Below are 57,671 nucleotides of genomic sequence, written 5' to 3'. Positions count from 1 at the left end.
CCTGAATCTCGTCTTCCTGGCAATTTCCGTAGGATTGGGGTGGCTCAAGAAGACCGGTCAGCCCATGGATCACGACCACAGCGACACCAGCCTCGGCGACCGCCTGCTGACGTGGCTGGCGTACGCGTCGTTTGTGTGGCTGGCGGGCGGGCTGTGCGTTGGCTTGATTCCTCGATAACGCCTTCCAGAAGCTCATCGGTCGGGCCTGTAGCCGTGGAAGGCGCCGCTACCACGCGCGAACCGGCACGGTTTCGCCCAGCTACTCGTCCGAGCAGCGGTTGGACCAGCCGACCTGAGTTGCAGCCGAGTCTAATGCGCCGCGGTGTGCCCAACCTCGGCGACTCTTGTCCTACCTCTTCGATGCGCTGGCGTGAATCTTTTACGCGGCTTCTGGGGTTAGCGTCACTGCCGATCGGTTGGGCCGATAAACTGGCTTGACGGATCGGACGTCTAGCGCTTTAATGAACCGCACAACCTGATTGCCGACCCGCCGGCTGAAAACCGCGGTCCCTTGCCTTCGCTCTTTGGAGCTCGCAGGGGGCCGCGGTTTTTTTATTGCCCCGTGGAGAAGTTGGGTATCTCGCCAGGCTCATAACCTGGAGGACGCTGGTTCGAATCCAGCCGGGGCCACTTGTTTCCGCTGCCCGTCCCGCCCGTTGGAGCCTCCCTGTCATGTCCCCCGATGCCCAAGCGTTTACCGTCGCCGACCTGCTGCCTGACCGCCAGGCGGTCCGAAGCGCTATCGAGATGATCCTGCCGCTGGCCCGCAGTGCGGCCGAGAAGACCGAGACGCTGGTCGACGACGCCGCGGTCGACATGTGGCAGGCGCTGCACAACTCGGACCTGGCCCTGCAGTGGGCGGCCGACGAGATCAGCCGGCAGGAGCAGATCCCCGAGGGCGCGCTGGCGGTGTCCGTGATGCCCGACGCGGTGAAGCAGGACCTGGTTCGCCAGCTGCCGACCCCCGAGCGCCGCGAGGCGTTTCTCAACGGGCCGCTGCTCGAGAGGGCGTTGTCGTGGGGCCTGCCGCTCTTGCTGCAGATCCTGGGGCGGGTGTTCACCAAGTAGGCAGGGTCGCGGCCGGCCTCCCGTGCGAAACAGGGGGCGCCGGCCTTCATCCCCCACCGAGGGCCACGCGATGACCGCTCCGCAGCAGATCCTGGTTTGCGGCAACAAAGAACCGGCCAGCAACCGGCTCGCCCGGTGGGACAAGACCCCCTGGAACGGGACCGGCTGGATCGGCGAGCCCGCGGCCCTGCAGCTCACAGTCCACGCCCCCGACTGGTGCAAGCTGGCAACCATCTGGGCGGTCCGCGAGTGGATGAAGGTCTGCGCTCTCGAGGTCGAGTGGGAGAGCAACCCGCGGGCGGCCAGCGTGAACATCGAGCAGGGGCCGATCGACGGCCCGAGCGGCACGCTGGCGTACATGCACCTGCCGTACGGCCCCGACAAGCAGCTCGACGGCCTGGTCGACACCAGCGAGAGCTGGCACAAGGACCCCGACAGCAGCCCCGGCCGCGGCATGATCCATCTGGGCGCCGTGATCTGCCACGAGTTCGGCCACGCGCTGGGGATCGAGCACGTGCCGACGTCGCAGGGCGTGGCGCTGCTGAACCCCATGTACCGCCCGGACGTTCTGAGTCCCCGAGAGCTGGACGCGAAGCAGGCAGTCTATCGCTACGGCCCGCCCATCGCCGACACCCCCGACTCCGGCGACCCCGTGCCGGGGCTGGCGTCGATCGAACTGTCCGCCACGCTCGCGGCGGGCGTCTACCAACTCGTGAAGCAATGACCCGAGCCATGCTGCCAATCGCAATGCTGCTGGCGGTCGCGGCCACCCCGGCGACCGAGGCGGAGGCTGCGCTCGCCCACCGGCGGCAGTTCCCGCCCGAGGAGTGGGGCTACCACTACTACCTGAGCTGCGCGGCCGCGGCGCCCGAGCACCAGGCCGACCTGGCGGTCGCGGTCAAGCTGATGGTGGCCAGCAGCTCGCTGCAGCCGATCGTCGAGCGGTGCACGCCGCAGCACGTGACGCCGACGCTGCTGCACATCGACCTGCGGGACCTGCAGTGGAACCCCGGCGATTGGAAGCAGGTGCTGGCCGATTACCCGTACAGCGACGCCCAGCTGCCGCTGGTGGTGCGGGCGGACTGGCTGCTGCTGCAGCTGTCGGACCAGACGGAGGGCGACGCCTACTTCCGGCTGCTGTTCGGCGGGGACCGCCTCCCCAAGCAGCGGGACGACTGGCTTGACCTGCTGAAGGTGTCGCGGGAACGCGGCGAGGGCTTCGACGCGCTGCGGTTCGGGCTGATCGAGTCGGAGAGCGGCGTCGCCAAGCAGCCGGCCCGTTGGATGGAGAACCACCCGACCCTGGGCGGCTACGCGTGGGGCACCCGCGACGTGCTGGAGGTTCGCCGGGGCACCGACCCGCTGGAGAACCCCGATGGCGGCTTCCGGCACGACGGAGAGGAGTGGATCGTTGGCATCCCTAAGGTTGACATCGCGTCTGGCGATCGTGGGACGCTGCAGGTCTACGCGCTCGCCAACGGCGCCGGACGCCTGGTTGAGGAGGCGCCGGTCGACCTGGTCGAAGACTCGACGCTGTTCCGCCGCCAGCGGGCGGTGCGCAACCCCGGCAGCTGCGTGCAGTGCCACGCGGCTGGGCTGAACGCGCCGAGCACCAACGACTTCCGCCAGCTGATCGCCGACGGCGTGGACGTCGTGTTCCTCGGCGACAAGGCGAAGCAGGACCAGATTGAGGCGTTTCACCTCGGCCGCGTCGAGCGGTCGCTGGAGCGGGCGAACGAGGATTTTCAGGCGATCGTGCGGCGGGTGACCGGGGTCGACTCGGCGGCCGCCAGCAAAGCCTTCAAGGCGGCGGTGAACCGGCACGACGCGCCGCTGGACCTGGCGGCGACCGCGCGGGAGCTGGGCGCCGCGCCGGACGACTGGAAGCGAGCGATCGGCTACGCGTCGACGCAGACGTCAACGCTGCCCGCGCGGGTGGCGGGACTAGCCCACGGCCGGACCATCACCCGGAGTGCGTGGGAGGACACCTATCACGAGGCGCGCCAGCGCCTCCACGCTTGGGAGCTGCGAGACTGATGAACTGGAAACCCGCTGCGGGGCTCGCTTTCGCGATGCTGACCGCCCTGATCGTCGCCAGTTGCTGCCGGGCCGGCGGCCGCTGCGAGGCTGCTGTCTGCGCCCCGGTGGTGCACCACCGGGCGGCGAACGTCGTTGTTCAGAAGGTGGTGGAGCCGGTGCACGTCGCGGTCCCGGTGCCGGCCTACTACGCCGGGCTGGGGGTTCGTGAGGATGCGGTCGCCGAGCTGGCCGCCGAGCGGATGTGGGAGAAGTTCCAGCAGCTGCAGGCGACGCAGACGACCACCAAGACGACCACGACGTATCGGGCGGCGCCGCAGCCGGTCCAGCAGCCCCAGCACTACCCACCCCCGCAGCACTACGCGGCGCCCCAGCAGGCGTGCCCCACCTGTCCGCCGCCGGCGCCGCAGCAGGGCCACCAGCCGCCCCCGTTCAGCTTCACCGCGCCGCCGTCGCAGCTCGACCAGTCGTGCGCGCAGTGCCACAGCGGGGACCAGGCCAAGGGCGGGTTCAGCTTCGATGACGCCACGCCCGAGCAGCTCAACAGCGCGGCGGAGCGTGTGCTTGACGGCTCCATGCCCCCCGCCGTCCCGCTTCTACCGGATGAGCAACAGGCGGTGCTGGGGGGGCTCTACCAGGAGTGGCTGACCGCCAGGCAGGCGGCCGCCGACCAGTAACCCGCCGCCGGGCGGATAACCCCGGCAAGAGCGTTGAGCGGAGAGGGCAAACGACCTCGAGAGTTCCAACCCCGAAAGGATGGTGATCTGTGTCTAGGCTTCGATTGATGGGGGCGGCCTTGCTGATGGTTGCCCCGCTGTTGCTGGTGGCTGCTCCGTCGCAGGCTTGCGGGCCGGTGGCGGGCGGCGGCGCTGTGTTTAGCTTTAGCGCTCCGCAGGCGGTGTACGCCCAGCCGTTCGTGCAGCAGCAGGTTGTGCACCGGCAAGCGTTTGTGCAGCCGCAGGCGTTGATCCTGCCGAACCGGGTGCACCGGCGGCCGGTCGCGTTCGCGCCCGTGCGGCGTGGTGTCGCGGCGGCGCATGGCGCCGTGCGTGGATTCGCCCGCGGGTACTAAGAGACGCCCTAGATCGGCCCCGTCGTCGGCGTCCCACGCTGGCGGCGGGGCCATGTGTAGACGCTGGCCTAGGAGTCCACTGTGGACGAAGCGATGAGCGACGACGATCGCAAGGAGATCATCCGGAACACGTGCGCGTTGGAGTCGCTGACGGCGACGGTCAAGCAGCTGCACGCGGATCTCGAGGCGGTGAAGATTGACCGCCAACGCGACAACGAGGCGCTGGCGGCGGAACGCATCGCGGTGGGTGTGCTCGCCGAGAAGGTGGACCGGATCTCGTGGGTCGTGTACGGCACCGCGGCGGCGATCGGGCTGCAGACGCTCACGCTGGCCGGCGGCCTGGCAGCGTATCTGCTGACTGCGCAGGTTCCGTGAGCGTGCGGCCTATTTGTCCAACGAACTAGAACAAGGACCCCGTCGATGATTGTCCCTACGCCGAGCCTGCCGTTTGCACGGCCGCTCGCTTACTCCGAGAACCCGGCGTACTCCGAGCTGGCCGCGGCGCACTACGGCGTCGTGCTCGCGCCGGTTGACGCGGCGACCGAGATCACGCTCGGGGCGTTCTGCTACCTGGAGACGGACGACGTGCGGCCTGCCTCAACGCTGTTCGACCAGGGGTCGCTGTCGCTCAACCAGCAGTCGTTCCGTAGCGTGTTCGCCGGCGTGGCGCTGCAGGCGTCGGCCAGCGGGTCGGGCGGCGACATCGCGATCGCCACGAGGGGGCCGTTCCTGTTGACGCTGCGGTCGGGCTCCGTGAACCCGGGCAGCTTCGTTGGGGCGTGCGAGGACGGCGGCACGACGCTGAACGACTTTGAGGTGGTTCCCGTGGGGGGCGTCAGCTCGGCGCTCGGTCGGGTGCTGCGTGACCTGGGCGACGGGACGGTGCTGGCGGAGTTGGCCAGCCTGTTCTACGGCGGCGTGCAGGCGAGCGCCTAAGCAGGCGGGCGGCGCCCCAACTCCAGCTGAGAGACGAACCGATGCCACTGCTCAAGAACACCGCGGGCCAGAAGCTGTGCGTGCAGGCGCGTGACGGGGCCGGCGCGCCGGTCACCGGGGACGCGGCCAACATCAGCTGCAAGGTGGCGAAGGACCACGGCTCGCTGGCGGCGTTGGGCGACGCGAGCCCGGTGGAGCTGGAGAGCGGCTACTACGTGTTCGACCTGACGCAGGCCGAGACCAACGCGGACCACCTGCTGTTTGTGCCGGTGAGCTCGTCGGGCTCGACCTACGTGCATGTTGTGAATCGGGCGAACGGCCGGACCGACGGCTGGTCGCCGCTGGTCGCGGCCCGATTGGATACGACGGTTTCGTCCCGGTTGCGTGCGGACGGCTACAACCCGCCGGACAACGCGGGCATCGCCGCGGTGCGGGCCAGGACCGACAACCTGCCGGAGAGTCCGGCCGCCGTCGGGGACATCCCCACCGCGGCGGAGAACCGGGCGGAGATGGACAGCAGCAGCACGCAGCTCGCCAAGCTGGGCGTGCCCGTGGGGGCCAGCCTCGCGGTGGATATCGCGGCCGGCAAGGCGGTGGCGGATGCGATCCGGGCAAAAACCGACAACCTGCCGGCCAACCCGGCGGACGTCTCGGACGTGCCAACGGCGGCGCAGATCGAGGCGGCGCTGATCAACGAGGGGGACGGCCAGCAGCTGATCGACGCGATCCTGACGGTGATCAACAGCAGCCTGGACGTGCCGGCGCTGGAGCTGGCGGCGATCGCTGGTGCGGTGCGGAGCGAGCTGGCGACGGAGCTGGGGCGGCTGGACGCGGCGGTTTCGTCTCGGCTGGCGGCGGCTGGGTACACGGCGCCGGATAACGCGGGGATCTCGACAGCGGTCGCGCAGTCAACGCTGGCGGCGAGCGCCGCGGCGGACGCCAGCGCGAACGCGATCGCGGCGGCCGGCGCCGCCGGTGACGCGGAGGCGGCTGCCCTGGCGGCCGGTGCGGCGACGGTGTCGCGGACGCCGTTCCTGAACCGCAAGCCGGGCAAGGTGATTGACGTCAGCGACCGCGCCGACAGCCGGCACACGCAGGACCGGGTGCGGGCGGCGCCGGGTGAACGGGTGCTGGTGGCGCTGGCGTACGCGGACCCTGACGCGTGGTTGTACGGCATGGAGCTGCCGGTGACGCCCGACGCTGTGGCGATGACGGTGAGCGAGGAGTACGGCGTGAACCGCAGCTGGGCGATGTTCGAGGTGGTGCTGGCGGCCGGCGTGGCGGCGGGGGCCGAGTTGTCGCTGCCGGTGGTGGTGCAGCCTACTGAGGGGACTGAGGACCGGCGGCGGGTGCTGGTGGAGGTGATTGATCCGGTGCAGTAGGCGCGTGCGGGCGTCGCCCTAAGTCCTTTGGCGAGGGGGGGCGGGGGCCTTGGGGTCCTTCCCAGACGACCCCCGTGGGGGCTCCGCCCGGAGCGATCGAAGGGTTTTTTTGTGCGGGGCAGATCCGAGGGCTGCGGTAAGTAATTTTGACGCCTGCGGGCGGCGGTGGGGTGACCGTGGTACATGGCAAAGAAGCAGCAGCGGGCCGCGCAGGCGGCTACGCTGAGCGAACAGATCGAGCAGCAGGAGCAGGCCGAGCTGCTGCGCAGCGCCAAGGCGAAGGGCTTCCGCGGTCTGAGCGGGGCAGAAAAGGCCGCGGTCCGAAAGAACGAGGAGTCGACGCTGGTGCGGCTGCTGGGGTCGGTCGGCAAGACGCTGTCGGCCTGGCTGCTGGACACGCAGAGCAAGCAGATCCGCGACGCGATGCGGAACCGCGGGTTCCCTTGGCCCGAGGGGAACAAGGAACGGGTCAACCTCATCGAGCTGCTGCGGTGGCTCTGGCGGTACTTCATCGAGCACCCGCTCCCCGACGCCAAGCCGGGCGGGCTGACCGAGGACGACGTGCTCCTGGTCGGCGCTTCGCAGGAGCTCAAGGACGAGTTCCTGCGGCAGCGGATTGTCGAGCGGCGGCTGGTGATCCAGCAGAAGGAGCACGAGTTGCTCTTGGCCCGCGAGTCGCACCTGCCGACCGTCGAGGTGCAGCAGGTTCTCGCCGAGGCGGCGCAGCTGATCGCCAAGAAACGCGAGTACCTGGAACGCACGCTGCCGCCCGAGGCGGCGCGGGTCGTGGCGCAGGGGTTCGACGACATTGCCGATGCGATCGAACGCCAGGCGGAGGTAATCCATGAAGGCTACGTCGACGCCGCGTTCGAACAGCTCGGAGCGGGCTGAACCCGCCTACTGGCGGCGGCCGCTGGCGCGGGAGGTGCGCCGGTTCGCCCGCATCGCCCGCGGCCGGCGCATCCGCTCGCGGCGGGAGTTCGCCCGCGCGTGCGTGGTGCTGCCGGAGGGGCCGCACGAGGGGTTCAACTGGCGGCCGGAGTTCCAGCCCTACTGCGCCACCGTGCTGCGGCTGATGGACGAGCTGCCGCACCGCAAGTACCGGTTCAGCGGGTGCGTGCAGAGCGGCAAGAGTTTTGTCGGCGTGATCTGCGTGCTGTGGCACCTGCTGGAGCGGGGCGAGGACGTCGGCTACGCGGTGCCGGACCTGGACCAGTCGGCCCGTGACAAGTGGCACCAAGAGTTCCTGCCGGTGATCATGGCGTCGCCGGAGCTGCGGAAGATGCTGCCCGAGTCGGGCGAGGGCTCCAAGGGCGGCACGCCGTCGCTGATCAGGTTCAAGAACGGCGCCACGCTGCGGTTCATCAGCGGCGAGGGGAAGGACAAGCACCGCTCCAACTTCACGGTCCACGTAGTCTTCAAGACGGAGGTGGACCGCTACGACACGCCTGGCGCCGTGTCGCGGGAGTCGTCTCCGCCCGAGCAGATCGACAACCGCACCAAAGCCTACCAGGCGACCAACCAGGCGTTCAGCTACGAAGAGTGCACCGTCACCGAGGAGACCGGCCGCATTTGGCTGGAGATCCAGGAGTCGACCAACCACAAGCTGCACGTGTCGTGCGTGCACTGCCGCGGGCTGGTCTGCCCCGGCCGCGATGACTTCCACGGCGTGGAGGACGCCAAGGACGTCGAGGCGGCGAAGCGGGCCGGGCACTTCCGCTGCCCCGACTGCCGGCGGTCGTGGAGCGAGGCGGACCGGCAGGCGATGCTGGAGCGGCTGGTCCCGGTCGGCCGCGGCCAGTCGGTCCGCATCGGGACCGACGGCGCCGCGCTGGTCGAGGGCGAGCTGGTCCCCACGAACCGGCTGGGCTTCACCTGGAACGCGTTCCACAACCGGTTCTGGACCTGCGCCAACATCGCCGAGGAGGAGTGGCTCGCGCTCTACTCCCGCAACCCGGACGACAAGGACCTCGAGCGGCGTCAGCACGCGTGGACCATCCCGGCGGAGCCGGACGTGTTCACCGTGTCGCAGCTGTACGTCCGCGACATCGTGGAGCGGGCGCACCCTGCCGGTTCGCCCGCGACCGACTGGCGGCGGACGATTCCACTGCGGTACGCGCCGCCGCAGACCGTCGGCATCGTGGCCGGCGTCGACGTCGGCAAGCGGTGGCTGCACTTCGTGGTGCGGGCGTTCTACGAGACCCCGGCCGGCGTGAACCACCGGATTATCGACCTGGGCGAGGCTCCGGTCGAGACCGACCAGCTGGGCATCAAGAAGGCGCTGCCCAAGGCGTTCGCGGAGCTCAGCAATCGATTTAACATGGGCTACGGCATCTGGGGCAACGAGGCGGCCGGCCGGCTGCCGGTCACGCTGCGGTGCGCCGACGGCGGCTACCAGGGCAAGGAGCTCGGCAAGCAGCAGGAGGATTTGGTCTGGCTGTCGCTGTTGGACCTGCTCAAGAACGACCAGGTGGGCGGCGCGGGCTGGCTGATGGTGCTGGGCCGCGGCCAGAGCGAGCCGCCCGGCAAGGGCAGCTACAGCCACCCCCAGCGGCTGGGCGGCCGCAAGGACCCTAACCGCGTGCTGTGGGCCGGCGAGCAGGTGCACATCCGCCGCAGCGCCAAGCACGCGCACAAGTTCGCCCAGGCCGGCGCGGAGAACCCCGCCAGCTACGCGATCGCCAACTCCGACCACTTCAAGCAGCTGCTGCGGACCAGCTACGGCGACACGCCGATCGGCGAGGACGGCGCGGGCTGCAGCTTCAACGCGTTCACGCGCGAAGAAAAACGGCAGCTGCGCGAGTACGCCAAGCAGCTGGTGGCCGAGGAGCGGATCAGCAAGCCGGTCATCGGCCGCAGCCGCGTGATCGTGTTCGAGAACAAGGCCCGCCGCCCCAACCACTTCGGCGACGCGGACTACTACAGCCTGGTGGCGGCGTCGGTGCTCGACCTGCCCATCAACGTGCTGCCGCGTGACGAGCCAACGCCGCCGGCCCGCGCGGCGCGTGAGCCGGTCCGCACGCCCGGCGATCAGAAGTTTCTGGCCACCCAACGATAGGAGACGAGTATGACCAAGCGACGCAAGACCGCCCCGGTGGGCGCCGCCCGCGTGAAGGATGCCCCCACGCCCGAGGCGGAGGCCGACCCGGTCGAGAAGGTGGGCGAGGCGTCCGACGAGCCCCGCACCGCGACGCACAGCGGCATCACCTTCCCGCTGGCCCGCCCCGACGACGGCTTCGCCCCACGGAAGATCAGCACCGACCTGACGCGTCGCCAGGGCGCGGCGCTCAAGGCGATCCTGACCGCGTGTTACCTGAACGAGGAGTGCGAGGTCTACAGCGCCCGCGGCCGCAAGCCGGTCGACGGGTACGGCAACGCGGTGCGGTGGCTGCTGGACCGTGTGGCCGACGCGCACGAGCAGGCGACCGGCGAGAAGCTATTGGACAACCCCAACCTGGTGTTCTGAGTCATGGCCAAGAAAAAAGTCAGCCGCAAAAAAGCGGCTAGCAAGCCGGCCGCGGCGCCCGCCGCGTTCGTGCTGGACGACACGGCCGACCTGCAGGCCGACGCGGCCAACCCCCGCAGCATCAGCGACGAGGGGGCGGCCGGCCTGCGGTCGAGCCTCAAGCGGTTCGGCGACCTGTCGGGCATCGTCTACAACCGCCGCACGGGCGAGCTGGTCTGCGGCCACCAGCGGATGAGCCAGATCCGCGCGGAGTATGGCGACCAGCCGATCGAGGTGCTGGACGCCGAGGCGGAGCTGGGGATCATCCGCGTCGATGCGACTCACGCCTTCACCGTCCGCGTGGTCGACTGGTCGAAGGGCAAGCAGCGGACCGCCAACGTGGCGGCCAACAATCAGAAGACGCAGGGCAGGTTCACCGAGGACCTGTCGCAGTTCCTGTTCGAGGTCGAGCCGGAGGCGACCGAGGAGTTGGGCAGCGCGTGGGACGAGCTCTTGCTGGTCGACCTGGTCGACGTCGGCCTGGAAGACCCCAAGAATGTCGGTGTGGCGGAGACCTACCAGGTGGTGGTCGACTGCGACGACGAGGACCAGCAGCGCGAGGTGCACGAACTGCTCAGCAAGAAGGGTTGGAGATGCCGCGTTCTGACCGTGTGACGAAAGCCCGCTGGCGGCCGCCCAAAGAGCCCGGCCGCATGAACGCCACCGAGAAGCGGTTCGAGCAGAACGTACTGTGGACGCTCAAGGCGGCCGGTGAGGTCAAGTCCTGGCGGTACGAGGCGGTCAAGTTCCGTCTGGCGAATAACACCTTCTACACGCCCGACTTCATGGTCAACCGCGCCGACGGCCTGGTCGAGTTCGTGGACGTAAAGGGCTCCGGCGGTTGGGAGCAGCACACCCGCATCAAGATCAAGGTCTGCGCCGAGCAGTACCCCGAGTTCGTGTTCGCCGGCTACACCGAGGCGAGAGGCAGCCGCAACCGAGGCGAGTTCAACCGCGAGGAGTTCTGATGCCAGAACACGAGATCACCGTCAGCTGCCCCGTGCCCGCCGGCTTCGCCGTCGACCAGGTGCGTGGTATGTTCGACCTCAAGCCGGAGAAGACCGCCAGCGAGACGTTCGTCGTGGACGTGCCCGCCGACGACGAGCTGATCGACGGCCGCCCCTGGCGGATCGGCGTGATCGTCGGCCCCTCGGGCAGCGGCAAGACGACCGTCGCCCGCGACGTGTACGGCAAGCGGTTCCGCGAGGGCGGGTTCCGCTGGGAGAAGGCCAAGGCGGTCTGCGACCAGTTCGCCGGGCACAGCATGAAGACCGTCACGCAGACGCTCAACGCGGTCGGCTTCAGCAGCCCGCCGGCGTGGGTCAAGCCGCACCACGTGCTGTCGGGCGGCGAGCGGTTCCGCTGCGACCTGGCCCGGGCGCTGCTCTGCTCCAGCGGGCCGGTTGCGACCCGGCCGCGCGGCGACGCCCGTGGGGCGGTCGCAACGCCCCCGGTGGATCTGGTGGCGTTCGACGAGTTCACGAGTGTGGTCGACCGGACCGTCGCCAAGATCGGCTCGGCGGCGATCGCCAAGAGCCTCCGCAAAGACCGCTTCGGCGCCGACAAGAAGTTCGTCGCGGTCACCTGCCATTACGACGTGCTCGACTGGCTCGAGCCGGACTGGGTGTTGGACATGAGCAGCCAGCAGCTGGCAAGGGGGCGGCTTCGACGTTTCCCCGACGGGCGACCGGCAATTGAGCTCCAGGTCGCTCCGGTCCACCGTGGCGCCTGGGAGCTGTTTCGGCGGCATCACTATCTGAACACGTCGATCCAGCGGGCCGCGCAGTGCTTCTGCGCGTTCTGGCCGCAGCCGTCGGGCGTGTGGGAGCCGGTGGCGTTCTCGGCGTGGTGGCGGGCCATGATCCGCGGCAATGCGCGGAAGGCGATGCGCGAGCACCGCACGGTGGTGCTGCCCGACTACCAGGGCGTGGGCATCGGCAACCGGCTGAGCGAGTACTGCGCGAGCCTCTACGCCTCGCAGGGGATGCGGGTCTATTCGACTACCGGGCACCCGGGGATGATCCGCTACCGGGCCGCGTCGCCGCTGTGGGCCTGCACGCGGCACGGCCACGCGCCGTCGACCAAGACCGGCATCCTGGCCAAGTGGTGCGAGTCGCAGGGGCTGCATGCTAACGCGGCCAACTCCCGCGATCGCATCACCGGCGGGTTCGTCTACGTCGGCCCAGCGATGGATCGCGCGCAGGCAGACGCGATGCTGGCCGCCAGGCCGCGGCCGTTCTGCCTCAGCGACGCGGAGCGGGAGGCGCTGGCGATCGCCCGCGAGCGGGGCGGCGTCACCGCGGCGGCCGTCGCCCGCCGCACCGGCCGCTCGGCGACGCACGCCCTCAAGTCGCTCCGCACGCTGGCGGCCGAGGGCTACCTGCGCGAGTTCCGCGTCGGTCGCGCGCGGATCGCGTTCGAGCCGCTTGATTCCTAGCGCGTTGGAGAATACTTGCCTCGGACGTCCTGGCCGTCCAACGAGTTCTCTGCGGGGACAGCAGCGGGTCGTAACGTCTCAGTACGTCTTCAGCACCCTGCTGAGGTGAAGTACACCGCTGCGAGTTAGCGGCCCATGCCCGCCGGGTGCCACTGGCTACGCCAGTGTGCCTGCAGGTCGAGGTTGTCTCCGATAGTGGCACCCGGCGCCCTCCTGCTTCAGCCCCTGTACTGCTTCCTTGAAAGCAGCAACTAGCACCGCAGCTGATAGAAGTGAGCGGCACGCTTTGCTATCCTAACGTATACCAAAATTGCCGGAACGGGTGTGCGCAAGCTCGTGCACGCGACTGGGGCGCTCAACAAAGCGGTCCTGTCTATCTGAGGATAGAATTGTCAATGGGTGGGACTTGATAGAGACAATCCGCGGATCTGCGGACCCCAGCCAATTCGGCAGGAGGGATCGGAATGGGTGAGGAACGAAAAGCGACCGTTTGCCCAACTGCTTTGCAGCAGGAAGTTGCCGATCGGTTTGGTCTATTGCCCAACTTCTTCCAATTGGGCCCAGACACACCGGAGATTACCGGGAACCTGTGGGGCTTTGCTAAGTTCGGCTACCTCGACAACCCGCTCCCGTCTTCGTTCAAGGAACGGCTGTTCGTCTACCTCTCTCAGTTCTGTGATGTTCGGTACTGTATCTCCCGCCACGTTGGGTTCCTGGTTGGTCTCGGCCGACCCGCGGGCGACCGCGACTGCCCGCCCGAGACCATCGAGGAAGTCGTACGGTTGATTCGACGCCCTTTGCCTCGGGGCCGAGAGCTCGATCCCTACCTGGAATTCTTTCGTTCGTGTGAAGCTCCGCTCGACACGTTTCCCGACGCCGAGTCGTTCGCCGAGGAGGCGTTGTTTGCATGCTGTTCCCATGTGTTCCTGCAGAACGAAGACGCCGCCAGGAGTCTCGAAGTGCTCCGCTACGCCTGTGGAGAAACCAACCTGCAGTACCTGCTGGTATTCCTTACGTTCGTAAGGACGGCACACTTCTGGACGAAGGTGCACCCCGAGCTTCAACACGAACGCGACATTTCTGAGCTGCTCAACGTTCAGGAGGCTTTGGCCAAGTGCGTGTTGGACGACTCCACCAAGAGCGACGGCGAGACTGCCCAGGTTCTGGTTAGAGAGCTGATCGAACTGCGGAAGGAGCGTGAGCAAGCCGAGTTGCTGAGGGTCACTCTCTCATGCATAGGCGACGCGGTGGTCGTGACTGATGAGAAGGGACGCGTCACGAGTTTGAATCCTGTCGCCGAACAACTCACCGGCTGGTCGGGGCATGACGCTCACGGCAAGCCTGTGCAAGAGATCTTCCGGATCGTCAACGAGCAAACCCGGGAGGAAGAGGCTAACCCTGCCGTAACGGCCCTCCGTGAGGGCTGTGTAGTGGCCTTGGCTAACCACACCGTTCTCCTCGCGCGGGACGGCAGAGAGTTGCCGATCGACGACAGCGCCTCGCCCATCCGCAATACCGACGGGACTGTGGTGGGGTGCGTGTTGGTCTTCCGGGATGCAACGCAGCGGCGTGACTCCGAGCTTCGCATCCGGCACAGCGAAGAACGATACCGAGCGCTGGGGACCGCTACCTCACAGATTGTGTGGACCACCAACCCGGATGGCCACACGATCGAGGACTCGCCTTCTTGGCGCGCGTACACAGGCCAGACGTTCGAGCAGTGGAAGGGGTTGGGCTGGCTGAACGCGATCCATCCTGAGGACCGCGAGCGAACGGCCGAAGTCTGGTCGCGAGCCGTGCGTGACAAGAGCATCTACACCATCGAGTACCGTGTGCTGCGGCACGACGGAAAGTTCCGGTGGATGTCGGTGCGCGGAGTTCCGGTTCTCGGGGAGGACGGAAACGTTCGAGAATGGATCGGCGCTAACACGGACATCACCGTTCTCAAACGCGCCGAGTCCGAGGCAGCTGAACGGACGCGGCTGGTCGCTGTGAGAGCCGATGTCAGCACCTCCCTAGTTCTGAGGGAGGAAACCTCTACGGCGTTGCAGTCCTGTTGCGAAGCGCTGGTGGAGCACCTCGGAGTAGCGTTCGCCCGCATCTGGACCATGGACCAACCGGAAGGCGATCTGGTGCTCAAGGCAAGCGCTGGTCAGTACACGCACCTTGATGGACCTCACAGCCGCGTCCAGTATGGTGCGCTCAAGATCGGTCGCATAGCAGCCACCCAGCAGCCCCATCTGACAAACGACGTGCCGAACGACCCAAACGTCAGTGATGCTGAATGGGCGGCCGAGCAAGGCATGGTCTCATTCGCTGGATACCCGCTGCTGGCCGAAGGTCGGGTGCGAGGCGTCATTGCGATGTTTGGCCGCGAGGCATTTTCTGACGTGGTGTTTAGCGGCCTTGTGCCGCTCGCAGAGCAAGTCGCTCAGTTCTTGCAGCGCAAAGAGGCAGACGCCGCGCTCCGCGAGAGCGAATTGAGGTACCGGATGGTTGGCCAGGCGGCCAACGACGCGATCTGGGACTGGGACCTCGCAACCAACAAGGTCACCTGGAACGAAGGAGTGCAAGTCCGCTTCGGGTATTCTGAGATGCAGGTTGGCGAAGACGCCACCTGGTGGACCGAGCACATCCACCCCGACGACCGCCAGCGAGTCGTGGACAGCATCCACGCTGTCATCGGTGGCAGCAACGACCTTTGGCTCGAAGAGTACCGTTTCCAGCGAGCGGACGGCGGCTTCGCATCGCTGCTCGACCGAGGCCGAGTGCTCCGTGACGAGCAGGGCAAGCCGATCCGCATGGTGGGATCTATGCTCGATCTCACTGAGAAACTCGAGATCGAGCGAGAGTTGCAAGAGGCCCGATCCCGCTTGGATTCAACCCTCTCGGCCGCCGAAGTAGGAACCTGGGAATTCGATCCGATCAACGATGTCGTGAGGGCCGATCTGAACCTTGCGAGAATGTTTGGCATTTCTGTCGACGATTCCAACGGCCAATCACTTTCGGCCTTTCTCGGTTCGATACATCCCGACGACAGGCAAAGGGTGATCACCGCGGTCGAAGAGTCGCTCGAAGGAGGAGACACCTATGAGACTGAATACCGGCTCGCGGTCGGCGATTCCGGCGTTCGCTGGGTGATCGCCCGAGGGAGGGTCGAACGAGACGCCGCCGGACAGGCCGTACGAATGCCGGGCGTTGTGGTGGATATCACCGACCGCAAACAGTTTGAAGAAGCGCTGCTGGACAGCGAAGAGCGGCTGCACCTGGCTCTGGAAGCAGCTGAGCTCGGCACTTGGAACATAGACCCCTCTAGCGTCCAACTCACCACTGACGAGCGGTTCCGCATTATCTTCCAAGGACAGGATCAGCCCATTAGCTACGAGGAGGCTGTAGCCGCTCTCCACCCCGATGATCGTCAACGAGTGATTGATGCGATCGCGGCCGCCACCTCTCCAACCGACCCTACAACCTATGCGGAAGAATACCGCGTAATTCATCCCAATGGAGAGATCCGCTGGGTCTACGCGAAGGGGCGCGCAAGCTTTGAGGACGGTGAGCGGGGCCGCCGCGTGACTAGCTTTGACGGGACCCTGATGGATGTCACAGAGCAACGCCGGATGCGGGAGGAACTGCAAGAAATCGCCGCTAAACTTGCAGAAGCCGACCGCCGCAAAGATGTGTTCCTGGCGACCCTGGCGCACGAACTCCGCAACCCGCTCGCTCCGATCCGGACCGGTCTTGAGTTGTTGCGACTATCAAAGGATGACCCAGATGCTTCGGAGGCGACGCGCCAAGTGATGGAGCGGCAGACGTTGCAGCTGATCGCGCTAGTCGACGACCTACTGGACGTCTCACGGATCACGCGTGGCAACCTTAACTTACGCCGGGCCAGGGTGAGGTTGGATGAAGTAGTGCGTAGCGCGGTCGAAGCCTCGACTCCACTAATAGAAGAGGCGAGTCACCGGCTCACGGTGACGCTACCCAACACGCCCACTTGGCTGGACGTCGACCCAAATCGGATGGCTCAAGTCTTCTCGAACTTGCTGACCAATGCGGCCAGATACACGCCGCCTGGGGGAAGCATCAATCTAACATGCACCATCGGTGATGGCGAAGTAATCGGCAGCGTCAAGGATTCTGGCGTCGGGATCCCGGCGGATTTGCAGCAACAGGTATTTGAGATGTTCGACCAGGGAGGACGATCAGTAGAGAACGGCCACGCGGGACTTGGGATCGGCTTGACGCTGGTGAAGACGCTGGTTGAGATGCACGATGGAACCGTTGAGGTCGAAAGTGAAGGCGCGGGCGCAGGCAGTGAGTTCCGCATTCGGCTTCCGCTCCCAGCCGATTACGCTGCTGCCGAGAACGAGCGAGATTGCGAAGCGGATATCGAGGAGCTGCCAACCGACTTCGGGTTCCGAGTTCTGGTGGTCGATGACAACCGAGGCGCAGCGCACCTGCTAAGCGTGCTTTGCCAGAAATTCGGCAATGACGTCCGCAAGGCAAGCGATGGACTCCAAGCTGTCGAGGAAGCAGCGCACTTCCGCCCGCAAGTTGTGCTGATGGACATGCACATGCCGGTGCTCGACGGGTGTGAAGCAGCGCGTCGGATCCGGACCGAGCCCTGGGGAAAAACGATCACTCTGGTCGCCGTCACGGGCAACGGCCAGGAGGTAGACCGGCAGCGGTCCAAAGCGGCGGGCTTCGACAAGCACCTTGTGAAACCTATCGGCGCCGCCGATCTACAGCAGCTATTCTTGAGCATATAGTCTCGAATCGACTCTAGCGCTAGATATCAACTCACCGGCGCCAAAGATTGAATCAGCAGGAGGTTGGACCAGCCTCGGCGAGTTCAGCTAGGCATCAATCTGCAGAGGTAGCGGCAACCTCCCGCACGCTTCGCATGGCAGCGCTGGCGTAGGCTGCCCGGCCTGAGCCGGTCTCGCGCTGCATTCCTGGCGTAGCTTGGTTTCCTCTCTGCAGTCTCAGCCCCCTCAGCGGCCCCAGGTGGCCGCGCCAGCGCCGCTGCGCGCTATCTTCGCCCTCTATGGCGACCCGGCTGCACGACTTCACCGGCGACGTATCCGACGAGCGACTCTGGCAGATCGCCCGCGAGTCGGCGCGCTACGACCTGCTGAACGACCAGGTCATGGCCCAGAACTACATCGCGGCCGCCCGAATGCTGCTGCTGCCGGCGATCGCCGAGGTCGAAGAGAACGGCGACCGCCTGTCGCAGGACCTGCGGGTGCTGCAGGAGAACCTCGCGGAGGCCGTCGCCTGGCTGAGCCTTGAGCAGGCGTGCGTCGCCCCGCCCATTAGCTATCTGCCCGCCGACAACTGGCGAGACTCCTAGTGCCCCGCACGCTGACCCCGTCGACGTCCGCCACCCGAGCGCTTAGCAGCGCGCACGGGGAGCAGTGCGACTACCGGGCGAGCAAGCGGCAGACCAAGCTGCGGCCCAAGCCCCGGGGCATCAGCTCACAGGGCTCCGGCGCCGACTGGCACTTCCGCAACCAGAGCGACCACCTGTGGGTGGGCGAGCTGGGCCGCGAGTACGACCGCAACACGCCGATCGGCTCGCGGCTCTTGGACGTGCTGGTCAAGAACGTGACGCAGCGGGGGTTCGACTACCACCCCAACACGGGCGACGCCAAGTTCGACGCGGAGGCCAAGCAGTACATCGACGAGCTGCTGGCCGACCCCAAGCGGATCGACGTGCAGGGTCAGTACACGTTCGCCCAGCTCACGCGGATGGTGCTGCGCGACACGTACGCGGCGGGCGACGCGTTCGGCGTGTTCACCGCCGACGGGCCGCTGGCGACCCGCGAGGCGCATGAGTGCCGCCAGCCCCGCATCCGCGGCGTCAAGCACAGGAACAACGTGCTGGGCGTGGAGCTGGACGAGGACCGCCGCCGCGTCGGCTACCACTTCACCCACAGCCCGATCAGCCCGCTGAGCCCGTCGGTCAAGCACGAGGACCTGTACTTCGTCGAGGCGGAGAGCATCGACGGCGACTGGAAGACGCCCAACGTGCTGCACCTCCGCGACCCCAAGCGGGTGACGCAGACCCGCGGCGTGTCGATCTTCGCGCCGATCTTCGATTACCTCGGCATGTTCGAGGACCAGCAGTTCCAGCAGCTGGTCAAGCAGCAGCTGGCCAACATGTTCCTGCTCAAGCGGCAGCGTGACGTCGACTTCAACCCCAAGATGCTGGGCAAGCGGCTCCGCAGCGGCGTGGAGTCCGACCAGGAGACCGAGGTCGCCCGGCTGCTGGAGGAGCTGTACCCGGGCGCCGAGCTGCAGGGCCTGCCGGGCGAGCAGATCGACCTCTTGAGCGCCAACATCCCGGCCAACGAGTGGTTCGACCACATGCGGCTGGTGCTGCGGATCATGGGCGTGGCGCTGGGCGTGCCGTACGTGCTGATCATGCTCGACACGGCCGACACCAACTTCCACGGCTACCGCGGCGCGCTGGTGGAGGCCCGCGAGGCGTTCCGCGACGCGCAGGGCTGGCTGGCCGGCATGTGGCACACGCCGGTGGTCGAGCACTACCTGCACCGCTGGGCGGACGAGGACGCGTCGGTCGCCCGCTACCGCGAGCGGACCTACCGCGAGGCCCGCCGCCGCCGGCCCAAGGCGGACCGGTTCAACTTCCTGCGGCACAGCTGGACGCTGCCGGGCTGGCCGGCGGTCGACGCGCTGAAGGACGCGCAGGCCAACGCCGTCGGGCTGGCGACCGGCGTGATGGACCGCGACACGATCGCCCGCCAGCTGGACCGCACCGGCGAGGAGCAGGCCCGCCGCGTGGTCACCGGCAACCGCGACTACTGGATGCTGGGCGTCCAGCAGGCGATCGCGGACCTGGCGAGCATCGGCCAGAAGGACGCCCCGCTGGAGGTGATCGAGCGGTGGGCCAGCCGCTACGCCCCGGGCCCGATCGGCGACCGGACCCAGATCACGATGAGCGCCGACCCGGCGCAGGAGGCCGCCGATGCCTGACGCCGCCCAGGAGCTTGCCGCGACGCAGCAGGCGCTCGCCCGATTCAACCGCGACGTGCTGTGCGTCGAGCACGACGCGCTGGTGAAGCACGTCACCAACGCGGCCCTGCTCGGGTTCTCGTTCGAAGGGCCCGACGAGCTGCGGGTCGAGCAGCGGAACGGCGTCGCCACGTTCCACGTGGAGGGCGTGATGGTCCCCGAGGCGGAGTGGCCGGGCGAGGTCGGCACGGCCGAGCTGGCCGCCGCGCTCCGCGCCGCCGCGGCCGACGAGCAGATCCAGATCGGGGTGCTGCTGCTCAACTCGCCGGGCGGGACGGTCGCCGGGCACGCGGACCTGATGGCCGCCGCGCGGGAGTTCGCCGCCGCCAAGCCGCTCACCGCGCACGCCGACGGGCTGTGCTGCAGCGCCGCCTACTGGCTGGCGACCACGGCCGAGAAGCTAACCGCGTCGGCCGGGTCCATCATCGGATCGATCGGCGTGTACGCCCGCTTGGACGACAGCAGCAAGCTGTACGAGAAGCTGGGCGTGGAGCCCGTCGAGATCACCACCGGGCCGCTCAAGGGGATCGGCTACCCCGGTCTGCCGGTCACCGCGGAGCAGAGGGCTCACCTGCGGGAGCGGGTCGAGTTCATCTTCGCCGCGTTCCGGGGCGACGTCGCCGCGTTCCGCGGCCTGTCGGGCGCGGCGCTGGCCGAGGTGGCCAACGGCGGCAGCTGGTACGCGGAGCAGGCGCTCGCCGCCCGGCTGCACGACGGCGTGCAAAGCAAGTCAACCAACCCCGCCGGCAACGACTCGGCGACCCTTTCTTCCCCCGAGGAGCCAGCCATGGCAGATCAAGCAACCCCGCAGGCGGCCGAGCCGAAGCCGGCCAGCACCGCGGAACTCAAGAAGACGTTCCCGAAGTCGACCGCCGAGTGGCGCGAGGAGCAGACCGAGGCGGGCGCGACGATGGCCGACGCCGCGGTCGCCTACGCGCAGTTCCAGGAGGAGCAGGCCGAGCAGGCCCGCCAGGAGCGGGACGAGGCCAAGGCGGAAGCGGAGAAGGCCGCCGAGCAGGCGCAGCAGCCCGCCCAGAAGACCGAGCCCGCCAAGAGCGGCCGCGGCGCGTCGCTGCCCAAGGGAAGCCCGGGCGAAGCGGCCGACGCCGACACGCCGACCGACTTCCGCGCCGTCGCCCGCACGCTGGCCAAAGAAAAAGGCATTACCTACCGCGAGGCGTGCCGCCGCGTGCAGCGCGAGCACGGCGAGGAGGCGCGGCGGCAGTTCATCCGCGGTGTGCTGCCGGGCTAGCGGCCGCTCGCTCCCTTCCCCAACCAAACCGACTGAATCAGGAACCCCACCGATGCCCAAGCTGCAGCAGAACGACACGAACCGGGTCGTGCCGCACGCGTTCACCGCGGACGGCGCGTACCCGCCCAACACCCGGATGAAGATGTCGGCCACGTTCGGCGTGTTGACCGCCGCCGGCGACGAGGACTGGATCGGCACGCTGGTGCGGCGGACCAAGGCGGCCGGCGACGCCGCCACGCTGATCGCCAAGCACGGCTACGACGTGTTCGTCGCCGGCGGCGCGATCGCCCCCGGGGCGAGTGTGACCTCGACCGCGGGCGGCAAGGTGGTGACCGGCACGGGGGGCGCCGTCGACCCGGGCGTCGCGCTGACCGAGGCGGCCGGCGACCTGGACCACGTGCTGGTGCTCCGCACCGCGTAGCGGCTGACTCACCCCACCCGACCGGGGCGACGGACGCCCCGCACGAACTAAGACAAGGAGACCCCGGCCATGGCCGCCAACCCCGTCAACGCGGACTTCGACGTCCGCGAGGACCTGTCGCTGACGATCGAGGAGTTCGACCTCGAGATGAACAAGGCCGGCTACGTCGGCCACCGCCTGCTGCCGCCGATGCCCAAGGACAAGAAGGCGGGCAAGGTGCCGCGTCTGCCTTTGGAAGAGACGATGCAGGACATCGACGTGAACCGCAACCCGGACGGGTCGTTCAAGCTGATGACGCTGGAGTACTCCAGCGACTCGTACGACACGCAGTCCAAGGGCCTCGAGTCGCAGATCGACGACGAGACGCTCGAGCGGTACGACGACCTGACCGACGCGGAGGCGCGCGTCAGCCGGTTGATCGAGGAGTGCATCCTGCGGGCGTTCGAGATCGACGTGGTCAGCTATTTCACGACCCCGGCGAACTACGCCGCGTCGCGGACCACCGGCGGGCTGACCAGCTGGCTCAACGCCGCCAGCGCGGCGCCGTACGCGAACATCGACGCGGAGCGGGAGGCGTTCTTCCTGGACTTCGGTAAGGAGCCCAACGCGTTGTTCCTGGCGCGGTCGGACATGCGGGCGGCGCTCAACGCCGACGACACGCTCGGCCGGATCAAGAACCAGAACTTCCAGGACGCCCGCCCCGGTTCGCTGAACGCCAACGCGGCCAACCTGGCGCAGGCGCTGGACATCCCGGAGGTGATCGTCGCCAACTCGCTGAAGAACACCGGCAACACGCGCAACCTGTCGCGGATCTGGCCGGTGGGCGTCGCGGTGATGGCGTACATCGCCCAGACCGACGACCCGGCGGAGGTCTGCCTGGGCCGCTCCCCGGTGTGGTCGCCGATGGGCGTGGTGGACGGCGACCGGATCGGCGTCTGGGCGGAGAGCTACGAGAAGCCGGAGGTGGCCGGCAGCCGCGTGCGGCGCCGCGCCAACTGGGGCAGGAAGATCTGGCACCCCGAGGCGGCCCGCCTGATCCTGATCCACGGCCAGGCCAACCCCGACTGATCGTAGCGGAGTTGGCGGCGCCGAGGAGCAAACGTCCCCCGCACCCCATCGCCGCCCGCCGCCCTCCGGCTGCCGCCGCCGGACCGGCGGCGGGCGTGCGGTTGGGGTCCAACCGAAATGACCAACCAGTGCCGAGCCTGTTCCGCCACCTGATGCGTCGCCACGGCGCCCCGCTGATGCGTCACGCGATGGCGGAACGCGACGAGCAGGGCCGCGTTGACCTGACGGCGGCAGACTACATAGATCCGCGCGGGGCGCGACGGCGGCTGGCGGTCGCGCTGGGGCCGGAGCGCGTCGTGGAGGCGTTCGAGTCGGAGCAGGGGGACGTCGAGACCTACACCACCAAGCAGCGGACCCGCACGCTCAGGCTGTGGCACGGCGCCGAGGCGGGGCGGCTGCCCGGCCGCGTGGAGTTGGAGGGCGTGTTCGAGTTCACCGCGACCGAGCCGGCGGAAGCGTGGGCGGTCGAGGAGATCACCGCGGCCGACTCGGCAGCGACGCGGCTGGTGATCGTGTTCACCCAAGAGATCAACCGTGGGCGCTCCGGCGTCCAGTAGCAAGAGCGTGACCTACGATGCCCACCGTCACCGCCGGAACCAACTGTTGGACCAGGGCGCAGGATGCGGTCGCCGCCGGGCTCGCCAGCCTGCCGGCGTTTCAGTCGCTCACCGAAACCACCGACGCGGCGGCGGCGGCGGAGAAGATCTTCCTGGACTACTGGCCGTCTGCGTGGGACGGCGAGGCGATCACCCGGCAACAGGCGGAGTCGTTCCTGGGCGGCGCGATGGTGAAGCCTACCGACGACCACCCCTACCGGCACGCGATCGTCAACGGCCGCGCGATGGGCGCCGGCCGGATGCAGGTCAAGATTGTGCGGCTGGTCAGAAAGAACGACGAGATCCTCCGCGACGAGAACGACCGCGTCGCCCGCAACTGGATCGGGGACCTCGTGAAGGAGTTCTGCGTGTGGTGCGAGGTGAACCAGGGCCGCGGCTGGCTCGGCACGGTGAGCGTGGAGTACGGCCCCAACCACCGGCCGCGGAAGCTGCAGCACTCGGCCGGGCACGTGTACGAGGCGATGCTGTCGTTCGACTGGGGCCACCCGGACCTGCGGAGGGCGGGCGGAGGATGATGATTGACCAGGCTGTCGGTAAGCGTCGAGATGAGAGGCACGCCCACGGTCCGGCCGCGGCAGTGGAACCAGGCCCTGCGCGCGGCGGGCGAGGACGTCGGCGTCTACTGGCATATCCACTACCGCCCCAAGCGGTTCAGCGAGCAGGCGTATTCCGAGTACGGCGCCCGGAAGCGGAGCCGGCCCTACCGCCGCAAGAAGGTCGCCGAGAAGGGTCACAACCGGCCGCTGGACTACAGCGGCGAGGCGCGGCGGGACTCGCAGCAGCGGAAGGTCGGCGCGGCGGTCCGCCGGCGGGGCGGCTTGGAGGTCTGGATTCGCGGGCCCCGCAAGCTGAACTACCGGCCCCGGACCAAGGGTCGCCGCCGGCCGATCGACATGCGGTCGGAGTGGCGGGCGTGGAGCCCCCGCGAGCGGGTCAAGCTGCAGAAGGTGCTGCGTCAGCGGATCGTCTACCACCTGCGGCGGATCGGATCGAACCAACGCGTTACCGTGCGTCTTAACGCCTAACCAACACACCCAGTGAGCCGGCCATGAGCCACGTCAACGACCGCATCCGCCTGACTACCGCTAGCGACCCGGTCGACATCGGTCTGGTGACCGCGATCCGTTCGCAGCTGAACAGCCAGCTCACCGCGCCCGCCACCGGCGCCGCGTACGACCGTGCGCGGCGGGTGGTCCGGCAGGAGCCGACGGTCAGCTTCACGACCGAGGCGATCAAGCAGGCGCTCGACCTGGTGGGGCTGCAGGGGCTCTGCTTCGACGCGGACGACGCCGGCACGACCCACAAGGAGTTCCGCTACCTGGCGAACCGGCTGGAGATGTGCGGGACGGAGGGCCGCGCCGACGACGACGTGCACCTGGCGGGCGTCTCTCAACGGGGCCTGGTGCTGCTCGACCAGCTGCAGCTCTCGCCCGACCAGGCGGCGACGCTGTCGCTCACCTCCCACCTGCTGACCAACGCGACCGGCGACGCCCCGCTGGCGCAGGCGTACGACCAGGCGCTGGCGGCCGCGATCAACCTGACGCAGAACCCGGACGCCGAGAAGGCGTTCGCCTTCTACGGGTTCACCCTGCTCGACGCCGCGCTCGCCGAGGTCACGAGCGTCTCGATCCAGTTCAACTACGAACCGCTCGAGAAGCCGCGGGAGCCCAACGGCACGATCTGGCCATCGAAGGCGCGGGTTGGCAAGTACCGGCAGACGATCGACGTTAACTTGTCCGACCCTTCGGTCCTGGATTCGATCGTCGCCAGCATCGGCGAGCCGGTCACGCAGGCGGACACCGAGCTGCAGCTGGTGCAGATCGACCCGGACGGGCACTGGGTCGACCCGGCGAGCAGCGCCCACATCAAGATCCCGATCGCCGGCAAGGTCTATGTCGGTTCCGCCTACCAGGCGGACGGCGAGGGGACCAGCACGTCGGACATCACGATCGAGACCGCCAGCGGCGCCGCGCCGCTCCTGCTCCAGACCGGCGTGGCGCTGACCTAACCCCGAGGACCTCATGCCTGAGTCCCAGTATTCGATTGCGGTGGCCGAGCGCTGCCGGTTTGTGTTCCAGTCCCACGCGCGGGCCGTGGTGTACCTGGAAGAGCTGGCGCCCGACGAGGTGGAGGCGTTCGCGGCGCTGGCTGTCGAGAAGCCGGCCGACCAGGCGGGCCAGCCGCCGACCTTGGAGCTGGCAGCGGACGCGTCCCCCCGCTTCCGCAAGATCTGGCGGGCCCACCTGGAGCGCCTCAAGGGCACGGACGACACCGATGCGCTGAAGCCGGAGCCGGCCGAAGAGCCGCCGGCGGCCAGCATCCGAACTGAGGAGTAGCCTAGTCGCATGGCAGGCTTCCTGTACTTCGCCAAGGGCTGGCGTCAGCCCGTCACGCGCAGGCTCGCCGAGGAGTGGGGCCTGGGGTACGCATGCGAAAACGAGCCGGTCGACGCGGAGTGCAACCACCCGGAGCTCGGCCGGGGCCGGCTGTTTACCGACCTGAAGCGGCAGGACGCGCGGGCGTTGATCGCCCGGGGTCGGCCGCGGCAGGTGTGGTCGCTCCACAGCCCGGCGACGGGCGACACGCGACCCGAGCTGCACGTTGGCTGCTGGTCGGACGCTCCGCCCCAGCCGTCGAACCTGCTGCGCTCGACGGCGTTGCCAGGCCATGAGGTGGAGCTGGGCGACGGCCTCGGTTGGGTCGCGCCCGTGGCCCTGCAGTGGGACGCTGCCTTGTCGGCGCACACCGCCGCGCTGCCGCGGGGCGCCGTCTACGACCCGGTCGCCGCCCAGTGGGGCCCTGGCAAAGTCGACCCGCGGTACGAGCCGCTGTGGCAGATCGCCACGCGGTTTGACGAGTGGATGCGGCGCGAGAACCAGCGGGGCCGCGATGCGTTGGGGGAGCAGCTGGGGCCGGCGGAGGAGTTGGAGGTCACGCTCTCGAAGGCCGAGGCGCTGAGCGACGCCACAGCAGCGCTCGGCTTCAACTACCTGGCGGGCCCCGTCGAGGCGTCCGTGCTGGGGTGGTTCGCCCGCGACAGCCAGGTGGCGCTGCGGGTGCTGGAGGCGGTGGTCGACTGGCCGTCGCTGCTGGCGATGGTCAAAAAAAAAGAGGCGACCGGTACTGGCGGTGGCTGACGTGGGCGCGGGGCCTGTCCCCGTGGTTCCGGCCGTCGGTCGCCGACCTGGTGTTGCTTGAAAACGTGAGGCTCTGACATGGCTCGCGGCGACGGCATCAACTTCCGGATCGGCGGCGACGCGTCGGGCGCGCTCAGCGAGAACGAGAAGCTGCGCCGCTCGCAGGACGAGACGAACAACGAGTTCGCGAAGGCCGCCAAGGTCTCGAGCGCCGCCGCCAACCGCATCATCCGCGACATCGAGACGCAGCAGCAGCGGTTCAAGCGACTGCGGAGCGAGATCTACCGCGGCTGGGACCAGAACAAGCTTTCGACCGAGCAGTACGGCAAGGCGATCCGCAAGCTGGAGCAGGACTACAAGCAGAACGAGGGGCAGTTCAAGAAGTTCGCCGGGTCGACCACCGACGGCATGGACGAGATGGAGGACTCGGCTAACCGCTTCGGCGATGCGATCGCCGGGTGGGGGCCGCGGCTGCTGGCGGCGGTCAGTTTCATGTCGACGATCCGGCAGGGCTACCAGGAGATCGAGTCCTCGATCCGCAAGAGCGGCGAGGGCGTGCTGGAGAGCCGGGCAAGCATCGGCCAGCTGCGGCAGCTGGCGGACTCGCAGGCCGAGTTCGACCAGCTCAAGGGCGCCGCGAACCGGCTGTACCTGTCGGGCGCGACCGAGACCAAGGGCGAGGCGGCGGGCGCGGTGTTCTCGCTCAGCTCCGCCGGCCTCTTGAACGAGGAGGCGGAGGCGCTGTTCCTGCAGCTGGGCGCCCGCGGCGTCGTGCCGGACCTGGGGACCTTCGCGCGGGCGATCCGCACGCAGCTGGCGGCGTTCGGCCGCGACGAGACGGGCGACGCGGTGCAGATCGCTAGCAAGGCGTTCGCCGCGTCGGCCTACTCGCCGGCCAGCGTCGAGGAGCTGCTGGAGGCGGCGTCGCTGCCGGGCGGCACCGCGCGGGCGCTGGGGATCTCCGACGAGGAGACGCTGGCGGCGACGGCGCTGCTGGCGACCTCCACCGGATCGGCCAGCGTTGGCGCCACGGCGCTGCGGTCGTTCTTGTCGTCGACGGCGCAGGTGGAGGAGTTCGAGGGCAAGTCGATCACCGAGCGGGTGCGGCTGCTCAAGAGCAAGAACCTGTCGGTGGCGGACCTGCTGAAGTCGCCCAGCCAGGGCGGGCTGGGCCGCAAGGAGGCGGTCCGCGCGTACACCGACCTGGAGAACCAGCTGCCGCTGCTGCAGCAGGTGCTGGGGAGCGTCAACCGGGCCAACTTCGACCGCTCGGCCATCGACCGCAAGACGCGGTTCGTCGACCCGCTGGGCGAGGCGGCGCGGCTGAAGCGGTCGGCCGACGCGCAGGCGTCGCTGGAGACGGAGTCGCTGGCCGCGCGGCGGCTGATCACCGACGGCGTCTACCAAAGAGGCGTGGCAGAGTTTTCGAACACAATGCCCAGCCCCGTCGCGGCGACGGGGGTGGGTCTCTCGAATATGGTGCTGGGGCTGGGCGCCGCGATGTACGGGCAGACCGGTCGCGAGGGGTTCTTCAGCGACTCAATGAACCGACCCGAGGCTGACGCGATCGAGGCCCTCAAGCGGATGCCGGACCTGATCGAGAAGCAGACCGCCGCCATGGAGAAGCTGCTGGGCGAGCAGCTGTCCGAACAGAAGCAAACGAAGGACGAGCTCAAGAAGAAGGAGGGCCTCTCGGTCACGAACGAATGAGCGCGGTCGCTACCCTAGAACTGATCAACGATTCCGAGGAGGCGCCGTCGCGGACCTACTGGGTGGAGGACGACGCGGACCCGGGCGGCGCCACAGTGAGCGAGTCGGCCGCGATGGCGGCCGTGCTGGCGGTCGCCCCGGCCAGCATCGACGGCGCCTACGCCGGGCCGCTCTCGCGCCAGCAGATCAACGACCACTACTGGCGGGTCTCGCTGAGCTACTCCCGGCGGCTGCGGTACCTGACCCCGCTGCAGGCGGCGACCGAGATCCGGGGCTTCCAGTTCCGCGCGAAGCCGAAGCGGTACGAGGTCGGGGCGCCGGTTGCAAAGGCGCCGTCGGTTGCGCCGGACCTGCCCGACGACCTGGTCGGCTTCGACTGGCAGGGCTCGGAGTACGTGCACCGCGGCGTGCTGGTGACGCCCCCGTCGATCGCGGACACGGTGCGGTTCATCATCCCCAACACGGCGTGGACCGGGACCTACATCTCGCTGATCCAGGCGATGTGCGTCGACCCGGGGGCGTGGAACAGCGCCCCGTTCCAGGGCAGGCCGGCGGGGTCGGTCTGCCTGGTGGCCGCGTCAATCCAGCAACGCGACGACGCCAGCTACGCCGCGCAGCTCGGCTTCGGCTACGACGCCGGGTTCAGCTACACGTTCCTGGGCGACACGCTCAACCTGCAGGGCGGCGACCAGTTGCAGCTGATCAAGCGGACCAAGACGGTCACCGTCGCCTCCCGCAAGCTGGTGGTCCCCAACGTGCGGGCCGCGTACCAGCTGCGGCTGCCCCCGCGGGCCGACCTCAACAACCTGATCTTATGAGCGACCTCCCGGAATTCGAGATCGGCGAGAAGCTGCAAGGGTTCCCCGGGCGGCGCATGAAGCAGCTCGTCGCGGCGGTGTCCGAGGCGCTGCAGGAATCGGGCGACTGGCGCGAGGCGTGGATCTCCCGGACGCAGACGCTGCTGTCGCCGCATCAGCAGACGGTGAAGGTGATCAGCCACCACGCCGGCGCGCTCGAGCCGTTCTCGGTGCTGGGGTTCGACGGCCTGCCCGACGGCGTGGCGGACCTGGACGAGGCGGTCGACCGGTCGCGGGCAATGCTGCTGGAGGGCGGCACGCCGGCCGCTTCGCACGGCCAGCGGATGCTGGTGCTGCAGGACGGCGCCGAACAGGGCGACGTGGTGGAGGCGTGCTTCGGCGGGCTGACGCTCGCGCGGGTGAACGTCACCGACGCGGACCACACGCACGCGGGCCTGGCGGCCGGCGACGCGACGCGGCTGGCCAGCGGGTCGGCCGGGGCGGAGATCTGGTGGAGAGAGACCGCGTCGACGGGCGAGCAGTGGTGCCTGGTAGTGCTTGGCGGGGGTGGCGCCGGCGACGCCGAGGGCGGCGCGGCCGATCATTCGCACCACCACTGCGTGGTCTGCACGCCGCTCACCGCGGCGGCCTACGCGAGCGGCGCCGAGAAGGTGGTGCCCGGCGAGGGGAAGGCGGTGCTGTGCGGCGAATGGGACGGCGAGGGCTACCCGCTGAGCTACCAGAACGGCGGCGCCGCCACGCTGGTTGGTTCCGACAGCGACACCGGCGAGACCAACGCGCTGACGCTCACGCTGCCCGACAACCTCGAGGAGGGCGACTTGGCGGTGCTGTTCGCCTGGGGGTGGGACGATAGTTCGGGGACCTACGTCGACGATATCGACACGGTCGCCGGCGACTGGGTGCGTCTCCGCGAGGAGGGGGGCGGGACCGATCAGCCGTGGGTTGAGGTGTGGATCGCCGAGGTGGACGAGGGCGACAGCCTGAACAACCTGGGCGTCGACTTCGCGCTCACCGAGAAGAACGGCGCCGCGGTGGCCGTCTACCGCGGAGTCCGCAAGACGGGCGGCGTCGCGGGCTTCACCAACAGCAACACGTCGCCGCAGACCACCGCCGAGTTCGACAACGCGCTGGTGGTGCGCTGCGCGGTCCGCACGGAGGTCGACGGCGACTTCAGCGACACCGGCGCCGGCGACACGCTGTTCGACCTGGACGACGAGCTGAGCGGGCTGCAGGCGACCGACTTCTACGCCACCACCAAGACGCAGGCCACGGCGGGTCTAACCGGGGCGGAGAGCTGGGCCCACGACGACGGGATTATCCGCGGGCTGGTCACCTTCACGCTGGAAGCGGAAAACCGGATCGACATCCAGAACCCGTCCCACGCGGCCCTGGACCTCGCGGAGGGGCGGGGGCTGATGGGTCGGTTGACGCTCAAGGACGGCGTCTACGTGCTCGAATCGCGGGACTGCGCCGGCGATAGTTTTTCCTTTGACGGGTAGGTGCGATGAGTTTCGGGTTCACGTTCCGCTGCTGCTGCCGCGGCTGGTACGACCTCTACGCGGCGCTGACCGACGGGTGGGGCGAGGGCCGCAACCAGTTCTCGCGGATGAGCGGGAGCGACGACGTCGCCTACGCGAGCAACTCGCGCTACAACACCGAGCCGGTCTGGTCGGTTCCGCTTACTAATCCCTCCGCCGATCCGTCCGACGTGTTCTGGGTGCGGTCCTGCCACGACGGCGTGAAGGAGGTCGTGTGGGTGGTGTACGAGGTCGACGGGGACTGGTGTCTGGCGATGCTGGACGCGAATGAGCAAAAGGAGCTCGGCGCGTGGCTGGCGTCCGAGAACACGCACCCGGCCTTCGGCGACTACATCTCGGGAAGCGGAGGCGGCGTCCATACCGTTTCCCACTCGGTCCCGGTCAACCGGGGCGTCGACACGACCGAACGCGTCTCGTTGTTCAACCACCTCACCGCCCGGGTGCAGCTCGCCTACAGCTGGACTGCGCTGCAGCCGAGTTGGAAAACGGCCGTGTCGACGGCCCGGCAGGTGGGCGTCCTGCACGGCTTCGACTTCCACGAGGACCTGCGGTCGGTCGAGTTCTCGGAGGCGGGGGTCGGCGTGGTCGACATCAACAGCGTGTTCCCCGGCTACTCCAGCGGCGGCCATGCCTGGACCGACGCGCCGTGCCCGCAGTCGGCCGACCCGAACAACGGCGAGCGGGTCGCGGGCGTCAAGGTGGAGTGGGCGAACCTCGACTACAGCTACACCGGGCCGCACGCCGACGAGTTCGGCGGCTTCGGGACGCACTACAAGGTCGACGGCTCGGCCGACATCACGATCTCGATCGTGCGGGGGACGCTGGGCGGCAGCGCGTTCGAGATGGAGGAGGACGCGGCCGATTCGGTGCTGGAGTCGTGGAGCTACTCGCACGCGTTCGAGAACCTCCGCCTGCGCAGCATCAGCGGCATCGCGACCGCCGTGAAGGACGCGTTCTTTGGGGACGAGTACTTTCACAACGGCTACCCGCCGAACACGCCCTCGACCGACACGCCCCCGCCCGGAATCCGCTCGCCGACCGTGACCGGGTTCGCCGAGAACGCGGCCGGCGGCTACGTGCTGCTGTACAAGCCGCCCAGCCTCGGCCTGGCGACCAACACCGAGACGAACCCTGCGATCCGCCTGAGCGTCAACGGGACCGAGCACCACGCGGACATCGACGACTGCGACGTGAGCCACGACGGCGTCGACTACGAAGGGATGGAGCTGACGGACTTCCACGCGGTCTACCGGACCGTGAGCAGCTTCCCCGACGACACGGGCGACCGGATCGCATACATCGCCAATTACTATGGCCCCACGCCGGGGGCGAGCAGTGGCTTCGTGACGCGGCTGCTGCTGATGCTAGACGACGATTTGAGCATCCTCCGCGGCTACGTGACGGACACGCACAGCTCACTCCCGCGTCCGCTCGAGATGCTCTACCGGCCGAGCGACGCCTACGCGTACGTCCGCCGCCCGGAGGGGTCGTCGGACTCGCTCTACTACCGCTACCGGATGCTGCGGTTGGACAACGCCTTCGAGCGGCATTGCGCCGACGAACCGGTCGACCGTGAGCCGCTGGACCACAACAACCAAGCGGACATCGTGAAGCACACGGCGCTGGATGGGCTGACGCCGCCGCTAAGGGAGGGCGAACTGGTGTAGGGGCGGTTGGGAGTTGGGTGGGACGGTGCGGCCGGTTGTTGTTTACATCTTCGCTACCTTGCTGAGGTGAGTTGCACTGCGCGGCGTTGGAAAGCTCCGTAGCTGACAGCGGTTGTGACAACCTCAGCGAGCTCGCTGCCGCTCTCCGGCGCAGCGGCCGATGCAACCGAAGCAGGTGGATGGCTTCCAATCCTTATGGCGGCCGCCTGGCATCGCAACCGGTTCAAAGTAGGCGTTGACAAGTTGTTCCGAGCCGATGCTGCCTGGCCTTCGGTGTAGGGAAATCGCCCTCAATCTAGCTTCAATCAACGGATAGGTTCGGCCCACCTGACCCGGCGGATTGGGCCTTGGTGTCGCAGGGGGCTGCTGCGATCAAGAGAGATCGCCCCCAATCAGGTGGAAAATTCGGCTCGCCGTAACTACACTCGGTAGTGGTGCGTAGGGACCTCCCGGCGGGGTCTGAGGGTGCGCGTTTCTGTCCGGAGAGGGTTTTCTGTGGTTCATCCGTCTAATAAGGCGCGGTCCGTGCGCACACGTTCTCGCACGTCTGACTCCCGCACGCTCCGCGTCGAGCCGCTCGAAGACCGTCGGATGCTGGCCGTCTTTACGGTCGATAATCTCAACGACACCGGCGCCGGCAGCTTGCGCGATGCGATCACCATGGCCAACGGCTCGGTGGGGCTCGACACGGTCATCTTCGACTCAGCCGTGTTTGCCAGCGCACAGACGATCGCGATCGCCTCGCAATTGCCGACCATCACCGACGATCTGACGATCACCGGCCCAGGGGCCGACCTGCTTACGATCGACGCGGGCGGCGGCGGCAACGGCATTGGCGACCTGAACGGGTACAGGCATTTCGAAATCGACAACGGCGTTAACGGCGCCGATTTGTCAGTCACGATCAGCGGAATGAAGCTCACCGGGGGCGATCTGGGCGACGGCGGCGCAATCCGCAGCCGTGAGAATGTGCTGCTTAGCGGGCTGACGATCGACGGCAACGCTTCCAATTTTGGCGGAGCCATCAATCACCGAGAAGGCACGTTCACGATCAAGAACAGCACACTGTCGAACAACCAAGTCAATAGAAATGGAGGTGCGATCGAAAATGGTGGCGAACTGGTCATCATCGATAGCACACTCTCCGGCAACACTGCCGACGTCAACGGCTCCGGCGGGGCCATTACTAACTACGGCCCCACTGGCGGCAATGCCGGCCTCGTCATTCGCAACAGCACCATCACCGGCAACTCGTCTAGCGGCTTAGGAGATGGAATCTTCACCTCCAACGGCTACGGCTCCGCAACGGTTCAACTAGACCACACGATTGTGGACAACGAGGTGTGGTGGCTTAGCGGTACGCTTACCGGCAACTACAACTTGTTCTCCGGAGCCAACCCTGGCATCGTGGGGGCGAACAACCTGTTCAACAGCAACCCGCTGCTCGGACGCCTGGCCGACAACGGCGGCCCGACGCAGACGCACGCCCTGCTGCCCGGCAGTCCGGCGATCAATGCGGGGGACCCTGCTATCAACAGCGGCACAGACCAGCGCGGACTCGACCGCGTGCAACTAGGCCGCGTCGACATCGGCGCCTACGAGTGGCAGACGGTGCTCCCCGCGCAGGGGCTTGAAGTTTCGACCACGAACGATCTCATCGACGGTGACTTCACCGTGGGGAATCTGTCGCTCCGCGAAGCGATCGCCATCGCCATCGCCACCGATTTACCGGGGGGCAACACGAATCCCGGCGACGATATAATCACGTTCGATCCGGATGTGTTCACGGGGGGCGCGAATAGCGTCATCCGGCTTAGGGGCGCGGAGCTACAAATCACCGAGACGCTCACGATCGACGCGTCGAGCGCCACCGACGTGGTGATCACCGCCGACGCGGCGGGCGACGACACGCTGGTGCCCGGCACGTTCCTCACCGACGTAGCCGCCAGCGGCATAGGACTGTTGGACGACAACTCGCGGGTGTTCAACTTCTCCGCCACGACGGGCGACCTGACGCTCACCGGCCTGACGCTCACCGGCGGACGCGCCACGGGATCAGGCGGTGGTATCCGCTTCAACGGCAGCGGAACGCTCGCGCTCATCGAGAGCACCCTCAGCGGCAACACAAGCCATTTCGACGGCGGCGGCATCTACACGCGTGCTGGCGGGGTGACGCTAACCAGCAGCACCCTCAGCGGCAACACAACCGGCTACAACGGCCGCGGCGGCGGCATTTACGCCGGGTACGGCGAGGTGACGCTAACCAACAGCACCCTCAGCGGCAACAAATGCGATTTCTACGGAGGCGGCATCTTCAATTTTTTTGGCGGGGTGACGCTAACCAGCAGCACCCTCAGCGGCAACACAAGCAATAACCGCGGCGGCGGCATCTTGACGCTTGCTGGCGGGGTGACGCTAAACAGCAGCACCCTCAGCGGCAACGCAAGCCGTTTCAACGGCGGCGGCATCTACACTTTTGAGGGCGCGGTGACGCTAACCAGCAGCACCGTCACGAACAATCAGGCATCTCAGGGGGCTGGTGGAGGTGTTTTCGTCAGCGATACCGGCACGAATCCCGCCATCACCGTGCAGAACTCAATCATCGCCGGCAACACCGACAGTGGCGCGGCGCCCGACCTGCGACCCGACCCAGGCAGCCCGGTATCGATCGACCACAGCCTGATCGGCGCGGCGGGCAGCGTGTTCGACCCGCTGCTCGGCCCGCTGGCCGACAACGGCGGACCGACGCAGACGCACGCCTTACTGCCCGGCAGTCCGGCGATCAACGCGGGTGATCCGGCCCTGGCCAGTGGATTTGACCAACGCGGCGCGCCCTTCTTGCGTGACGATGGGGCGGGCGTCGACATCGGGGCGTTCGAATTGCAGGGCGTCCCCAACTTTCCCGACGGCGACTACAACTACGACGGCGTCGCCGACGCGGCCGACTATACCGTGTGGCGCGACACGCTCGGCAGCACCACTGACCTCCGCGCCAACGGCGACAATACGGGCGCCAGCGCCGGCAAGATAGACCGAGCCGACTACCTCTTGTGGCGCGCCAACTACGGCAACACGACTGTGCCGACGACGCCCGCCCCGGCGCCCGCCCCGACGCCGGTCTCGGCGCCGGTCGCGGCAGCCGGCGAGCAACCCGCGGCCGAAGCGGCCTTCGCCCAGTGGTTTGCCCCAACCGCAACGGCCGTGACGAGCGAAGACGACACGCCGGTTGCGACGCTGCCCGCTGAGCCTGGCAAGGACGGTAGTCTACTGCTCTTGGCCCTAGATCGGCCGACCTCAGCAACCGATGATTGGGATGAGACCATTGATCGGTTGGCCGAACAGAACGAACCCGAACCAGCAGGCGAAGAACTCGCGACCCTGGGCGTAGTGTTCGGGGAGTTCTGATGAGCGGAGTCGAACCCACGGCCGCCGAGCCCACGCCCAATCCGCTCCGCAGCGTGCACACGACCAGTTTCCCGGAGCTGCTTCAGCAGCTCGGCGCATCGGTCTTGGTGACGACTTACCAAGCTGGCAAATTAGTTGTGCTGCGCGAAGATGCGGGCATCTTGAACACGCACTTCCGCAACCTCAACAAGCCGATGGGCCTGGCCCGTGACGGCGGCAAGCTGGCCATCGGTTGCAGCATCGACATCTGGGAGTTCCACAACGTCCCGGCCGTGTGCGCGAAGCTCGACAAGTCGGACGATTACCCCAGCGTGCAAGCGCAGCACGACGCGTGCTACCTGCCGCGACGCAGCCACTGCACGGGCGACGTGCAGATCCACGAGATGGCGTTCGTGGACGGCGAACTCGTGTTCGTCAACACGGCGTTCAGTTGCCTCGCGGTGCGGAGCGACGAGAACAGCTTCGAGGCGGTCTGGCGACCCGGGTTTACCAACCAGCTCGCCCCGGGTGACCACTGCCACCTGAACGGTCTGGCGGTCCGGGACGGCCGAGCGAAGTACGTCACGGCCCAGGGCGAGACCAACGAGCCAGGCGGCTGGCGTGAGAACAAGCGGGACGGCGGCCTGCTGATTGACGTCGATTCGAAAGAGATCCTCGCCCGCGGCCTGTCGATGCCGCACTCGCCCCGGTGGTACAACGGCAAGCTCTGGGTGCTCGAAAGCGGCGAGGGGACGATCGGCACGGTTGACCTCGACACCGGTAGGTACCATCCGATCGCCCAGTTCCCCGGTTTCACCCGCGGCCTGAGCTTCCTCGGACCGCTAGCCTTCATCGGCCTCTCGCAAGTCCGTGAGTCGGCCATCTTCAGCGGAATCCCCCTCGTCGAACGATTGAAGGAAGCCGAAGAACGCACCTGCGGCGTCTGGGTGCTCAACACCGAGACCGGCGAGACCCTCGGCTTCTGCCGATTCGAAGAAGGCGTGCAAGAGGTCTTTGCCGTGGAGGTCCTGCCCGGCGTGCGTTTCCCGGACCTGGTGAACCACGACCCAGAGACCGTCGGCCACAGCTACGTGCTGAGCGATGCGGCATTGACAGACGTGCCCGACGAACTGCGGAAATGACCGGGTCTAGGCCAGCGGCAAGTCGCGTCGGTTGGACCAGCCGCTCGGAGTTGCACCGAAGGCGAACTCGCAGCGGTTTGCCCAACCTCCGTCGCTAGAGCGAGCCTTCAATTGCAGTCGGTGTACACCACCTCTGCGAATTCGAGACAGCGGCTTCGGACCCTCGGCTTAGGTCCCTGATTCTTATCGCAGGGGTCGCAGCGCCGGTCTGTGCAGCTCGTGCATCGGCTTTCGAACGGGCAAACAGGCCACCCCAATCGCTAGCGTGCCCGCGCAGAAAATGTGCACATATTGTGGGTTGCTTTGCCGATTGGGGTGAGTATCCTAGGGCCCGTCACCTATACGCCAGTACACCATGCCGACGGGGCCTTTTCTGATGCCAAACTCTCCTCTCAGCCGCGGCCAAGCCCGCGTTCTAGTCGCACTGCGGAGCTACGTCGCCACGCACGGATACGCACCCACGCTGCGCGAGTTGGCGGCGCTGCTCGGCATCCGGAGCCCGTACGGCGTGCTGTGTCACCTTAAGGCGCTAGAGCGGAAGGGCTACCTCCGCCGCGTGAGCCACCAGGCCCGCGCCATCACGCTGCACGGGGCGGCTTAGCCCCCCGCGGACGCTGGCAAGGTTGTCCGTCCGAGTACCGCCCGCCGCGGAGCCAGCCGCGAGTGGGCGGGGCCGCCCTAACCCAGTCTCCTCGGATGCGCCGCGCGCCGCCTGCGCTGCCGCTGCGCATGGAGCGAGGTACGCATCCACCCACCGCACGCCGCGTCTGGGTTAGGCAGCGGCGCGCGGTTGCAGCAACCGGGGGCAACCGATGGTCTGGCAGAAGAGCGAGCGCAGTCGTGCGCACGGCAGGGTTTCGGAACAGAAAAACGTCACGCGTTCTCTATCGCCGGACCCCCTTTCTATCTCCTGCCCTCCCAAGGGCTTCCGTGGAGGGCGTGGCCTCATTCGACACGATCGGTGTCGTCGCCGCGCGTTGACAACCGCCGGGCGGCGTTCACAATCGACGCTGCTCCTTCAAAAGGCGTCCCGATCCGCAGTTGCACCTGCGGATCGGGACCACGGACATTTCCCCAAGCGCGAACCCGGGAAACGCCATGGCGGTTACGCCACGTCTAGCTGTGCGCGGCTGCGCACATCGGTTGATTTCACCGACTGCTACGTGCAGCAGAGGTGCACCCCAATCTGGCTGTTGGCGGCGCCAGGACGGCGCTCAGCACCTCAGAGAATTGCCTGGGAGACGCGGCGAATCGGCCGCGTCACGCAGCCGCCCGCGTCGGGCAGGAGGTGTCCCATCACCTGACCTGCCCCTGAGGATCGCGCATGAGAACGGGGTGACTGACATCACCCCGTCTCGACGATCGCTAGATTACGGCGGGCGACCCAAGAGGGCGCCCTTGGACTGCCACTCCCGTCAGGTTTGCGGCCAGGGGGAGCGGCGACTTTCGAAACGACCCAAATGGGCCGCCCATAGCCGGTACGCGCATTCTGCGAACGGCCAGGGCGGGTGTCAAGGACAGCAGCCGTCATGCCAGCACGAGAGAGCAAGCCCGCCCAGAACCTGCGTCAGGGGTTCTCCGGCAGGGTCTACCCCGACGTCACGTACACCCTGTTCGCCCTCGCCCGGGAGGTGAACATCAGCGAGCGGGTGATCCGGGAGAAACTGCTCGAGCCGAAACTTGTCTACGCCAAAGAGGTCGTGTCCGGCAAGTGGTTGATCCCTGGCTGGGCATGGAACCGTTACATCGACCTAGAGGAGAAACAGTCGTGGGACGATCCCACCATTACCGCGTGAAGGCGCTGCTGCTGAGTGGCCGGACGAAGTATGTCCTGCGCTGGACCGAGCCAACCGGTCGGGTGCGCGAGAAAACCTCGAGCGTGCCCGCCCGCAAGAGCTTCAAGTCGCGCGCGGACAGGGAGGCGGCGGAACTCGAGGTAGAACTCAGCAACGACCTGACCCACGACAGCGAGGTGGAGTGGTCGCTCTTCGATCGCGCCTACCGCGAGCGGCACCTGTCGATGCACAGCAAGGACTATGGCGACTCGTGGCGCACCGTGGCGAACCACGTCGAGACGATCATCCAGCCGATCGTGCTGACCGATGTCGACGCGACAGCGCTCTCGCACCTGGTTGGCGAGTTCCGCCGCCGGGAGCTGTCGGAGAGTTCGATCGCCAGCTACCTAACAACACTGAGGTCGGCGTTGAACTGGGCGGTGGACATGGGCCTGCTGAAGGAAGCCCCGCGGTTCCGCAAGTCGAAGCGAGCGGCGGGACGCAGGTCGAAGATGCGGAGCCGACCGGTCAACGCCGAGGAGTTCGACCGCTTCGTGCTGGCGCTCCGCAAGGTCCGGCCCGCCGACGCCGAGCAGTGGATCACCCTGGCCAACTCCATGTACTGGGGTGGGCTGCGGGTGGCGGAGGCGGTCTCGCTCAGTTGGGACTGGGAGGCGGACTTCTCGGTCTGCCTCAAGGGCCGGTTCCCGATGTTTCGAATCCTCTCCGAGGGGGAGAAGGGCGCGAAGGACCGGCTGCTCCCGATCGCTCCCGAATTCGCCGAGATCCTCCAGAAGGTTCCGTCCGCCGAGCGCAAGGGGCTGGTCGCAGGCGTTCGGCTGCACCGCGACACGGTCGTTCACCAGATGTCGGAGGCGGGCAGGCGGGCGGGGATCATTGTCAACCGCAAGGGGAAGACGGCGACCTCACACGACCTGCGGCGGTCGTTCGGCACCAGGTGGGCCAAGCGGGTGATGCCGGCGGACCTGCAGCAGTTGATGCGCCACGCTTCCATCCAAACGACGATGGACTTCTACGTGGAGATCGACGCGGACGACCTGGCGAGCCGGCTGCACGGGAAAGCGGCGCAGAACCAAGAGGGTGAGATTCTGGGTGGGACGGACCAAACGTCACGCCCCTGAGAGAGTTGCCAAAGAGCGCTTAACGTCTTTGCGACATGGCAGTTAAGAGAGTGCTCCCTCTAGGACTCGAACCTAGAACCTACTGATTAAGAGTCAGTTGCTCTGCCGATTGAGCTAAGGGAGCGTTTCGCTGGTTCAGCGGCAAGCCGGGCATTGTAGTGCCAGGAGGGCCGCGGCGCCAAGGGGCTGTGGGGATTAATCGAGGCCCGATTAATCGACCCGCAGCATCCCGCGGTAAAAGTCGCGGCTCAGGTCGTCGACGGGGCCAAAGTGCTGCTCGAACGTGCGTATCCGGACGCCCTCAGGCAGCTCGTCGAACGGCTTCAGCTCCGCGGCCTGTTTCAGGTACGATCGGTACTCGTCGGGCCGCTGCTTGATAAGAAAATAGTTGAGGGCCCAGGCCTCGGCGTAGGCGGCGGCGGCCGTGCCGGCGTCCCGCATCCGCCGGTCGTCGGTGACCAGCCGCCGCATCTTCTCGGGATTCCAGCCGCTCGCGTTCCGGTGGAAGGACTGCAGCCGCGGGTAGTTGACCTTGCCGATCCCGCGCCAGCCGCGCCCCGAGGAGAGGTCGGGCGCCTCGAAGTAGATGGCCATGCCCTCCACCAGCCACAGCGACAGGTCGGCAAACCGCTGCATCACGCCCGTGTTGAAGGCTACCTGATGGGTCGCCTCGTGGACGATGGTAGCGACCAATGGGGCGACCGCGGGACGCGCGACCATGCGGTTGATGTCCCGCATGGAGGTCCGTCCGCCTGCCGCGGCGCGCCGCTTCTCCACACCGGTCAGGTCGTACATCGACACCCGATTGGTCGTCAGGCTGTAGTAGCCGATGATCCCGCCGGCGCCGCCCAGCTCGTCCGCCGAGGCCTTCTGGTAGGACGCCGCGTCCGCGTAGACTACCACCACCAGCGGGAAGCGTGGCTCCGTTAGCTCCAGCCCCTGCTTCTCCCAGTAGCTGACGAACGCCTTGTGCAGGCGTTCCAGCAGAGAGCTGAGCCACCGCGCGTACTCGCGCGAGGTGCTGTACGCCACCACGTAGTGAGGCGTCGAGTAGCAGTCGAAACCGGGCCCCAGCTCGTCGCGGAGCCGCTGCTCAATCTCGTCCGCGCCGGCGGGAGTGAACGGCTCGTCGAGGTCCGTGCGGCTGACGACCTCGTCGGACTGCAGGAGCAGCAGTGCGCCGTCGTCCTGCAGCAGGCACACGCCCCCCTGCTGATCCTCGGCGAAGACCTCGCCACGGGCGGTCTGCTCGCCGGAAGCACGCTCGTAGGTCACCTCGACAAGCGGGCCCGCCAGCACGCCGGAAGACAACACCAACAGTGCGGCGGCAGCACCAAGCAGTCGCCGCTTCGGGTGGGACACGGAGTCGTCTGTCGCAAGCTTCTGCATGCCAAACCTGTCGTAACAATCGACACAGCCACCCCAACCGGGCCAGCGCCCGGGCGTCGCTTGTGGGCAACCTATACTCCACTATTATCCTATTCGCCGGCGCCGGCAAACGCAGCAGGGCAGATTACCCGGATCCCCGATGAAAAAGCACGGACCGCCTGGACGCGGCGGCTTCTCGTTTCTTGAGCTCATGGTGGCCGTGGTGATCATCGGCATCATCGCGTCAATCGTGGTGCCGAGGGTATCCGTCTCGGCCGACTCGGCCAAGGGCAAGACTCGCGATCACCACATTGCCCACCTCAACCACCTTGTGGAGCTGCACCACATCGAGCACGACGCCTGGCCGACCAGCCTGGACGACCTGGCGCCACAGCTCCTGCCCGATGGCCCGCCGGACCCGCCGCAGGGAGGGTCCTACACCATCAACCCCGCCAGCCACCGGGTTGAGCACACGCCCGGCCCGTAGGCGTGGCGCCGCTGTGGCGCCCTCGAGAATCCAGGCCGGCCGCCGGGTGCGCAGCGGGCGGATGCGTGTTAGAATGCCCGTCCAGCAGGGCGCCCTTCTTCACGCACGGGACCGGTCACTATGGAATCGTGGGACGATCGCCTCAGTCGCATCCCAACCCTCTGGTCGATGGTGCGCCGCGCGCACGGCGATGGCCAGACCGAGGTGGGCGAGGCCCAGCGGGAACTGCTGGAACGCTACGGCGGCGCGGTCCGCCGTTACGCGCTGGCCGCCCTCCGCAACGAGGAAGCGGCCGACGACGTCTTCCAGGAGTTCGCCCTCCGGTTCGTCCGTGGCGACTTCCAGAAGGCGAACCCCGAGAAGGGGCGGTTCCGCAGCTTTCTGAAGACCACCGTCTACCACCTGATCGTCGACTACCAGCGCAAGAAGAAGCGCGGCGCCCGTGAAGCCCAGATGGGCGACGATGCACCCGAGCCGGTAGCGGCCGATGAAGAGTCCATGGGTGAGCTCTTCAACGAGTCGTGGCGAGACGACCTGCTCTCGCGGACCTGGGAGAGCCTGGAGACGCTCGAGCAGACCACCGGCAAGCCGTACCACACTGCGCTCCGCCTGCGTGTCGAGCACCCCGAGGCCCGCTCGCCCGAGCTGGCCGAGCTGCTCAGCGACCGGCTCGGCAAGCCGATGAAGGCGGGCGCAGCGCGGGTGCTGCTGCACCGCTCGCGCGAGGCGTTCGCCGACCTGCTGCTGGAAGAGGTGGCGCACTCGCTGGACGACGCGAGCATGCAGCGGCTGGAGGAGGAGCTGATCGACCTCAATCTGCTGGAGTACTGCCGGCCGGCCTTCGAGAAGAAGGCCTCGGCGGAAGCCGAGGAACCGTCGTAGCCAACCCGACCCCGTTCATGGCAGACAAGCCCTCTCAATCCCAGCCGCCGCGAGCCGACGACGAGTCGCACCAGCCCACCCTGCATCAAGACCTGCCGGACATCAGCTCCAGCCAACGGCCCACGCTCGACTCGCACGCCTCGGACGTGCAGCTCGCCGGCGACGACACACTGCCCGCCCCCAGCTTCCGCCCCCCCGTTGGCAAGCCGACCGGCGAACGCCGCGTCAGCGTGCTGGAGCCGGGCGAGCAGCTCGACGATTTCGTCGTCGAGCGCGTGCTCGGCAAGGGGGCGTTTGGCGTGGTGTACCTGGCCCGACAGGTCTCGCTCGACCGCCAGGTCGCGCTCAAGGTGGCGGCCAACGAGGGGAGCGAGGGCCGCACCATGGCCCGGCTCGAGCACGACTACATCGTGCAGGTGTTCTCCGAAGCGGTTGACGAGTCGGGCCGGCTCCGGCTGCTGTGCATGCAACTGGTGCCGGGCGCCTCGCTCGAGGGCGTGATCTACAACCTCCACCGCCGCGAGGGCGCCGACCGCCAGGGCTGGAATGGGGCCGACTACCTGGCCGTCGTCGAGTCCCGCGCACAGGTGAGCGACGTGCTCGACACCACCGCCCTGCGCGACCGGCAGCTGCTGCACGGCTACGACAGCGTGCAGGCGTCCGCCTGGGTCGGCGGGCGGCTGGCCGAGGCGGTCGACTACGCCCACCGCCAGGGCGTGCTGCACCGCGATATCAAGCCGGCCAACATCCTGGTCAACCAGTACGGCCGGCCGATGCTGGCCGACTTCAACATCTCGTTCCGGTCGTTCGAGGAAGGGGCGTCGGCCGATTCGACCTTCGGCGGCACCCTCGCGTTCATGGCGCCCGAGCACCTCGACGCGTTCAACCCGCTCAGCGGCGTCTCGCCCGACGAGGTCGACGAGCAATCGGACGTCTACTCGCTGGCGATCGTGATCCACGAGCTGCTGACGGGCAGGCGCCCCTTCGACGACCCGAAACGCACCGACCAACGCACACAATTTATCAAGTCGCTGGCCGACTCACGCCGTAACTCGCCGCCGCCGATAACCGACGTGCCGCCCTCTGCACGCAAGACTCTGCTGCGCGTGATCGCCAAGGGTCTCGAGGGTGAGAAGCCGGACCGCTGGACCAGCGGCGCCAAATTCGCCGGCGCCCTGGACGGGTGCCGGGAGATGCGATCCGCTGAGCGAGAGCTGCCCAAGCCGAAGTGGTACACCCACGCGGCGCGGCGGGCGCCGTTCCTGTGGCTGGTTCTGCTGGCGATCGGACCGCAGACCATCGGCAGCGTGGTCAACATTTCCTACAACTTTGCCGAGATCGTCAGCAACCCCGAGCTGCTTACGCCGGAGCAGCGGGCGTTCTTTCTGACCAGACTGGTGCCGATCTACAACGCGTTGGTGTACCCAACTCTGATCGGCGTCGGCGTGGCGGCGGTCGCCCCCGTGTTCCTCGCCTGGAAGCGGCTGAAGGCCGCCCAGCGGGTCAGCGAGGAGGAGGTCGCTCGTGCCCGCCGCCGCGCGGTCGCCCTGCCCTACTGGATGCTCGGGATCGCTGCCGCGGGCTGGCTGCCGGGCGGGATCCTCTTTCCGTGGCTGCTCGACCGGCTACTCGAAGCCCCGGTCAGCGGGCAGGTCTACGCGGCGTTCCTGATGTCGTTCACCCTGTCGGGGCTGATCGCGGTGGCGTACTCGTTCTGTGGGCTGCAGATACTCGCGTTGCACGTGCTCTACCCCCGGATGTGGGTCGACCCGACCAACTTCCACGAGGTCGCCCGCCGCGAACTGGCCAACACGCCGTTCCGGTTGTCGCTGATCAACGTGCTGAGCTTCGCGATTCCGCTGTTCGCCGGACTGGTGGTGCTGGCGCCCCCCGCGGTTATCGCCTTCCTCGACGGAGAGAAGGTGGTCACCGAACCGATCGGCGTGCGGCTGCTATTGATGGGGTTGATTGTGCTCGGACTGGCGGGGTTCATGATCACCGGCGCCGCGACGCGTCGCATGGCGGTCGCGTACAACGCGCTGGTTGGCCGGCAGAGCCGCGTTTGAAGGCCCCTTGAGCTGTAACTACTCTAGGCGGGTATGGCATTCGCCCGCTCCTCCCTTCCCCTGCGTCGGGCCGTCCGACTTGCAAACGTCAATGCGGCGCTGTGGGCCACAGGCGCTGGGCTCACTCCCACGCTGCTGGTCACGTACCTCGCGATGGAGCACGGAGCCCAGGGGTTTGGCGTGAGCTGGGTGCTCGCGGCCCCACGGTTCGCCGGGCTGCTCCGTCTGCTGGTCCCCGCCGCCATCGGCTGGCTTGGGTCGCGCAAACGCGTCTGTGTCTTTTGCTACGCGGGCAGCGCGGGTTTGCTGGCCGCGCTGCCGGTCGCTTCTGCGCCGACCGAATCCGCTACGACAACGCCCGGTCTCGCCACGCTGCTCGTGCTTTGGACCGGCTACCAAGTGCTGGAGTATTTCGGCACCACCGCCTTGTGGTCGTGGCTCGGTGACCTCTATCCACCGCGAGTGCGGGGCAGGATGATAGGCGTCCGCGAGAAGTGGCTGACGCGCGGCCAGATAGCCGGAGCCCTGTCTGGATTCCTGATCACCTCCACCTGGGGCGACAACGCGACCGCGCGCTGGGTCCCGCTAGCCGCGTCGACGTGCGTCGGCGCCCTGTTCATGGCGTCGGCCGTCGCGCCGCTGGCGGCCATGCCCAATCTCCGATCTCCGCCTTCGCTCGCCACGGGGCGATCGCACCGTCGTGCCCTGAACGAGCTGCTCACCTCCCCCCTGCTAAGGCTGCTCGCCTGGTCGATGCTGTTGTCGGTCGCGAACGGCATCGCCGCGGCTGCCCGGGGCGTCTACCCGTATCGGGTGCTCGGCCTCGCGTACCCGACGATGCTGACGCTCACCGTCGGGATGCGTGCGGGCCAGTCACTGACGGCGCCGGCGGCCGGCCGCTGGGTGGATCGCTGGGGCGTACGCCGCATGGATCGCCTACGCGGGCCTCAACGTCGGTCTCGACGCGATGAAGCTGGACGTAGCGCCGCAAACCAACAACGCCCCTGCGTTAGCGCTGTACTACGCCGCCAACGATCTGGTCAGCGGAGTCACCATCCTGCTAGGCGGCCTGCTGCTGCAGCCGCTGTTCAGCGGCGCCTCCTCTGACAGAGCTGCCTACGTGCCCGCGCTCGCTCTCGGGCTGGGCCTCCGGCTAGCCGTGCTCGCCCTCACGCCGCTGCTACCCAGGCGCCACCCAGACCGCGAACCTGCGGCCCCTCGGCCCGTGTCCTGCCCAGAGACGCCCGCCTAATCCCCCGGGGGCAACAGGCCTACCACGGATTCCGGTTTCTGCTAAAATCTCGGTTTCCAATTCGGCGGAGTAGCTCAGTCGGTTAGAGCAGCGGAATCATAATCCGCGTGTCGGGGGTTCGAGTCCCTCCTCCGCTACTTTGATCTCTCTCTAAGTTGCGTTTCTGCAACGGATTCCAGCGGATCGTCCGATCGCTGCCTCGGGGGCCGTCGCTGCTTCCATCGGTTCGACGGCTCAAATCGCGGTTCGGACTCATGGGATTGTGACGAGTTCGTCACGCTCTTCACCAAGCTAGTCCGCCGCACAAGGTTCTGCCTCGGCGAAGTAAGTACCCAACTCGCTCTTTGGACGCATTTCGATGAAGCGGACCATCTTGCCTTTGTGCACAATCCATTGATTTCGACGGGTGGCGTGGATAAACTCCAATAGATTACGACCATCGTCGCAAGCGTGGTGCGCTAGGCGGGGAGCGACTCTGCCGCACGGACCCGGTCGCACATTGCAGGCAACCCTCCTCAAGCCGGAGACATTCCCTTGAGTCACTTCAGCCGACCCTCCGCCACGGTGGCGTTCCTGGTGCTCACCTCGATTGGATTCATCACAGCTGCGATTGCCGTCGATGCCGAAGAGGCGCCCGCGGCCGTCGCGCCCGCGTTGAAGTTTGAGACGCCCGGCTTCCATCTGAGCCTCGACCCACGCTCGCACAACGTCGTCGCGTTGAGCCCGAAAGGCGCCGAGTCGGGATGGGAAGGCAAACCTTTTGACTTTACGCCCGCGGACCAGATGAGTGTGCGGGGTGAGAACGGATTCCACCACCTCGGCGACATGACCCTGCTCACGCGGGTCGGCGATGAGGGCGAGTGGCAGGCGTTCGACAGCAGCGCCAATCGTCGCCCGGTTGAGGCCGTCGACCGCGATGGGGTGTTGGCCGCCGCTGACCTGACCCCCACGTTCGGCGATGGTTTCCCGCTGCGGGTCGTCCGGGCTTGGCGTGTGGGCGACGATGGCGTGCTGACCATGGAAGTTGAACTGATCAACGATGGCGAGTCGCCCGTCACGGTTGGTGGGCTGGAGTTCCCCGCCGTGTTCAACAACATGATCTTTGACTTCACGACAAAGCGGCCGCGTTCGCTGGACGAAGCCCACGCGGTCTGCTCATTCGTAGACCCCTACATCGGGCAGGACGCCGGCTACCTGCAAGTCACGCGCCTCACGGGGACCGGTAAAGTGCTCGTTGTCATGCCGTCCGCTGAGCACCCGACGCCGCTCGAGGCTTTCCGGCCGGTTGCCGATCGCTCGTGGCTCGGCCAGACGTTTGAAGGGATCAGCTCGTGGGTCGTCTACAGCGAGGCGTGGGCCCAGACCGAGTGGCGCGGCGCGATCCCCTGGAACGAGCCTACCTCGGTGACACTGGCGCCGGGAAAGAAGGTGACCCACGCCCTGCGATTCGCACTGGCCGACGACCTGCGTGCTGTCGACCAGACGCTGCGCGATTCGGGGCGGCCTGTGGCCCTGGGGGTGCCCGGGTATATCGTGCCGCAGGGGCAGGACATTCAACTGTTCATCGATCCCGCTGGGCGCGCTATCGATTCGCTTACCTGCGAACCCGAAGGCGCACTAACCATCAAGCAGAGCGAAACTAGCGAGAACGGCTGGGAGCCTGTCTCGGTGCGCGGCGAGCAGTGGGGTCGCAGTCGGCTTACCGTCACCTACCGCGACGGCGCCAAACAGACCATCCACTACTACGTAACCAAGCCGTTCGCCGAGGCGTTCGGAGATCTCGGCGATTTTCTCTTTGACAAGCAGTGGTTTGACGACCAGAGCGACCCGTTCAATCGTTCCCCGTCGGTCATCACCTACGACCGCGGCCACGACCGTCAGGTAACACAAGCGACGCGAGTCTGGTTCGCCGGCCTGAGCGACGAGGCGGGCAGCGGCTCGTGGGTCGCAGGGACCGCCAAGCAACTGGGCCTGCCCAATCGCGAAGAATGCTCCAAGCTGGCCCGCTTCGTCGATGAGACCATCTGGGGGGGCCTCCAATTCGACCAGGGACCCCGGAAGTACGGCGTGAAGAAGAGCATGTTCTTCTACGAGCCAAAACTGCTGCCCGACTTTGACTACATCGAGGGCGACTGGGGGTCGTGGACGAGCTGGGACAAGAAGCACGCCGACGACACCGGTCGGGCCTACAACTACCCGCACGTGACCGCGGCGCACTGGACGCTGTACCGACTGCTACGCAACCACCCCGGGCTGGTTGAGAACGCCCAGCACGACTGGAGCTGGTACCTCGACAAGGCGTTCAACACTGCCAAGTTCCTGGGCGGCGGGTTCGATGTGGGCGTTGGCTGGCGCAACATGGGCCTGATGGAGGGCAGCGTGTTTAAGCTTGTGCTGGACGACCTCCGATTCGAGGGCTGGGACGAGCAGGCCGACGAACTCGAGGCCCTGATGCGCAACCGCGCCGAGCACTGGAACTCGCTGAAGTACCCGTACGGATCGGAGATGGCGTGGGACTCTACCGGGCAGGAGGAAGTCTACACCTGGTGCCGACACTTCGGCTTCGACGAGAAGGCGGAGGTGACCCTCAACGCGGTGCTCGCCTACATGCCGACCGTGCCGCACTGGGGCTACAACGGCAACGCGCGTCGGTACTGGGACTTCATCTACGGCGGCGCGCCTGGCCAGGGCATCGAACGCCAGATCCACCACTACGGGTCGGGCCTCAACAGCATCCCCGTGCTCGACGCCTACCGACGCAGTCCGGACGACTTCTACCTCCTGCGGGTCGGATACGGCGGCAGCAGCGGCGCCCTGTCGGCCATCGACCAGGAGGGCTTCGCCGCGTGCGCATTCCACTCCAACCCCGCCCGCCTGGAGTGGGACGACTACTCCGGGGACAACGGACCCAACTTCTTCGGCCACGCGACCACCGTCGGCAGCTACCTCGTCAAGCACCCTGAGCTCGGCTGGCTCGGCTTCGGCGGCAGCGTCGACACAACCGACGGCGTTACGCTGACGCCCTACGACACGTTCCGCCAACGCGTGTACCTCGCCCCGCTTGGCCTGTACCTCACGCTAGACGCCGGCCGGTTTGAGTCGGTCCAGTACCACTCGGACAGCGGCGACGTGACGCTCACGCTCGCTCCGGCCGATCAGGCCACCGCTAAGGCGCTACTCCGCATCGAACGTCCCGCCGATCTGGACGGTGTCGGCGAGTACGCGCCCGCGGGCAGCTACGACCAGGAACGCGCCGCCTGGGTGGCGCCGCTCGCGGCCGAGCCGACGGTCCTCACGCTACGGCCCAGCAACCGCTAGGCAACTCACCGGACGGCGACCTCACTCCTGTGGCCCATTGCCGCGTGGCTGAGCTGCGGCATGCGCTCTCAAATACCCAGATTCGAGTAGAATCCCGACGCCCCGCGCGTTCCAATGGGGCCCAGCGGGGTCGTCCTTAGCATGCCACCCTCGCCAGGGTCGGTCGGCGAAGCGACCTCTGCGCTTGCGGTGAGAGGTCTCCTGCCGGCGCGGTCCATACTCTTCATCACACGATCTCCTCGATTGACACAGGCCTCATATGCAAACTGCTTCAACCTGCCGCGTGACGGCACTGGCTGTCGCCGCACTGCACCTCGTGCTTTCCGTGGCGCCCCTCTCGGCGCAAACGGAGGGCCGTCAGGTTCAACTCACTGTCGATACCGGAAAGACGCTGCACGAGGTCAACCCCAACGTCTACGGGCACTTCTACGAGCATATCTACCACTCGGCCAACGGCGGCCTGTGGGGCGAGCTGATCTGGAACCGCAGCTTCGAGCTGAGCAACAGCGGCGGGGGCGACTGGTCGGTCGAGAACGGTGAGATCGTCCAGTCCGCCAGCGCGACCGACGTGAGATTCGTGTTTGGCGACCCGTCGTGGGACGACTACGAGGTCAAGCTCCAGGCCCGCAAGGAAGAAGGCGCCGAGGGCTTCCTCCTGCTGTTCCGCGCCGCCGACGAGGACAACTTCTACTGGCTCAACCTCGGTGGTTGGGGCAACACGCGGCACGCCATCGAGAAGGAATCCGACAGCAACCGCCGGCAGCTGGGCGGCGGATCCGAGGGACGGATCGAGTCGGGCCGCTGGTACGACATCCGCATCCGCGTCGACGGCGGCCGCATCCAGTGCTGGCTCGATGGCGATCAGGTGGTGGACGCACGCGACGAGCGGCGGCCCCACCTCAAGGGCATGATCGGGCTCGGCACGTGGGGCACGCAGGCCCGCTTCCGCAACCTGCGGGTCACCAGCCTCGATGGCAGCCGGACGCTGCTTGAGTCGACGCCCGACGTGCCGTCGACTTCGGTGGCCATCGACTTCTGGGAGCCCTTCGGCCCGGGACAGATCGAGCGTGTCAAAGACGCGTTCAACAACGAGTACAGCGCCCAGGTCACCGCCGGCGGCGAAGCCACCGGGCTGCGGCAGGACAACTTCCGATTCGTGCCGCAAGCGTACAAGGGATCGCTCGCCATGAAGGGCGACCTTCCCGCAGGCGTCAAGGTCGAGCTGCTCGATGGCGACCGCGTGCTCGGCCAATCGGTACTTGGACCGCCCACCGCCGGCTGGGCGGAGTACCCGTTTGAGATCGTCGCGTCGGACGCTGCTGAGAACGGCTCCGTGCGCCTGACGGCGCTCGGCGAGGGAACCGTCAAGCTCGACCACTTCACGATGATGGGCCAGGACGCCATCGACCACGACGGCTTCCGCCCCGACCTGCTCAAGGCGGTGCAGGGCCTGCGCCCGCCGATCATCCGCTGGCCGGGCGGCTGCTTCGCGTCGGTCTACCTCTGGAAGGACGGCGTCGGGCCGCAGAGCCAGCGGCGGATCTACTCGGCTTACATGTGGGAGGACCAGGACATCAACTCGCTGGGGACCGACGAGTACATGGCGCTGTGCGACAAGGTCGGCGCCGAGCCGATGCTGGTGATCAACACGGGCGTGCTCGACTCCGGCTGCGGCGCGCCGGCGCAGTTCCAGCTCGCCTCGAAGGACGACTACCTTCCCTACGCGCTCGATTGGCTGGAGTACTGCAACGGCGACGCCACCACGCCGATGGGCGCGCTGCGTGCCAAGCACGGCCACCCCGAACCCTACAACGTCGAGTACTGGGAGCTGGACAACGAAACCTGGGGCGCCGGCGTCGACGCCTACATCGAGAAGGTGAAAGAATTCGCTCCGGCGTTGAGGGCGAAGGCCAAAGAGCTGGGCACGCCGATCAAGATCATCGCCTGCGGCGGCAACCGCTTCGACATGCGTTGGAACCGGACCCTGATCGACGCCTGCGCTCCGCTGTTCGACTACATCAGCATCCACAACTACGAGAACCCCGACAACTTTGCGAGCGGCGTGCCCCGGTACGAGCAGCTGCTGGTGGACCTGGCCGACTACATCGCCGACTCCGACAACCCCGATATGGAGATCTACAACTCCGAGTGGAACGCGCAGTCGACCGACTGGCGGACGGGACTCTACGCGGGCGGACTGCTCAACGCGTACGAGCGTCAGGGCGCCAAGTTTACGCTCGGCGGCCCTGCCCTGTTCCTGCGGCACACGTCGGCCGGCGGGTGGGACAACGCGTTTATCAACTTCGACCACACCGGCTGGTTCCCGGCGCCCAATTACGTCGTGATGAAGCTGTGGTGGGACAACTACGCCCTGCAATTCCTCTCGCTCGAAGGGGACCAGTCGGGGTGCAACATCGTCGCGACCCGCAGCGAGGACGGCAAGTCTGTCATCCTCAAGGCGGTGAACCCGCAGGACACCACGGCGACCGTGACCGTTGAACTCGACGGCGGCTTCACTCCCAAGGCCGCCTCCATGCAGTACGTCGCCCCGGGCGACCTGAGGGCACGCAACACGCTCGACGACCCCAACGCCGTCGACATCGAGCTGGGCCCGGTGGAGTTGGCCGGCAAGCAGCTGACGTTCGAGCTGCCCGCGTACTCGGCAGCGGTGGTCACGGCTGAGTAGATGGGCCCCCGGCCTTGGGCTCAAATACGCCTGGCCGCGTCCCGAGTTCGGTCCGAAACGTTTTGTCCAAAAACACGCGTGAAGGGGACAAAACTCGGGACACACTTCTCCCATGGATTCTTCGCAAACGTTTTACAAGTAAACAGTTACACCGATTGCCTCGAAACGGGGCCGCGGGGTTTTGTCCGTTTCTGTCCGCGCGAATCGGACACCCTGGCCTACAGGCCGGCGTTCCCCACGCGCGCAGCGTGATACCTGACCGCCTGCCGGCGGCGAACTCGGTGTGTCGATAGATCCTCAATTAGAGGACCCAGCGCGGCCGGTTTCTACAAAAAACTCGGGAGCTTCCGCCGAGAGTCCGCACCCACGCAACCCCGGCCGGACCTCATGGCACTTGCGCGTCGCAGGCCGCTTTGCTGTGGCCGTGTGAACGCGGCTACCAGGGAGGGAACCGCCAGCAACGCTCGCGCCCAGCAGCCCGCTGCCCACACGGACGCCGACGATCTTTTGAGCGGCCGCGGCAAAGGAAACGTTGTTTGCGTGACTGGCGCCGAGAATGGGAGGTTGTGCGACTGCGGTTCGGCCGCACGAACTGGCGTGCCTGCGTTGCCGCAGAGTATAATCGCCCCGAACCGCGACCCGGCCAAACCTCACCGTTGCCCCTAACAGTGGGCGTCGGCATCGGCTGGCGGGTCCCGAGACTTTTCAACGCCGGATCTCCTCGCGGCCAGTCACTGCGGCCGACGCTCCCCGGCGCCCCGTTCCAACGAGCCCCGCCAAGATGATGCCCGCTGCATACTCCACCAGGCCCCTTACGCTCCTCTTTCTCAGCTGCCTCATCGCACCGGCCTCAATCCGCGGCGATGACCTGCCCGACTGGGAGAACCCGGCGGTCGTGCAGATCAACCGTGAACCGGTGCGCGCGACCTTCACGCCGTACGCAACCGCGGCGGACGCGACAGCAGGCGGCGAGTCGAGCAGGGTCGTCAGCCTCAACGGCAGTTGGAGGTTCCACTGGTCCCCGACGCCGGACCAGCGCCCGGTCGAGTTCTACCGACCGGACTTCGACGCCAGCGGCTGGGGCGAGATTGTCGTGCCCGGCAACTGGCAGACGCAGGGCCACGGCGTGCCGATCTACACGAACATCACCTACCCGTTCCGGAAGGCGCCGCCGCGGGTCACCCTCGACCCGCCGAGGAGCTACACCCAGCACGAGCTCCGCAACCCGGTCGGCAGCTACCGCCGCGCGTTCACCCTCCCGGACGCGTGGCAGGGCCAGCGCGTCTTCGTTAACTTCGGCGGCGTCAAATCGGCGTTCTACCTGTGGGTCAACGGCCGGCGCATCGGCTACAGCCAGGACAGCATGAGCCCGGCCGAGTTCGAGATCACCGACGCGGTCCAGCCCGGCGAGAACCTGCTGGCGGTGGAGGTCTACCGCTGGAGCGACGGCAGCTACCTCGAAGACCAGGACATGTGGCGGCTGTCGGGCATCTTCCGCGACGTCGACCTCATCGCACGGCCTACGGCGCGCGTCGAGGACTTCCATCTCACTGCCCAACCGAGCGACGATCACCAGAACGCCACGGTGCAGGTTGAGATCGACCTGGCTTTCGCCGAAGGCGCCTCGCCCGAGGGGCTGGAAGCCTCCGTCGAGATCACCGATCCCAGCGGCGCCGCGATCGGGACTGCGCAGGCGGTAGCCGGCACTGACCCTGCGGCCGAACGTTTCCGCACCGCGACGCTCGAAGTCGGCAACCCACAGCTCTGGTCCGCCGAGACGCCGCACCTCTACCGCGCGGTGATCACCCTGTCGGGCCCCGACGGCGTGCTGGAGTGCATCCCCTGGCGGTTCGGCATCCGCTCCTACGCCCACGACGACGGGCGGTTCCTGGTGAACGGCCGGTCGGTGAAGCTCAAGGGCGTCAACCGGCACGAACACCACCCCCGCACCGGCCGCTACGTGGACCGGGCCACGATGGTCCGCGACCTGGAGCTGATGAAGCAGGCCAACATCAACATGGTCCGCACCAGCCACTACCCGAACGACCCGGTGTGGTACGAGCTGTGCGACCAGTACGGCATGTACGTCATGGACGAGGCGAACCAGGAGAGCCACGCCTTCGGCACCGGCAGCCGCACCCTAGGCGACAACCCCGACTGGGAACTGGCGCACGTCGACCGGGGCGTGTCGATGGCCGAGCGGGACAAGAACCACGCGTGCGTCGCGATCTGGTCGCTCGGCAACGAGGGGGGGTCGGGCCGCAACCTGGCGGCGATGCGGCGGGCGATGGAGGAGATTGACGCGACGCGGCCGTACTTCTACCACGCGGACCGGGCGGTCACCGAATGGATGGACATCGACTACCCCACCATCGCTCAAGTGGAAGCGTACTTCGCCAAGCCCCAACGCAAGGGCGTGCTCGTGCGGGAGTTCTCGCACATGATGGGCAACTCGGGGGGCAACCTCCCCGAGCACGTGGACGCGCTGTACCGGCACGACCAGTACGCCGGCGCCGCCATCTGGGACTGGGTCGACCAGGGGCTGATCAAGCCGGCGTCGGGCGTCATGCGGTACATCGAAGACCCGGCCACGCTTTCGCTCCTCGACGGCGAGACCTGGGCCTACGGCGGCGACTTCGGCGACCGACCCAACGACCGCGACTTCTGCCTCAACGGTGTCGTGGGCCCCGACCGTGAGCCCCACCCGCACTACTACGAGGTGCAGAAAGCCTACCAGCCGGTCAAGATGACGCTCGCGCCGGACACGTCCAAGGTGCAGGTCACCAACCGGTTCGACTTCACCAACCTGGCGTCGCTCAATTGGCGATGGTCGCTGCTGGCGGACGGCGAAGAGGTCGGCGGCGGCGCCCTGACGCCGCCCGACGCCGGCCCGGGAGAGGTTGTTTCTCTGGAGCCGCCCGGATTCGCCGATCTCCCCGAGGACGGACGCGAGTACGCCGGCGCGGTTTACGCCGAGCTGGCCGAACCGACCGAGTGGGCGCCCGAGGGGTTCGTCGTCGCTCGCGAGCAGTTTGTGCTCCGCGAATCTCAATTCAACGTGCCGCCGCAACCGGGCGGCGGGGAGCTGGCGGTCGAACATTCCGACGATGAGATCCGCGCCACCGGTCCGGCCACGTCAGCGACCTGGCGGCCCTCCACCGGCGAGCTCGTCGCCTGGCGCGTCGACGGTCGAGAGATGCTGGCCCGACCGCTGCAGCCGTATTTCTGGAAGCCCGCCAACCGCAACCAGGCGGGCAACAAGTACGCGGAGCGGCTCGGCCTGTGGAAGTCGGCCGCCGAGTCGAGCAAGTGGGGCGGCCGCGTTGTGCCGGGCTCGAGCGGGGAAGTTGCTGTCGAGATGGATACGGAACTGGCGGACGGCGTCGGCCAGTGCCAGATCCGCTACACGCTGCACCCCAGTGGGCAGCTTGAGGTAGCGATGACGTACGAGCCGCTGCGGGCCGATCGCGCGCCGCCGCTGCCGAAGTTCGGCGTGCGGTTGGGGCTGGCCGGTGGCGTCGACGAAGTCGCGTGGTACGGGCGGGGCCCCCACGAGAACTACGCCGACCGTCGCACCGCCGCGTTCCTCGGCCGGCACGACCTGCCATTCGCCGCGTACCACACCGAGTACATCTACCCACAGGACAACGGGGCGCGGACCGGCGTCCGCTGGCTGGAGCTGCGTTCGGAGGCCGGACTGCGGATCGATGGCCGGCAGCCGCTCACAGTGCGGGCGTGGCCCTACACCGAGGAGGACCTCGAATCGGCCCGCCACCCGGCCGACCTGCCGAACCGCGACTTCGTCGACGTGAACATCGACGCCCGGTTGCACGGCGTGGGCGGCGACAACAGCTGGGGCAAGCGGACCATGGACCAGTACACCCTGCCCGCCGACGAGGCCTACGAGCTCCGCTTTGTGCTCACCCCGCTAGACGCCGGCGGCGAGTAGCCGTAGAGCGGCCTCGGCCAACCGCCACCACGACCAGCCCGACGACCGACAAGGCAACCGCCGCAGGCTCCGGCGCCGCTGCTTGGCTGACGCTCTCGGCCGCGGCGCCGTAGCCCCACCGCCAGATGAGGTAGTCGTCGTTATCGACGACGCCATCGCCGTCCCCGTCGGCGGTCAGGTCGGTCGTGCTCCCCAGGCTGTCACGCCAGACGGTGTAGTCCGCGGCGTCAACCTGACCGTCGTCGTTGAAGTCGCCGTCGAGCGGGTCCGGCGTCACATAGGTCACGTCGCCGTCCTGCAGCTCGGCGCCGGGCAACCCGAACCGGAACTGCAGGTCCCCGTCGGCGCCCGCCCCGAAGACGGACGGATCAAAGAGATTGCCCAGAGGCAGCTCCGAGCCAGGGCCGACACTGGTTCCGGCGAGTAAGTAGGCTTCGGAGACGACGGTTGGGCCGGGCTCACCGAGCTCGTCCCAGCTTTCTCCCTCGCCCGGCCCCGTGGAGTCGATCCCTTGCTCGTCGAGGCTTACCCATCCCTCCGCGTTCAACGCCCCGGCGGCGCTGCTGACGCGGTAGTAGTTGAGGTCGATCGGCGCCGCGTTCGCGTTGCTCAGGGTCACGCCGCCGGTGACCGTGTTGACGGTGATGCCCAGTGAATCGAGCGGGACAGGCCCCGCGGTAAAGCTGTCGAGGACTTCTTGGGCGGAGAGCGCGTGGTTGTAGATGCGGAACTCGTCGATGGCGCCGTTCAGGTTGTCGTCCGCGTTGTAATTGGACCGACCCAGGTAGGCGTTGTCGTTGTCGAGCTCGTCCATACTAACGGAGAGGAAGGTGTCGCCCGCTAGCTGGCCATTGATGTACACGGACAAGCGGTTGTTCTGCGTGTCGTCCACCACGACCGCGACGTGGTAGGCCTCGTCAACGTTGAGCGTCGGCCCGCCAACGGCGACGTCCTCATCGCCACCGCCGCCGTTGTCGGTGATCGCGGCGCGGTGGTCGCCGGCGCCGCTGTTGGGCGTGAAGAATAGGTAGTCCCGACCCTGGCCGCTGAAGTTTGTGCTGCCGAAGTCGAACACCCGCTGCCAAGCGCCGCCGCCACGGTAGGAAAACCACGCCTCGAAGGTGGCGTCGGTGTAGTCGTTGATCTGGATGACGCCGCCCGGCAGGTTGACGAAGTCGTCGCCATCGCCCGGAAGGTCCACCACGCCCAGTTCAATGTTTGCGTCGCCGCTTAGGGCCCCGTGCGCTCCGCCGATCAGGTCGCTGGCGGTCCCGTCGTTGAAGGTGTACTGGTGCACCAGCACCGCTTGGGCGGTCTGCGTTGACGCCAGAACCACGCAGCACGCGATGGCGGCCGCCCGAGCGAATGCGCGGCGCCGCCGCCCGGACAGGCCCGCCGCGGCGCCGGCCGCCAGCAGCGTGAGCAGACCGCCGCTCGGCTCGGGGACCTGCAGCAGCGACTGGAACGCGCCGGCGCCCAAGGCCCCGATGTAGTCGCTGCGGAACAGCAGGAAGTCGTCGTAGTCGTTGTCGCCATCGCCGTCCAGGTCGCCCAGGCGGTAGGTCTCCGCGGCGGTCAGGCCAGCGAGGTCCGTCAGGTGGTTGGGCTTGAACGCCGTCCAGTCGCCTGGATCGATCTCGCCGTTGAAGTTCAGGTCGCTGCGGGCGAAGGGCTGCCCGCCGTTGCCGACAAACTCGACGTCGGCCGCCAGCATAACGCCGCCTACCGTGACCGTCAGCTGCAGGTCCTCGTAGATCGACCGCACCCACAGACCCTGGCCATCGATCAGGTCCTCGGCGCTCAGCTCGAACCCGGCCTGGTCGGCCAGCGTGGCGGCGCCGGTTGTCGACTCGGCGAACTCTGCCATCGAGTCCGGGGCGGAGGTAACCTGCCACACGTCATCGGGGTCGACGGACCCGTCGCCGCCCGGGCTCGCGTCCAGCCGGCCAGCGATCGGTGTGATTGCATCCGGGTCGATTGCACCGTGCAGCGACGTGAGCGAGTACCCGCTCACGTCGATCGGCGCGCCGGAGTCGTTGACCAGCGTCACCTCGCCCGTGTCCCGGTTCACGGTGAGCGTGAAGCCGGCGGTCGGGGTGACGCGGAAGATCTCGCCGGCGCCGGCGCCCGGGTACTGCCCGAAGAAGCCTTGGCCGTTGCCGAAGTCGACCAGGTAGAGGTTGCCCGCGTTGTCCGTTCCGAACGACACGATGTGGTCCAGCCCGGCGCTGCTGGTGAACGTCGAGTCGGGCTGGTAGGACGGGTCGGCCGGGTCGACCACCAGCGACTGCCAGAGCGCCGAGATGTCGGTGTTGACGCCGTTGTCGCCGTTGTAGCTGCCGGTGGGCGTGTCGCGGTCGAACTCGAGCGACCAGACCTGGGCCGCGTCGCCGGTGGTGGGGAAGTCGGCGTAGAAGTACTTGCCCTGCAGCTCCGCGACCGGTCCGCGGTAGAGGTAGCCGCCGATCACCGCCTCGCCGCCGCCGTCGTGCGGGAACTGCTGCAGCGGGTTGA

45 protein-coding genes and 3 tRNA genes (2 of these 48 only partly in view) are annotated in these 57,671 nt (G+C 67.5%); 45 read left to right on the top strand and 3 right to left on the bottom strand.

The features are described from left to right. From KOR34_RS01155 to KOR34_RS00975, 37 genes are all read left to right on the top strand, one after another. On the top strand, positions 1-178 hold the end of the coding sequence (locus tag KOR34_RS01155) for a permease (RefSeq protein WP_146561440.1). It extends 1,028 nt beyond the left edge of the window; the window shows 178 of its 1,206 coding nt (coding positions 1,029-1,206); its start codon lies off the left edge, out of view; it ends in the stop codon at positions 176-178. Positions 179-556: 378 nt separating this feature from the next. Beyond that, a tRNA-Met gene (locus KOR34_RS01150) sits at positions 557-630 on the top strand. Positions 631-672: 42 nt separating this feature from the next. Further along, positions 673-1,068 carry a hypothetical protein gene (locus tag KOR34_RS01145; RefSeq protein WP_146561438.1) on the top strand — a complete coding sequence of 132 codons (396 nt, stop codon included), beginning with the start codon at positions 673-675 and terminating at the stop codon, positions 1,066-1,068. A 70-nt stretch (positions 1,069-1,138) separates the two neighbouring features. Next, the gene (locus tag KOR34_RS01140; protein ID WP_146561436.1) at positions 1,139-1,792 is read left to right on the top strand and encodes a matrixin family metalloprotease; all 654 of its coding nucleotides are present in this window, start codon (positions 1,139-1,141) and stop codon (positions 1,790-1,792) included. Beyond that, on the top strand, positions 1,789-3,105 hold the full coding sequence (locus KOR34_RS01135) for a hypothetical protein (RefSeq protein WP_146561434.1): 1,317 nt from the start codon (positions 1,789-1,791) through the stop codon (positions 3,103-3,105). The genes KOR34_RS01140 and KOR34_RS01135 overlap by 4 nt, the downstream gene beginning before the upstream one ends. Further along, positions 3,105-3,782, top strand: coding sequence for a hypothetical protein (locus KOR34_RS01130; protein ID WP_146561432.1), 678 nt, complete (start codon positions 3,105-3,107; stop codon positions 3,780-3,782). The genes KOR34_RS01135 and KOR34_RS01130 overlap by 1 nt, the downstream gene beginning before the upstream one ends. An 89-nt stretch (positions 3,783-3,871) precedes the next feature. Beyond that, entirely contained in the window at positions 3,872-4,177 is a 306-nt protein-coding gene (locus KOR34_RS01125) for a hypothetical protein (RefSeq protein WP_146561430.1), read from the top strand. Positions 4,178-4,270: 93 nt separating this feature from the next. Next, positions 4,271-4,552 carry a hypothetical protein gene (locus KOR34_RS01120; protein WP_146561429.1) on the top strand — a complete coding sequence of 94 codons (282 nt, stop codon included), beginning with the start codon at positions 4,271-4,273 and terminating at the stop codon, positions 4,550-4,552. Between the two features lie 45 nt (positions 4,553-4,597). Continuing rightward, positions 4,598-5,113 carry a hypothetical protein gene (locus tag KOR34_RS01115; RefSeq protein WP_146561427.1) on the top strand — a complete coding sequence of 172 codons (516 nt, stop codon included), beginning with the start codon at positions 4,598-4,600 and terminating at the stop codon, positions 5,111-5,113. A 41-nt stretch (positions 5,114-5,154) separates the two neighbouring features. After that, complete coding sequence (locus KOR34_RS01110) at positions 5,155-6,495, top strand: hypothetical protein (RefSeq protein WP_146561425.1); 1,341 nt, start codon at positions 5,155-5,157, stop codon at positions 6,493-6,495. Positions 6,496-6,678: 183 nt separating this feature from the next. Further along, the gene (locus KOR34_RS01105; protein WP_146561423.1) at positions 6,679-7,386 is read left to right on the top strand and encodes a hypothetical protein; all 708 of its coding nucleotides are present in this window, start codon (positions 6,679-6,681) and stop codon (positions 7,384-7,386) included. Continuing rightward, complete coding sequence (locus tag KOR34_RS01100) at positions 7,340-9,553, top strand: phage terminase large subunit family protein (RefSeq protein ID WP_146561421.1); 2,214 nt, start codon at positions 7,340-7,342, stop codon at positions 9,551-9,553. Before KOR34_RS01105 ends, KOR34_RS01100 begins: the two co-directional genes overlap by 47 nt. 9 nt (positions 9,554-9,562) lie before the next feature. After that, entirely contained in the window at positions 9,563-9,961 is a 399-nt protein-coding gene (locus tag KOR34_RS01095; protein ID WP_146561419.1) for a hypothetical protein, read from the top strand. A gap of 3 nt (positions 9,962-9,964) precedes the next feature. Next, positions 9,965-10,615 (top strand): hypothetical protein, encoded by a 651-nt coding sequence (locus tag KOR34_RS01090; RefSeq protein ID WP_146561417.1) that lies wholly within the window; start codon positions 9,965-9,967, stop codon positions 10,613-10,615. Continuing rightward, complete coding sequence (locus KOR34_RS01085) at positions 10,594-10,968, top strand: hypothetical protein (RefSeq protein ID WP_197531029.1); 375 nt, start codon at positions 10,594-10,596, stop codon at positions 10,966-10,968. The genes KOR34_RS01090 and KOR34_RS01085 overlap by 22 nt, the downstream gene beginning before the upstream one ends. Further along, positions 10,968-12,437, top strand: coding sequence for a winged helix DNA-binding protein (locus KOR34_RS01080; RefSeq protein ID WP_146561415.1), 1,470 nt, complete (start codon positions 10,968-10,970; stop codon positions 12,435-12,437). Before KOR34_RS01085 ends, KOR34_RS01080 begins: the two co-directional genes overlap by 1 nt. A gap of 464 nt (positions 12,438-12,901) precedes the next feature. Further along, positions 12,902-17,209: a PAS domain-containing protein gene (locus KOR34_RS01075; RefSeq protein WP_146561413.1), complete on the top strand. Its 4,308-nt coding sequence runs from the start codon at positions 12,902-12,904 to the stop codon at positions 17,207-17,209. Between the two features lie 278 nt (positions 17,210-17,487). Further along, positions 17,488-17,793: a hypothetical protein gene (locus KOR34_RS01070; RefSeq protein ID WP_146561411.1), complete on the top strand. Its 306-nt coding sequence runs from the start codon at positions 17,488-17,490 to the stop codon at positions 17,791-17,793. After that, complete coding sequence (locus KOR34_RS01065; RefSeq protein ID WP_146561409.1) at positions 17,793-19,439, top strand: phage portal protein; 1,647 nt, start codon at positions 17,793-17,795, stop codon at positions 19,437-19,439. Before KOR34_RS01070 ends, KOR34_RS01065 begins: the two co-directional genes overlap by 1 nt. Then, positions 19,432-20,730, top strand: coding sequence for a S49 family peptidase (locus KOR34_RS01060; protein WP_146561407.1), 1,299 nt, complete (start codon positions 19,432-19,434; stop codon positions 20,728-20,730). Before KOR34_RS01065 ends, KOR34_RS01060 begins: the two co-directional genes overlap by 8 nt. A 52-nt stretch (positions 20,731-20,782) precedes the next feature. After that, positions 20,783-21,151, top strand: a complete 369-nt coding sequence (locus tag KOR34_RS01055; protein WP_146561405.1) for a hypothetical protein — start codon at positions 20,783-20,785, stop codon at positions 21,149-21,151. 69 nt (positions 21,152-21,220) lie between these two features. Beyond that, a complete protein-coding gene (locus KOR34_RS01050) occupies positions 21,221-22,219 on the top strand; it encodes a hypothetical protein (protein WP_146561403.1) in 999 nt (332 codons plus the stop codon). A 128-nt stretch (positions 22,220-22,347) separates the two neighbouring features. Next, the gene (locus KOR34_RS01045) at positions 22,348-22,776 is read left to right on the top strand and encodes a hypothetical protein (RefSeq protein WP_146561402.1); all 429 of its coding nucleotides are present in this window, start codon (positions 22,348-22,350) and stop codon (positions 22,774-22,776) included. Positions 22,777-22,793: 17 nt separating this feature from the next. Beyond that, a complete protein-coding gene (locus KOR34_RS01040) occupies positions 22,794-23,351 on the top strand; it encodes a hypothetical protein (RefSeq protein WP_146561400.1) in 558 nt (185 codons plus the stop codon). A gap of 30 nt (positions 23,352-23,381) precedes the next feature. Beyond that, positions 23,382-23,861 (top strand): hypothetical protein, encoded by a 480-nt coding sequence (locus KOR34_RS01035; protein ID WP_146561398.1) that lies wholly within the window; start codon positions 23,382-23,384, stop codon positions 23,859-23,861. 23 nt (positions 23,862-23,884) lie between these two features. After that, a complete protein-coding gene (locus tag KOR34_RS01030; RefSeq protein ID WP_146561396.1) occupies positions 23,885-24,844 on the top strand; it encodes a hypothetical protein in 960 nt (319 codons plus the stop codon). Positions 24,845-24,857: 13 nt separating this feature from the next. Further along, positions 24,858-25,172, top strand: a complete 315-nt coding sequence (locus KOR34_RS01025) for a hypothetical protein (RefSeq protein ID WP_146561395.1) — start codon at positions 24,858-24,860, stop codon at positions 25,170-25,172. Positions 25,173-25,181: 9 nt separating this feature from the next. After that, entirely contained in the window at positions 25,182-25,973 is a 792-nt protein-coding gene (locus tag KOR34_RS01020; protein ID WP_146561393.1) for a hypothetical protein, read from the top strand. A gap of 78 nt (positions 25,974-26,051) precedes the next feature. After that, positions 26,052-27,683, top strand: coding sequence for a phage tail tape measure protein (locus tag KOR34_RS01015; RefSeq protein WP_146561391.1), 1,632 nt, complete (start codon positions 26,052-26,054; stop codon positions 27,681-27,683). Next, on the top strand, positions 27,680-28,501 hold the full coding sequence (locus KOR34_RS01010) for a hypothetical protein (RefSeq protein WP_146561388.1): 822 nt from the start codon (positions 27,680-27,682) through the stop codon (positions 28,499-28,501). The genes KOR34_RS01015 and KOR34_RS01010 overlap by 4 nt, the downstream gene beginning before the upstream one ends. Continuing rightward, positions 28,498-30,000, top strand: a complete 1,503-nt coding sequence (locus KOR34_RS01005; RefSeq protein ID WP_146561386.1) for a hypothetical protein — start codon at positions 28,498-28,500, stop codon at positions 29,998-30,000. The genes KOR34_RS01010 and KOR34_RS01005 overlap by 4 nt, the downstream gene beginning before the upstream one ends. Positions 30,001-30,005: 5 nt before the next feature. Continuing rightward, positions 30,006-31,706: a hypothetical protein gene (locus KOR34_RS01000; protein ID WP_146561384.1), complete on the top strand. Its 1,701-nt coding sequence runs from the start codon at positions 30,006-30,008 to the stop codon at positions 31,704-31,706. Positions 31,707-32,231: 525 nt separating this feature from the next. Continuing rightward, complete coding sequence (locus tag KOR34_RS00995; RefSeq protein ID WP_146561382.1) at positions 32,232-35,111, top strand: right-handed parallel beta-helix repeat-containing protein; 2,880 nt, start codon at positions 32,232-32,234, stop codon at positions 35,109-35,111. Further along, on the top strand, positions 35,111-36,232 hold the full coding sequence (locus KOR34_RS00990) for a TIGR03032 family protein (protein WP_146561380.1): 1,122 nt from the start codon (positions 35,111-35,113) through the stop codon (positions 36,230-36,232). The genes KOR34_RS00995 and KOR34_RS00990 overlap by 1 nt, the downstream gene beginning before the upstream one ends. A gap of 376 nt (positions 36,233-36,608) precedes the next feature. Then, complete coding sequence (locus KOR34_RS00985; protein ID WP_146561378.1) at positions 36,609-36,833, top strand: LexA family protein; 225 nt, start codon at positions 36,609-36,611, stop codon at positions 36,831-36,833. Positions 36,834-37,761: 928 nt separating this feature from the next. Then, on the top strand, positions 37,762-38,028 hold the full coding sequence (locus KOR34_RS00980; protein WP_146561376.1) for a hypothetical protein: 267 nt from the start codon (positions 37,762-37,764) through the stop codon (positions 38,026-38,028). Next, complete coding sequence (locus KOR34_RS00975; protein WP_197531027.1) at positions 38,001-39,149, top strand: tyrosine-type recombinase/integrase; 1,149 nt, start codon at positions 38,001-38,003, stop codon at positions 39,147-39,149. Before KOR34_RS00980 ends, KOR34_RS00975 begins: the two co-directional genes overlap by 28 nt. Before the next feature lie 51 nt (positions 39,150-39,200). Here the strand turns inward: KOR34_RS00975 and KOR34_RS00970 are convergent. Both KOR34_RS00970 and KOR34_RS00965 read right to left on the bottom strand, forming a co-directional pair. Then, positions 39,201-39,273 (bottom strand) — tRNA-Lys (locus KOR34_RS00970). 86 nt (positions 39,274-39,359) lie between these two features. Continuing rightward, complete coding sequence (locus tag KOR34_RS00965) at positions 39,360-40,538, bottom strand: DUF1570 domain-containing protein (protein ID WP_146561372.1); 1,179 nt, start codon at positions 40,536-40,538, stop codon at positions 39,360-39,362. 139 nt (positions 40,539-40,677) lie between these two features. On the opposite strand from KOR34_RS00965, the gene KOR34_RS00960 reads away from it, so the two are divergent. The 8 genes from KOR34_RS00960 to KOR34_RS00925 all read left to right on the top strand — a co-directional run bounded on the left by KOR34_RS00960 (position 40,678) and on the right by KOR34_RS00925 (position 55,157). Then, positions 40,678-41,004, top strand: a complete 327-nt coding sequence (locus KOR34_RS00960) for a competence type IV pilus major pilin ComGC (protein ID WP_146561370.1) — start codon at positions 40,678-40,680, stop codon at positions 41,002-41,004. Positions 41,005-41,124: 120 nt separating this feature from the next. Beyond that, positions 41,125-41,886, top strand: a complete 762-nt coding sequence (locus KOR34_RS00955) for an RNA polymerase sigma factor (RefSeq protein ID WP_146561368.1) — start codon at positions 41,125-41,127, stop codon at positions 41,884-41,886. 17 nt (positions 41,887-41,903) lie between these two features. After that, positions 41,904-43,952 (top strand): serine/threonine-protein kinase, encoded by a 2,049-nt coding sequence (locus KOR34_RS00950; RefSeq protein ID WP_146561366.1) that lies wholly within the window; start codon positions 41,904-41,906, stop codon positions 43,950-43,952. A 33-nt stretch (positions 43,953-43,985) separates the two neighbouring features. Continuing rightward, positions 43,986-45,059, top strand: coding sequence for an MFS transporter (locus tag KOR34_RS00945; RefSeq protein ID WP_146561364.1), 1,074 nt, complete (start codon positions 43,986-43,988; stop codon positions 45,057-45,059). A 208-nt stretch (positions 45,060-45,267) separates the two neighbouring features. After that, a tRNA-Met gene (locus KOR34_RS00940) sits at positions 45,268-45,341 on the top strand. A gap of 397 nt (positions 45,342-45,738) precedes the next feature. Continuing rightward, positions 45,739-48,522 (top strand): DUF5695 domain-containing protein, encoded by a 2,784-nt coding sequence (locus KOR34_RS00935; RefSeq protein WP_146561362.1) that lies wholly within the window; start codon positions 45,739-45,741, stop codon positions 48,520-48,522. 283 nt (positions 48,523-48,805) lie between these two features. Further along, entirely contained in the window at positions 48,806-51,208 is a 2,403-nt protein-coding gene (locus KOR34_RS00930) for a family 16 glycoside hydrolase (RefSeq protein ID WP_197531026.1), read from the top strand. A gap of 784 nt (positions 51,209-51,992) precedes the next feature. Continuing rightward, complete coding sequence (locus KOR34_RS00925) at positions 51,993-55,157, top strand: glycoside hydrolase family 2 TIM barrel-domain containing protein (RefSeq protein WP_197531025.1); 3,165 nt, start codon at positions 51,993-51,995, stop codon at positions 55,155-55,157. Here KOR34_RS00925 and KOR34_RS00920 read toward each other — a convergent pair. Next, positions 55,129-57,671, bottom strand: the 3' portion of a protein-coding gene (locus KOR34_RS00920) for a LamG-like jellyroll fold domain-containing protein (RefSeq protein ID WP_146561356.1). It continues 1,033 nt past the right edge of the window; only the last 2,543 of its 3,576 coding nucleotides appear in the window; the start codon falls outside the window, past its right edge; the stop codon is at positions 55,129-55,131. The two genes, KOR34_RS00925 and KOR34_RS00920, sit on opposite strands and share 29 nt — an antisense overlap.

This window comes from Posidoniimonas corsicana, from assembly GCF_007859765.1.
In the GTDB taxonomy this organism is placed as follows: Bacteria; Planctomycetota; Planctomycetia; order Pirellulales; family Lacipirellulaceae; genus Posidoniimonas; species Posidoniimonas corsicana.
This window is presented reverse-complemented; position numbering and strand designations above follow the sequence as displayed.

Excerpts from the sequence above, each read along its gene's own strand:
- KOR34_RS01060 (WP_146561407.1), top strand. The coding sequence starts at position 19,432 with ATGCCTGACGCCGCCCAGGAGCTTGCCGCGACGCAGCAGGCGCTCGCC.
- KOR34_RS01120 (WP_146561429.1), top strand. The coding sequence starts at position 4,271 with ATGAGCGACGACGATCGCAAGGAGATCATCCGGAACACGTGCGCGTTG.
- KOR34_RS01085 (WP_197531029.1), top strand. The coding sequence starts at position 10,594 with ATGCCGCGTTCTGACCGTGTGACGAAAGCCCGCTGGCGGCCGCCCAAA.
- KOR34_RS01095 (WP_146561419.1), top strand. The coding sequence starts at position 9,563 with ATGACCAAGCGACGCAAGACCGCCCCGGTGGGCGCCGCCCGCGTGAAG.
- KOR34_RS00925 (WP_197531025.1), top strand. The coding sequence starts at position 51,993 with ATGCCCGCTGCATACTCCACCAGGCCCCTTACGCTCCTCTTTCTCAGC.
- KOR34_RS00960 (WP_146561370.1), top strand. The coding sequence starts at position 40,678 with ATGAAAAAGCACGGACCGCCTGGACGCGGCGGCTTCTCGTTTCTTGAG.
- KOR34_RS01030 (WP_146561396.1), top strand. The coding sequence starts at position 23,885 with ATGAGCCACGTCAACGACCGCATCCGCCTGACTACCGCTAGCGACCCG.
- KOR34_RS00955 (WP_146561368.1), top strand. The coding sequence starts at position 41,125 with ATGGAATCGTGGGACGATCGCCTCAGTCGCATCCCAACCCTCTGGTCG.
- KOR34_RS01040 (WP_146561400.1), top strand. The coding sequence starts at position 22,794 with ATGCCCACCGTCACCGCCGGAACCAACTGTTGGACCAGGGCGCAGGAT.
- KOR34_RS01005 (WP_146561386.1), top strand. The coding sequence starts at position 28,498 with ATGAGCGACCTCCCGGAATTCGAGATCGGCGAGAAGCTGCAAGGGTTC.
- KOR34_RS01050 (WP_146561403.1), top strand. The coding sequence starts at position 21,221 with ATGGCCGCCAACCCCGTCAACGCGGACTTCGACGTCCGCGAGGACCTG.
- KOR34_RS00965 (WP_146561372.1), bottom strand. The coding sequence starts at position 40,538 with ATGCAGAAGCTTGCGACAGACGACTCCGTGTCCCACCCGAAGCGGCGA.
- KOR34_RS01015 (WP_146561391.1), top strand. The coding sequence starts at position 26,052 with ATGGCTCGCGGCGACGGCATCAACTTCCGGATCGGCGGCGACGCGTCG.
- KOR34_RS00980 (WP_146561376.1), top strand. The coding sequence starts at position 37,762 with ATGCCAGCACGAGAGAGCAAGCCCGCCCAGAACCTGCGTCAGGGGTTC.
- KOR34_RS01115 (WP_146561427.1), top strand. The coding sequence starts at position 4,598 with ATGATTGTCCCTACGCCGAGCCTGCCGTTTGCACGGCCGCTCGCTTAC.
- KOR34_RS01035 (WP_146561398.1), top strand. The coding sequence starts at position 23,382 with ATGAGAGGCACGCCCACGGTCCGGCCGCGGCAGTGGAACCAGGCCCTG.
- KOR34_RS00945 (WP_146561364.1), top strand. The coding sequence starts at position 43,986 with ATGGCATTCGCCCGCTCCTCCCTTCCCCTGCGTCGGGCCGTCCGACTT.
- KOR34_RS01105 (WP_146561423.1), top strand. The coding sequence starts at position 6,679 with ATGGCAAAGAAGCAGCAGCGGGCCGCGCAGGCGGCTACGCTGAGCGAA.
- KOR34_RS01000 (WP_146561384.1), top strand. The coding sequence starts at position 30,006 with ATGAGTTTCGGGTTCACGTTCCGCTGCTGCTGCCGCGGCTGGTACGAC.
- KOR34_RS01100 (WP_146561421.1), top strand. The coding sequence starts at position 7,340 with ATGAAGGCTACGTCGACGCCGCGTTCGAACAGCTCGGAGCGGGCTGAA.
- KOR34_RS01140 (WP_146561436.1), top strand. The coding sequence starts at position 1,139 with ATGACCGCTCCGCAGCAGATCCTGGTTTGCGGCAACAAAGAACCGGCC.
- KOR34_RS01010 (WP_146561388.1), top strand. The coding sequence starts at position 27,680 with ATGAGCGCGGTCGCTACCCTAGAACTGATCAACGATTCCGAGGAGGCG.
- KOR34_RS00985 (WP_146561378.1), top strand. The coding sequence starts at position 36,609 with ATGCCAAACTCTCCTCTCAGCCGCGGCCAAGCCCGCGTTCTAGTCGCA.
- KOR34_RS01055 (WP_146561405.1), top strand. The coding sequence starts at position 20,783 with ATGCCCAAGCTGCAGCAGAACGACACGAACCGGGTCGTGCCGCACGCG.
- KOR34_RS01080 (WP_146561415.1), top strand. The coding sequence starts at position 10,968 with ATGCCAGAACACGAGATCACCGTCAGCTGCCCCGTGCCCGCCGGCTTC.
- KOR34_RS01075 (WP_146561413.1), top strand. The coding sequence starts at position 12,902 with ATGGGTGAGGAACGAAAAGCGACCGTTTGCCCAACTGCTTTGCAGCAG.
- KOR34_RS01070 (WP_146561411.1), top strand. The coding sequence starts at position 17,488 with ATGGCGACCCGGCTGCACGACTTCACCGGCGACGTATCCGACGAGCGA.
- KOR34_RS01145 (WP_146561438.1), top strand. The coding sequence starts at position 673 with ATGTCCCCCGATGCCCAAGCGTTTACCGTCGCCGACCTGCTGCCTGAC.
- KOR34_RS01090 (WP_146561417.1), top strand. The coding sequence starts at position 9,965 with ATGGCCAAGAAAAAAGTCAGCCGCAAAAAAGCGGCTAGCAAGCCGGCC.
- KOR34_RS01020 (WP_146561393.1), top strand. The coding sequence starts at position 25,182 with ATGGCAGGCTTCCTGTACTTCGCCAAGGGCTGGCGTCAGCCCGTCACG.
- KOR34_RS01110 (WP_146561425.1), top strand. The coding sequence starts at position 5,155 with ATGCCACTGCTCAAGAACACCGCGGGCCAGAAGCTGTGCGTGCAGGCG.
- KOR34_RS01130 (WP_146561432.1), top strand. The coding sequence starts at position 3,105 with ATGAACTGGAAACCCGCTGCGGGGCTCGCTTTCGCGATGCTGACCGCC.
- KOR34_RS00990 (WP_146561380.1), top strand. The coding sequence starts at position 35,111 with ATGAGCGGAGTCGAACCCACGGCCGCCGAGCCCACGCCCAATCCGCTC.
- KOR34_RS01025 (WP_146561395.1), top strand. The coding sequence starts at position 24,858 with ATGCCTGAGTCCCAGTATTCGATTGCGGTGGCCGAGCGCTGCCGGTTT.
- KOR34_RS01135 (WP_146561434.1), top strand. The coding sequence starts at position 1,789 with ATGACCCGAGCCATGCTGCCAATCGCAATGCTGCTGGCGGTCGCGGCC.
- KOR34_RS00950 (WP_146561366.1), top strand. The coding sequence starts at position 41,904 with ATGGCAGACAAGCCCTCTCAATCCCAGCCGCCGCGAGCCGACGACGAG.